Raw genomic sequence first — 57671 nt, 5'->3', positions numbered from 1 at the left:
CGAGGCGCGGCGGGATCGAGGCGTGCACCTCCATCAAGGAGGTGGCCCCCAGCGCGAAGATCATCATGCTGACGATCAGCGACGAGGAGGCCGACCTCTACGACGCGATCAAGGCGGGTGCGACGGGGTACCTCCTCAAGGAGATCTCCACCGACGAGGTGGCGACCGCGATCCGGGCGGTGGCGGACGGCCAGTCCCAGATCAGCCCGTCAATGGCGTCGAAGCTGCTCACCGAGTTCAAGTCGATGATCCAGCGCACCGACGAGCGCCGGCTGGTGCCCGCGCCAAGGCTCACCGACCGCGAGCTGGAGGTGCTCAAGCTCGTCGCCACGGGGATGAACAACCGGGACATCGCCAAGGAGTTGTTCATCTCCGAGAACACCGTGAAGAACCACGTCCGCAACATCCTGGAGAAGCTGCAACTGCACTCCAGGATGGAGGCGGTGGTGTACGCGATGCGCGAGAAGATCCTGGAGATCCGCTAGCCAGCGGCCCACCCTCGTCCCGCCCCCGCCCCCGCCCCCGCCCCCTTCCCCGTGCAGCCGTCAGGCCGCCGCTATCGCCGCCGTCAGCGCACGGGTGAGCCCGGGGGTGTCGGCGCGCTCGATCCGTACGGCGTCGCAGCCCACCCACCGCGCCGCCTCCAGCAGGGCCTGCGCCATCGGGGCTATCGCCTTCGGCGTCTCCAGGGAGACCTGCTTGGCCACCAGCGTGCGGCCCTCGCGGGCGGGGTCGGCGCGGCCGAGCAGCCTGCCGCCCGCCAGCAGCGGCATCGCGAAGTATCCGTACACCCGCTTCGGCTTGGGGGTGTAGGCCTCCAGACGGTGGCTGAAGCCGAAGATCCGCTCCGTGCGCGCGCGGTCCCAGATGAGCGAGTCGAACGGCGACAGGAGCGTCGTGCGGTGGCGTCCGCGCGGCTCGGTGGCCAGCGCCTCCGGGTCCGCCCAGGCAGGCTTGTCCCAGCCCTGGACGGTGACGGGGACCAGGCCGGAGTCGGCGATCACCGCGTCCACCTGCTCGCCCTTTAGGCGGTGGTAGTCCGCGATGTCCGCGCGCGTGCCGACGCCGAGGGAGCGGCCCGCCAGCGCGACGAGCCGGCGCAGGCACTCGGCGTCGTCCAGCTCGTCGTGGAGGTGGACGTCCGGTATGGCGCGCTCCGCCAGGTCGTACACCCGCTTCCAGCCGCGCCGTTCGGTGCACACCACCTCGCCGTACATCAGCGCGCGTTCGACGGCGACCTTGGACTCCGACCAGTCCCACCACTCGCCCTTGTTCTTGGCGCCGCCCAAGTCCGTCGCGGTCAGCGGGCCTTCGGCCCTCAGCTGCTTGATCACCTGCTCGTACGCCCCGTCGGGCAGGTCGTGGTGCCAGTGCGGGCGGGAGCGGTAGGCGCGGCGGCGGAAGGCGAAGTGCGGCCACTCCTCGACGGGGAGGATGCAGGCGGCGTGCGACCAGTACTCGAAGGCGTGGCCGTCCGTCCAGTACGCCGCGTCCACCGCCTTGCGGCCCACCGCGCCCAGGCGCGCGTATGGAATCAGCTCGTGCGACCGGGCGAGGACCGAGATCGTGTCGAGCTGGACCGCGCCCAGGTGGCGCAGCACGCCCCGTACCCCGCCCTTGCGGTCGGGGCTGCCCATGAATCCCTGGGCGCGCAGGGCGATGCGACGGGCCTCGTCGGCGGAGAGTTGGGCGGCGGGACGCGGCAGGCTGGTCATGCTCCGCACGATAGACGGCGGCACTGACAATCCACCGGGGAGAGTCCCTGGCTCGGTCCCCGCTGCCGCCGCTGCCCCCTTCCGGCCGGCGGCCGCTGCGGTTGCCTCCTCCCGGCCGGCGCTGACTGCCGCGGCCTCTTGCGGCCGGGGCCCGTCCGCGCTCGCCTCATGTCCGGCAGAGGCGTCGCCTCACCCTGGCAGAGGCGTCGCCTCACCCTGGCAGAGGCGTCACCTCACCCGGGCAGAGGCATCGCCTCACCCCCGGGACGGCAAGTACGCGCGCGTGGTGGGCAGACCCAGGTCGCCGGGGAGGAGGCTGCCCACCCAGCAGTCGCGGCGGGTGCCGCCCTGGACGAGGGCCGCGCGCAGGGTGCCCTCCATGGTGAAGCCCGCCTTCTCGGCCACCGCGCGCGAGGCCGCGTTGCCGACCTCGGCCCGCCACTCCAGGCGCTCGACCCCCGCCGACTCGAAGGCCCAGCGGGCCGCCGCCAGCGCCGCCTCGGTCATATAACCGCGGCCCCGGTACTCCTTGGCCGCCCAGAACCCCAGCTCGGCGACGCTCTCGCCGCGCCGCATCACGCCGACCATCGCCACCAGAGCGCCTTCCGAAACGACTCCGGCCCCCTCGGCCTCACTGTTGCCGGCAGCCTCACCTGCCCCACCCGTCGCGGAGGTGTCCCGCAGCCGTACCGCGAACGTGTAGTCGGAGTCGTCCCGCCAGCCGTTGGGCGCGAAGGTGCCGGTGAAGGCGTCGGCGTGCTCGCGCAGGTAGGGCGAGGGGACGGTGGTCCAGCGCTGGATGTCGGGGTCCTGACAGGCCGCGTACGACGCGTCCGCGTCCTGCGGACCGACGGGGCGCAGCAGCAGGCGCTCGGTGCTGAGGATGACTGGGTCCATCGGCTGATTCTCCGCGCGGGGCCGGAACGGACGCCAGGGCTTTTCGTCTTTCCCGGCACCTTCCGGGCGCCCTGTCCGTTGTCGTCATGGCAGACCTCCCGGCGCGGGCGGGTCCTCGCATACGATGGCCGTTGCCCAGAAGTAATCAACCGTACTCGACCGCGCCAGGCCCGACCGGCAAGGAGACCAACCCCCGTGTCCGTCCTCTCAAAGCTCATGCGTGCAGGCGAAGGCAAGATCCTGCGCAAGCTGCACCGCATCGCGGACCAGGTCAACTCCATCGAAGAGGACTTCGTGAACCTCTCCGACGCCGAGCTCCGTGCCCTCACCGACGAGTACAAGGAGCGGTACGCGAACGGGGAGAGCCTGGACGACCTGCTCCCGGAAGCCTTCGCCACCGTCCGCGAGGCCGCCAAGCGCGTTCTCGGCCAGCGGCACTACGACGTCCAGATGATGGGTGGCGCCGCGCTGCACCTCGGCTACGTGGCCGAGATGAAGACCGGTGAGGGCAAGACCCTCGTCGGCACGCTCCCGGCGTACCTCAACGCGCTCTCCGGCAAGGGCGTCCACCTGATCACGGTCAACGACTACCTGGCCGAGCGCGACTCCGAGATGATGGGCCGCGTGCACCGCTTCCTCGGCCTCGAGGTCGGCTGCATCCTGGCCAACATGTCGCCCGCCGAGCGCCGCGCGATGTACGCCTGCGACATCACGTACGGCACGAACAACGAGTTCGGCTTCGACTACCTGCGCGACAACATGGCGTGGTCCCAGGACGAGCTCGTCCAGCGCGGCCACAACTTCGCGATCGTCGACGAGGTCGACTCGATCCTGGTCGACGAGGCGCGTACGCCGCTGATCATCTCGGGCCCGGCCGACCAGGCCACCAAGTGGTACGGCGACTTCGCCAAGCTGGTCACGCGCCTCACCAAGGGTGAGGCGGGCAACCCGCTCAAGGGCATCGAGGAGACCGGCGACTACGAGGTCGACGAGAAGAAGCGCACCGTCGCCATCCACGAGCCCGGCGTCGCCAAGGTCGAGGACTGGCTGGGCATCGACAACCTCTACGAGTCGGTGAACACCCCGCTCGTCGGCTACCTGAACAACGCCATCAAGGCGAAGGAACTGTTCAAGAAGGACAAGGACTACGTCGTCATCGACGGCGAAGTCATGATCGTCGACGAGCACACCGGCCGTATCCTCGCCGGCCGCCGCTACAACGAGGGCATGCACCAGGCGATCGAGGCGAAGGAAGGGGTGGACATCAAGGACGAGAACCAGACGCTCGCCACGATCACCCTGCAGAACTTCTTCCGCCTCTACGACAAGCTCTCCGGCATGACCGGTACGGCGATGACCGAGGCCGCCGAGTTCCACCAGATCTACAAGCTGGGCGTCGTGCCGATCCCGACGAACAAGCCCATGGTCCGCAAGGACCAGTCGGACCTGATCTACCGCACCGAGGTCGCCAAGTTCGACGCGGTCGTCGACGACATCGCCGAGAAGCACGAGAAGGGCCAGCCGATCCTGGTCGGCACCACCTCGGTCGAGAAGTCCGAGTACCTCTCGCAGCAGCTCTCCAAGCGCGGCATCCAGCACGAAGTGCTGAACGCGAAGCAGCACGACCGGGAGGCGACGATCGTCGCCCAGGCCGGCCGCAAGGGCGCCGTCACGGTCGCCACGAACATGGCCGGACGAGGCACCGACATCAAGCTCGGCGGCAACCCGGACGACCTCGCCGAGGCGGAGCTGCGCCAGCGCGGCCTGGACCCGGTGGAACACGTCGAGGAGTGGGCGCACGCGCTGCCCGCCGCCCTGGAGAAGGCCGAGCAGGCCGTCAAGGCGGAGTTCGAAGAGGTCAAGGACCTCGGCGGGCTGTACGTGCTGGGCACCGAGCGACACGAGTCGCGCCGCATCGACAACCAGCTGCGCGGCCGCTCCGGCCGTCAGGGCGACCCGGGCGAGTCCCGCTTCTACCTGTCGCTCGGCGACGACCTGATGCGCCTGTTCAAGGCCCAGATGGTCGAGCGCGTCATGTCGATGGCGAACGTGCCGGACGACGTGCCGATCGAGAACAAGATGGTGACGCGCGCGATCGCGTCCGCCCAGTCGCAGGTCGAGCAGCAGAACTTCGAGACGCGTAAGAACGTCCTGAAGTACGACGAGGTGCTCAACCGCCAGCGCGAGGTCATCTACGGAGAGCGCCGCCGCGTCCTGGAGGGCGAGGACCTGCACGAGCAGGTGCAGCACTTCATGGACGACACCATCGACGCCTACATCCAGGCGGAGACGGTCGAGGGATTCGCCGAGGAGTGGGACCTGGACCGGCTGTGGGGCGCCTTCAAGCAGCTCTACCCGGTGAAGGTCACCGTGGAGGAGCTGGAGGAGGCGGCGGGTGACCGCGCGGGCATCACCGCCGAGTTCATCGCCGAGTCCATCAAGGACGACATCCACGAGCAGTACGCGGCGCGCGAGGAGCAGCTCGGCTCCGAGATCATGCGTGAGCTGGAGCGGCGCGTGGTCCTCTCGGTGCTCGACCGCAAGTGGCGCGAGCACCTCTACGAGATGGACTACCTCCAGGAGGGCATCGGCCTCCGTGCCATGGCGCAGAAGGACCCGCTGGTCGAGTACCAGCGCGAGGGCTTCGACATGTTCAACGCCATGATGGACGGCATCAAGGAGGAGTCCGTCGGCTACCTGTTCAACCTGGAGGTCCAGGTCGAGCAGCAGGTCGAGGAGGTCCCGGTCGAGGACGCGGCGCCCTCCGACAAGCCGTCGCTGGAGAAGGAGCCCGCCGGGGCGCGTCCGGAGATCCGGGCCAAGGGCCTGGACGCCCCGCAGCGCCCGGACCGGCTCCACTTCTCGGCCCCGACGGTGGACGGCGAGGGCGGCGTGGTCGAGGGCGACTTCGACAACGGCGACGAGCCGGCCCGCTCCGAGGCGGACGGCATGACCCGCGCGGAGCGCCGCAAGGCCCAGAAGAGCACGGGTGGCCGCCGCCGCAAGAAGTAGCCGCCAGAAGGAGCCGCGACAAGCAGCCGCCAGGGGCAGCAGCGCGCGGCCGCGAGGCACGCAGTCACCGGGTGGGGCCGGGCACCGTCGTACGGGTGCCCGGCCCCACTTCTACGGCCGCACAGCGCCAGCGCAGGTCGGCGCCCTGCTCCAGCCGGAAGGCCATGGCGCGTACGTGGTCGCCGGCGCCGATGCGGGCGAACGCCTCGATGACGCCCGGCTGTGGCACGTACTCGTCGCAGTGGCGCACCACGGGCCGGCACGAGGCCCGCAGCGGGCTGGCCGGGGCCAGGAGCACCAGCTGCTCGTAAGCCTCGCCGACGGTGTGCCCCAGCATCCAGTGGACGGGGCGGTGGCCGCTGAGGACGGCGAGCAGGCGTTCCGCGAACCAGTAGCGGGGCAGCCGCTGGCGCCGCGCCAACGCGCTGCCGGCGCCGGGCCTGGCGGGCCCCACGCGGTCGCTGCGGCCCGCGGGCCGGGTCCTGTCGGTCCGCGCGTCCGCCCGCGTCCCGTCGGCCCTGTAGGTCCTGTTCATCTCTGTCGCCTCCTTTGATACCGGCCAGTAGCTTTCTGTTGGGGATCTTGTACGGGGGCGGCGGCGCCGGTCGCAAGGGAGGCGGGGCGGGCGCGGCGGGGGCCGGGAGATTCACCTATCAGGGTGATGTGAGGCCCGGCGGGGCCGTCGGCGGCGGGAATCCGGCGGTCCGCAACCCAGGCCGCCGACGCCGCGCGGGCAACCCGAAGGGGGACTCCCACACGTATCCTGAGTCCGTCTTCCGACCAGAAAAGAGCGGCCTGTCATGCGCGTGTACCTCCCTCTGACCCTCCCTGGTCTTGCGACGGCGCACACGGCGGGAGAGCTCGGCCCCGGCCCGCTGACCGCCTATGCCGTCACGCCCGGGCTGCGTGAGTGGTACGTCTCGGACGACATCGAGGAGCTGGAGTACGCGGCCCTGAGCCGTGCGGCCGCCGCGTCGCTGCGGCTGCTCGCCGGGGACCCGGAGGCGGCCAGGCGCCGGGTCGTGGTCGCCGTGGACGTGCCCGACGGGGCCGCCTCGGCCGACCCGGACCGCGGCCTGGACGCGAGCGCGCTGGGCGAGGTGCGGATCCCCGGCCCGGTGCCACTGGCGAAGGCGGCCGCGGTGCACGTGGACTCCGACGACGCGGTCACCGACGTCGCCGCGGCGGCCGACGCGCTGGGCGCGGCGGACCAGGGCGACGACGACGCGCAGTTCACGGTCGACGGGGCCGAGGACCACGAACTGCTGTGGTTCGGGGTGCAGGAGATTCCCAACCTGATCGGCTGACAGCCTGGCTGACCTGCTCTCTTGGTCATTTCATGGGCCGGGACGGGGTCCGTTGTCAGTGGGGGTGGGTACCGTTCTGGCATGGGGAAGCGCACGACGCATCTGGTCTGGGACTGGAACGGCACACTGCTCGACGACATCGCCACGGTCATCGAGGCGACCAACGCCGCCTTCGCGGAGCTCGGCCTGGAGCCGATCACGCTGGAGCGGTACCGCGAGCTGTACTGCGTGCCGATACCCCGCTTCTACGAGCGGCTGATGGGGCGGCTGCCGACCGACGCGGAGTGGCTCGTGATGGACGAGGCGTTCCACAAGCACTACTGGCTCCGGGCGGATGCCTGCGCGCTCACGGTGGGCGCGGCCGAGCTGCTGGCCGCGCGGCGGGCGGCCGGGCACAGCCAGTCGCTGCTGTCGATGGCGCCGCACGAGCACCTGGTGCCGATCGTGCGGCGGCACGGCATCACCCACCACTTCCTGCGCGTCGACGGGCGCACAGGCCCCTCGCACGGCAGCAAGGCCGAGCACATGGTGCGCCATCTGACGCTGCTGCGGGAGGCGGGCGAGGGGATATCCCCCGACCGGATCGTGGTGATCGGGGACGCGGTGGACGACGCCGTGGCCGCGGCGCACGTCGGCGCGCGGGCGGTCCTGTTCACCGGCGGGTCGCACAGCCGGGCCAGCCTCGCGCTGGCGGGGGTGCCGGTGGTGGACACGCTGGTGGAGGCGGTGGAGACGGCGGAGCTGCTGGCGGGCTGACGGCCTCGTACGCGCGCGGTGTGCCTGGCCTTGCGGCGCTGCACCGTCTGCGGGACGCCCGCAGACGGTGCCTGGGCCTGGCGGCACCGAAGGGTGCGGGACGCCCCGGGCGCCCCGCACGCGGCTCCCTGAGGCACCCAGGGATGCTCGGAAGCCCCGTACCGCGCCCGCAGGGCCCGGTTACGTCACCGGCGCCTTCGCCCGCAGCACCGTGAGGAACTCCCGCATCCAGGCGGAGTGATCCGGCCAGGCGCGGGCGGAGACCAGGGTGCCGTCGACGACGGTTTCCGCGTCGCGGAAGCTGGCGCCTGCGGCCTGCATGTCGAGTTCGAGGGCGGGGTACGCGGTGACCCGGCGGCCACTGAGGCTGCCGATCGCGGCGGTCAGGAGGGGACCGTGACAGATCTGGGCGACCGGCTTGTCCGTGTCGAAGAAGGCCTTGAGGAGCTTGCGCAGCTCGGGGTCGTTGCGCAGGTATTCGGGCGCCCGGCCGCCCGGGATCACCAGGGCGGCGTACTGGCCGGGATCGACTTCCGAGAAGGCGAGGTCGGCCGGCCAGGTGTAGCCCGGCTTCTCGGTGTACGTGTCGAAGCCCGGCTCGAAGTCGTGGATGACGAACTGGAGCTTCTTGCGGGCGGGGGCGGCGATGTGGACGTCGTAGCCCTCCTCGCGCAGCCGCTGGTAGGGGTAGAGGACCTCCAGCGACTCCGCCGCGTCGCCGGTCACGATCAGGATCTTGGCTGCCATCGGTGCTCCCGGAGTCGACCGTGCGTGCCTGGCTCGTACAGAGCGTGCGGGGCCCTTCGCCCCGCCGTTGCTCGGGGTGTGCGCGGCGTGCCGCATGGTGCCGCTCGGCGTGCCGCGTGTACGGGGCAAACGTGCCCCGGCCCGGCCAGTTTGCCAAGAGGGCACTCGGACGGCGCGCGTCGCTGTCCAGAGTGTCAAACTTCGGGCCCTGGTTTTGTACACATACGGCTCATGACGGTTCGGGGGGGCGGGGCGATAGCCTTGACCCGTGATCAGCGCGATATCCCGCAGGGGCACTGACGCCCCTGCCCTGCGCCCGGAGTGCCACAGTGCCCGGGCCATCGCTGATTCCCGTATCCCGGGCTCTTCGCCAAAAATGGCCAATAACGACCCGGGCATCTCTCATCGCGGCATAACGTCGACTCCGACCGGACACCCCGCGTCGTGGCGTTGCGCTGCTTCTACCTACGTCACGCAACGGCGCGCGACAGGAGCCAGAGGACATGCAGACCAAGCTGGACGAAGCCAAGGCCGAGCTGCTCGCACGGGCGGCCCGGGTAGCTGAGAACAGCCCGGTGGGGGGCCCCGGCGGTCTGGGGAGCGCCCCCCAGGACCGGGCAGCCACTACCGGGGCCGCGGGGGAGGAAGGTCCTGCCCAGGACGCCGTCCTCGGGTATCTCCAGCGCTACTACCTGCACACCGCTCCCGAGGACCTGACGGACCGCGACCCGGTCGACGTCTTCGGCGCCGCCCTGTCGCACCACAGGCTGGCCGAAAACCGCCCGCAGGGCACCGCGAGCGTGCGGGTGCACACCCCGACGGTCGAGGAGAACGGCTGGACCTGCAGCCACTCGGTCGTCGAGGTCGTCACCGACGACATGCCCTTCCTCGTGGACTCCGTCACCAACGAGCTCTCCCGCCAGAGCCGCGGCATCCACGTCGTGATCCACCCGCAGGTCGTGGTCCGCCGCGACGTGACCGGCAAGCTCCTCGAGGTCCTGGACACCGGCGCCCAGACCGGCGGCCTGCCGCACGACGCGCTCACCGAGTCCTGGATCCACGTCGAGATCGACCGCGAGACCGACCGCGCCGACCTGAAGCAGATCACCGCCGACCTGCAGCGGGTGCTGTCCGACGTACGGGAAGCCGTCGAGGACTGGGAGAAGATGCGCGACGCCGCGCTGCGCATCGCCGACGAGCTCCCCAAGGAGCCCAAGGCGGGCGACCTGCGCGACGAGGAGGTGGACGAGGCCCGGGAGCTGCTGCGCTGGCTCTCCGACGACCACTTCACCTTCCTGGGCTTCCGCGAGTACGAGCTGCGCGAGGACGACTCGCTGGCGGCGGTGGCCGGCACCGGCCTCGGCATCCTGCGCTCCGACCCGCAGCACGCGGGCGACGACGCCCACCCGGTCAGCCCGTCCTTCGAGCGGCTGCCGGCCGACGCGCGCGCCAAGGCCCGCGAGCACAAGCTCCTGGTGCTCACCAAGGCCAACAGTCGGGCCACCGTGCACCGGCCCTCCTACCTCGACTACGTCGGGGTGAAGAAGTTCGACGACAGCGGCAACGTGGTCGGCGAGCGCCGCTTCCTCGGCCTGTTCTCCTCGGCCGCGTACACCGAGTCGGTCCGCCGTGTCCCGGTCGTGCGCCGCAAGGTCGCCGAGGTGCTGCGCGGCGCCGGGTTCTCGCCCAACAGCCACGACGGCCGCGACCTGCTCCAGATCCTGGAGACCTACCCGCGCGACGAGCTGTTCCAGACCCCGGCCGACCAGCTGCGCTCCATCGTCACCTCCGTGCTCTACCTCCAGGAGCGGCGCCGCCTCCGCCTCTACCTGCGCCAGGACGAGTACGGGCGCTACTACTCGGCGCTGATCTACCTGCCCCGCGACCGCTACACCACGGGCGTGCGGCTGCGGCTCATCGACATCCTCAAGGAGGAGCTCGGCGGCATCAGCGTCGACTTCACCGCCTGGAACACCGAGTCGATCCTTTCCCGGCTCCACTTCGTGGTGCGGGTGCCCGCCGGCACCGAGCTGCCCGACCTCACCGACGCCGACACCGAGCGCATCGAGACCCGCCTCGTGGAGGCCGCCCGCTCCTGGGCCGACGGCTTCTCCGACGCGCTGAACGCCGAGTGCGGCGAGGAGCGCGCCGCCGAGCTGCTGCGCCGCTACGGCCACGCCTTCCCCGAGGGCTACAAGGCCGACCACTCGCCGCGCGCCGCCGTGGCCGACCTGGTCCACCTGGAGCAGCTCACCCACGGCCGCAAGGACTTCGCGCTCTCGCTGTACGAGCCGGTCAACGCGGCCCCCGGCGAGCGCCGGTTCAAGATCTACCGCATCGGCGAGCAGGTCTCGCTCTCGGCCGTGCTGCCGGTCCTGCAGCGCCTGGGCGTGGAGGTCACCGACGAGCGCCCCTACGAGCTGCGCTGCGCCGACCGTACGCACGCGTGGATCTACGACTTCGGCCTGCGCCTGCCGAAGAAGCTCAACGGCAACGGCGACTACCTCGCGGACGACGCCCGCGAGCGCTTCCAGGAGGCCTTCGCCGCCACCTGGACCGGCGCCGCCGAGAACGACGGCTTCAACTCGCTGGTGCTGCGCGCCGGGCTCAACTGGCGCCAGGCGATGGTGCTGCGCGCCTACGCCAAGTACCTGCGCCAGGCCGGTTCGACCTTCAGCCAGGACTACATGGAGGACACCCTCCGCGACAACGTCCACACCACCCGGCTGCTGGTCTCGCTCTTCGAGGCGCGGATGTCGCCGAGCCGCCAGAGCGCGGGCACCGAGCTCATCGACGGTCTGCTCGAAGAGCTGGACGGGGCGCTCGACCAGGTCGCCTCGCTCGACGAGGACCGCATCCTGCGCTCCTTCCTCACCGTCATCAAGGCGACGCTGCGGACGAACTACTTCCAGAAGAACGCCGAGGGCAACCCCCACGCGTACGTCTCGATGAAGTTCGACCCGCAGGCGATCCCGGATCTGCCGGCGCCCCGCCCGGCGTTCGAGATCTGGGTGTACTCGCCGCGCGTCGAGGGCGTGCACCTGCGGTTCGGCAAGGTCGCGCGCGGTGGTCTGCGCTGGTCCGACCGCCGCGAGGACTTCCGTACGGAGATCCTGGGCCTGGTCAAGGCGCAGATGGTGAAGAACACCGTCATCGTGCCGGTCGGCGCCAAGGGCGGCTTCGTCGCCAAGCAGCTCCCGGACCCGTCCGTGGACCGCGACGCGTGGCTGGCCGAGGGCATCGCCTCGTACAAGACGTTCATCTCGGCGCTGCTCGACATCACCGACAACCTGGTGGCGGGCGAGGTCGTGCCGCCGGCCGACGTGGTGCGCCACGACGAGGACGACACCTACCTGGTGGTCGCCGCCGACAAGGGCACCGCGACCTTCTCGGACATCGCCAACGACGTGGCGATCAGCTACGACTTCTGGCTCGGTGACGCGTTCGCCTCCGGCGGCTCCGCCGGCTACGACCACAAGGGCATGGGCATCACCGCGCGCGGTGCCTGGGAGTCGGTCAAGCGGCACTTCCGCGAGCTGGGCCACGACAGCCAGACCGAGGACTTCACGGTCGTGGGCGTCGGCGACATGTCCGGTGACGTGTTCGGCAACGGCATGCTGCTCTCCGAGCACATCCGCCTGGTCGCCGCCTTCGACCACCGCCACATCTTCATCGACCCGTCCCCGGACGCGGCCGTCTCGTACGCCGAGCGGCGCCGCCTGTTCGACCTGCCCCGCAGCTCCTGGGCGGACTACAACAAGGAGCTGCTGTCCGCGGGCGGCGGCATCCACCCGCGGACCGCCAAGTCGATCCCGCTCAACGCGCAGGTGCGCGCGGCCCTCGGCATCGAGTCGGGTGTCACCAAGCTGACGCCCGCCGAGCTGATGCAGGCGATCCTCAAGGCGCCGGTGGACCTGCTGTGGAACGGCGGCATCGGTACGTACGTGAAGTCGTCGGCCGAGTCCAACGCGGACGTCGGCGACAAGGCGAACGACGCGATCCGCGTCAACGGCGAGGACCTGCGGGTCAAGGTCGTCGGCGAGGGCGGCAACCTGGGTCTGACCCAGCTCGGCCGGATCGAGTTCGACCGCAACGGCGGCAAGGTCAACACCGACGCGATCGACAACAGCGCGGGCGTGGACACCTCCGACCACGAGGTGAACATCAAGATCCTGCTCAACGGCCTGGTCACGGACGGCGATATGACCGTCAAGCAGCGCAACAAGATCCTCGCCCAGATGACCGACGAGGTCGGCAAGCTGGTGCTGCGCAACAACTACGCGCAGAACACGGCCCTGGCCAACGCGGTCGCGCAGTCCCCGTCGCTGCTCCACGCCCACCAGCGGTTCATGCGCCGCCTCGGGCGCGACGGCCACCTGGACCGGGCGCTGGAGTTCCTGCCGACCGACCGCCAGATCCGCGAGCTGCTCAACAACGGGCGCGGGCTCAGCCAGCCCGAGCTCGCCGTGCTGCTCGCGTACACCAAGATCACGGCGGCCGACGAGCTGGTCCACACGGATCTGCCGGACGACCCGTACCTGCAGAAGCTGCTCCACGCGTACTTCCCGAAGCAGCTGCGCGAGAAGTTCCCCGAGGCCATCGACGGGCACGCGCTGCGCCGCGAGATCGTCACCACGGTCCTGGTCAACGACACGGTCAACACCGGTGGTTCGACCTTCCTGCACAGGCTGCGGGAGGAGACCGGCGCGTCCATGGAGGAGATCGTCCGGGCGCAGACCGCGGCCCGCGAGATCTTCGGCCTGAGCGCGGTGTGGGACGCGGTCGAGGCGCTCGACAACAAGGTCGACGCCGACGTCCAGACCCGCATCCGCCTCCACTCGCGCCGCCTGGTCGAGCGCGGCACGCGCTGGCTGCTCAACAACCGGCCGCAGCCGCTCCAGATCGCCGAGACCATCGCGGACTTCGGCGAGGGCGTCGAGAAGGTCTGGGGCGAGCTGGCGAACATGCTCAAGGGCGCGGACCTGGAGTGGTACCAGTCGATCCTGGACGAGCTCACCGCGGCCGGGGTGCCGGACGAGCTCGCGCGCCGGGTCGCCGGGTTCTCCTCCGCCTTCCCGTCGCTCGACGTCGTGGCGATCTCGGGCCGCACCGGCAAGGACCCGCTGGCCGTGGCCGAGGTGTACTACGACCTCGCGGACCGGCTGCGGATCACCCAGCTGATGGACCGGATCATCGAGCTGCCGCGGGCCGACCGCTGGCAGTCCATGGCCCGCGCCTCCATCCGCGAGGACCTGTACGCGGCGCACGCGGGTCTCACCCAGGACGTGCTCTCGGTCGGCAGCGACACCTCCTCGCCCGAGCAGCGCTTCAAGGCCTGGGAGGAGAAGAACGCGGCGATCCTCGGCCGTGCGCGCAGCACCCTGGAGGAGATCCAGGGCTCGGACGCGTTCGACCTGGCGAACCTGTCGGTGGCGATGCGGACGATGCGGACGTTGCTGCGTACGCATAGCTGAGTCTGCGGGGCGGGGGGGCGCGGTTCCTCGCGCCCCCTGAACGACAAAAGAAGAAGGGGGGCGCCCACCTTGCGGTGGGCGCCCCCCTTCTTCTTTCCTTACCGCGTCGCCTTCCAGAGCGTGACCGTGCCCTCGAACGCCGGGATGTTCTTGTCCGTGGACGGCGTCACCTTGGTGATCTTCCACATGGCCAGATTGCCCTTGGTGGTCACCGAGCACATGGTGTCGCCCGCCTTGATCAGGTGGTCGTCGTTGAGCGCCTGGGCCGAGGCGGAGTTCGGCAGCGGGTTCTGCAGTGCGCCCTCGCGGCACTCCTCGGGCGTGGTGCCGTTCGCCTTGCCGAGCGCCTGCTTGAAGTCCAGCCGGTCGTCACGCGCCTCGAACTCGGTGTTGTCGTAGGCGAGCTTGCCGGTCGGGTCCACCTCGGGGACGTCGAAGTCGATCTGCGTGGTGGAGAGCGACTCCGGGGTGCGTACGGTGATCGGCTTGTCCTGGAAGACCACTGTGTACGTGACGTTGGCGGGCGGCGCCGAACTGTCGTCGCTCGCACCGTCCGAAGGCGTGGAGTCGGCCGCCGGGGACTGCTTCGGCGGGTTCTTGGCGGCGGGCGACTGCGAGGTGCCGCCCTTGGCCTGGTCGCCGTCGTCCTTCTTGCCGCTGGTGAACCAGACCGCCGCGGCCGCGCCCGCACCGACCGCCACGACCAGGGTGGCCGCCATGAGGACGGTACGCAGGCGGCGCTTCGGCTTCTTCTGCGACGCACCCGGGGCCGGGGCGGGCGCGGGCACCTGGGCGTGGCCCTGGGGCTGAGCCTGGCCCTGGCCCTGGGCGTGGGTGGGGACGGCGGGCTGCGGGGCCGTGCCGTAACCCGCGCCGTACCCCGTGTCGTAAGGGGCGCCGTACGCCGTGCCGTACCCGGGAACGGGGCCGGTCTGGGGGCCGGACTGCGGGCCCGACGGGGGGCCCTGCTGCGGGGCGGGCGGCGTCTGGGCGGCCGGGTAGCTCGTCGGCGGGGCCTGGGGGACCTGCGGGGCCGTGTGCGGTGCGGCCGGGGGCATCGACGGGGCCGCGGTGGGCGGCAGCGAGGGCTGCGCCGGGGTGGGCTTCGGCGGCGCCGCGGCCGCCTGCTCGCTGCGGGCGATCTCCGCCGCGACCGCCTCCGGCAGCCACCCGGTGAAGTCCCGCAGGCCGCGGCCCGACGCCTGCTCGCAGAGCGGGGCGAGGTCGGCCGGGGTGATGCGCCGCTCCGGGTCGGCGGTCAGCGTGCACTCAAGCAGCGGGCGCAGCTCCGCCGGGTAGCCGCTCAGGTCCGGCGGGCGGTGCGCGGAGTTGGCGATCTGCGCGGCCACGGTGATGGCGCCGCCGTCGCCGTACGGGTGGCGGCCGGTGGCCGCGACGGCCGCGATCAGGCCGAGCGAGAACACGTCGGTGGCGGGCGTGAGCTTTTCGCCCAGTGCGTGCTCGGGCGACATGTACTGCGGCGTGCCGATCATGCCGCCGCTCGCGGTGAGCTGGGTGGCGTCGGCGGCGCGCGCGATGCCGAAGTCGATCACGTACGGGCCGCCGGAGCCGAGCAGCACGTTGCTGGGCTTCAGATCGCGGTGGATCACTCCGGCCGCGTGGACGGCGGTCAGCGCCTGCGCCGCGCAGCCGATGAGCTGGAAGACGGCGGGCAGCGGCAGCGGGCCGAACGAGGTCAGCGCGTCGTGCAGCGAGAGGCCCGGCACGTACTGCGTGGCGAGCCAGGGCTGGGCGCCGCTGGTGTCGTGGTCCACCACCGGCACGATGTGGTACCCCTGCACCCGGCGGGCGGCCTGCACCTCCTGCTCGAAGCGGCGCCGGAAGTCGGGGTCCTGGCCGTACTCGCGGCGGATCACCTTGAGCGCGACCGGCTGTCCGCCGCGGGTGTGCGAGAGGTAGACCGTGCCCATGCCGCCCTCGCCGATGCGGGCGAGGAGCTGGTAGCCGGCGGTCTCGCGGGGGTCCTCCGGCCCGAGTGGACTGAGTGTGTCGCCGGATCTGCTGATGGTTCCTCCCCCGGTCGTGGCACCCGACGTGCCGTCAACTGCTGCGGGCGCAGAGCCTACGCGGGCAGCGGCCGCCGGTACTACTCAGCTCCGGAACGCCTGGTCCCGCGCACGCGGCGGATGAATTCGGCCGCGTCGGGGTCGTGGACCGTCAGCGGCGCCGTCGGGGGCATCGCCGGGACCGTCGGCGCGTCCGGCAGCGCCATCCGCAGCCGGTACGCCGCCTCCGTCCTGGCGATGGCGGCCAGATGCGGCGCGGGCAGCCAGTCCGCGAAGTCGAGAGGGCCGCGGCCGGACAGCCGCCGGCACAGCGCGGCCAACTCGGCGGCGGCGGGCCGCTCTTCGGGCCGGGCGGCCAGACAGAGCCGGAGCACCTCGCGCAGCGGTTCGGGGTACGGCGTGAGGTCCGGCGGCTCGCGGTCGGTGCCCGCGATGCGCGCGGCGACCGCCAGGGCGCTGCCCCGTCCGTACGGATGCTGCCCGGTGGCGGCGAGACCGGCTAGCAGTCCGAGGGCGAAGACGTCGGCGGCCGGGGTGAGTTCGCGTCCCAGGGCGTGCTCGGGCGACATGTACTTCGGGGTGCCCACCAGGCGTCCGGTGGTGGTGAGCCGGACCGCCCCGGCGGCCTTGGCTATGCCGAAGTCGAGCAGCCAGGGGCCGTCGGCGGCGAGCAGCAGGTTGCCGGGCTTCACATCGCGGTGGATCACCCCGGCGTGGTGCACGGAGTCCAGCGCGCGGGCCGCGCAGGCGAGCAGGTGCAGCACGGCGCCGGGCGGCAGCGGTCCGTGCGCCTCCAGGGCGTCGTCCAGCGGGACGCCCGGGACGTAGCGGGTGGCGAGCCAGGGGCTCGGGGCCTGCGCCGAGTGGTCCAGGACGGGGGCGACATGGGCCCCGTACACCCGCTGGGCGGCCTCGACCTCGCGCGCGAAGCGGCGGCGGAAGTCCTCGTTCTCCGCGTACTCCCTGCGGATCAGTTTGAGGGCCACCGGCTGGCTGCCCCGGGTGCGGGAGAGGTAGACCGTGCCCATGCCGCCCTCGCCTATGCGGGCTTCCAGGACATAGCCGGAGACCTGGCGCGGGTCGTCCGCGCGCAGCGGCGCGAAACGTGTGTCGGACACCCCGACCCCCCTTCCCCCAAGGCCTCTTGCGGTACTGCCGAGGCCCTCGTGCCGATGGAGAACGAGACTATCGCGGCCCACTGACAACGGGTCCCGCGGCGGCGGCCGTCCACAGCCGACGGCAGGACAGCAGGGCCGCGCCGAGCAGCAGTCCGTTGCGCAGGACCATGAGTGAGGTGCCGAGCGCGCTCCCGGCCATGACCTGGTCGTACAGGGTCGGGAAGGCGAGGGCGCTCAGGGCCGCGGCGGGCAGCATCAGCAGGGCGACGGGCCGCTGGCTGGTCTGCCGGGAGGTCAGGCACACGGCGGCGAGACCGAGCAGCCAGACCAGGTACTGGGGGCTGATGACCCGGCTGGTCACCGTGAAGAGCAGGACCGCGCAGAGCGCCGCGTCCGCCGGGGTGGCCGCGGTCCACCGGCGTGCCCTGACCCGCCACAGCAGCAGCCAGCAGAGCGCGGCCGCGGTCAGGGCGAGCGCCAGCCGCGCCACGCTGGAGACGTACGGGCCGGTGAACTCCATGGCCCCGTACCGGTAGGCGACCCGGCCGGGCCAGTGCGTGAGGAGGTGGGCGAGCTGGAGGGCGGTGCCACCGAGGGACTCGATCTGGACGCCCCGGTTCCCCTGCTGCCGCAGGAAGTCCAGGGTGTGGCTGAAGCCGAGGGCGAGGGCGGCGAGCAGGGCGGCGGCGGCGCCGAGTGCCGCCGTCCACGACGCGCGCGTGGTGCGACCGCGTGGGGTGCCGAGCAGGATCAGGGCGGGCCAGATCTTGACCAGCGCGCCGAGCCCGGCGAGCGCCCCGCCGAGGCGCGGTCTGCACCGCAGGCAGAGCAGGGCGGTCACGGCCGGGGCCGTGACCAGAACGTCGTAGCGGCCGTACGGGAGGTGGAGCAGCAGCGGCAGGCCGCCCACCCACACCCAGGCCCCCGCCACGCCGCCGCCCGCCCGGGCCCCGGCCCGTACCAGGGCGAACGCGATCAGCGCGTCGGCGGCCAGGGTCAGGGCGACGAAGGCCTGGAAGAAGGTCAGGAACGGCAGCAGAGCGGGGGAGAGGATCACCGCGCCCGCACCCGGCGGGTACTGCCAGGTGGGGTCGCCGTACGGGAAGTGACCGGAGATCAGCTGCCCGTACCACTGGCGGTACAGGACGTACACCTCGCCCGTCACCCCGCCGACGCCGATCGAGTCGTCGACGAGGAGGAAGAGCATCAACGCGCGCGTGGCGAGCCAGGTGGCGGCGACGGCGTACCGGATGCGGCGGTCGGCGGCGCCCGGGTCGGGGGCGGCGCCCGGGGCGGGGATGCTCAGCTGCTGGATCGTCATCGACCAGCAGTTTAGACTGGTTTGGGGTATTTATTCGTACTGGTTTTAGAGGGTTGACCCTATTTCTTCTTGGTGTACTCCTCGTACGCGGCGACGACTTCCTCGGCCGGGCCGTCCATCCGCAGGACGCCCGACTCCAGCCAGATGGCCCGGTCGCAGGTCTGCTTGATGGTGCCGTTGCTGTGGCTGACCAGGAAGACCGTGCCCGCCTCGGCGCGCAGCTCCTCGATCCGCTCCTGGCTGCGCCGCTGGAAGCGGGCGTCGCCGGTGGAGAGCGCCTCGTCGATGAGGAGCACGTCGTGGGACTTGGCGGCGGCGATGGAGAACCGCAGCCGGGCGCCCATGCCCGAGGAGTAGGTACGCATCGGGAGCGAGATGAAGTCACCCTTCTCGTTGATCCCGGAGAACTCGACGATGTCGTCGTAGCGGTCCCGGACCTCCTCGCGGGACATGCCCATGGCGAGCCCGCCGAGGGTGACGTTGCGCTCGCCGGTGAGGTCGTTCATCAGCGCCGCGTTGACGCCGAGCAGGGACGGCTGGCCCTGGGTGAAGAGCCTGCCCCTCGCGGTCGGGAGCAGCCCCGCGACGGCCTTCAGGAGGGTGGACTTGCCCGAGCCGTTGGAGCCGATCAGGCCGATCGCCTCACCCTTGCGGGCGACGAAGCTGACGCCCTTGACGGCGTGCACCTCGCGGATGCCCGGGGCGGCCTTGCGGGAGGCGATCCGGCTGAGTGCGGAGGTCGCGCTGCCCCTGCCCTTGGTGGAGCCGCCGTTGACCTTGTAGACGACGTGGACGTCGTCGGCGATGACGGTGGGAGCGCCGGTCTTCGTAGAGGTGGTGATCACGGTGGGAGTGCTGTCAGCCACGGCCGTACTTCTCCTCTGCCTTCCAGAAGTAGATGAATCCGGCGACGAGGGCGAGGAGCGCCCAGCCGCCCGCGACCGCCCACACGTGCGGAGGGAGCTGCTTCGCCTTGAAGCTGTGGATCAGCGCGAAGCGCATCAGGTCGATGTAGACGGCCGCCGGGTTGTACTCGAGCACCTTCACCAGGCCGTGCGGCAGCGAGGTGCGGGTCATCAGCTGCGGCAGGCTCCACATGACGCCCGAGACGTACATCCAGGTGCGCAGGACGAAGGGCATCAGCTGCGAGACATCCGGGGTCTTGCTGGCGACCCGGGCCATCGCGAGCGACAGACCGGTGTTGAACATGGCCTGCAGGATCAGCACGGGGACGGCGATCAGCCAGGACACCGCCGGATAGACGCCCACGGCGACCAGGATCATGCCGAGCGCGGCGATGGAGAACAGCAGCTGCTGGAGCTGCTGGAGCGCGAGCGCGATGGGCAACGACGCGCGCGGGAAGTGCAGGGCGCGCACCAGGCCCATGTTGCCGGTGATCGCGCGCGTGCCCGACATGATCGAGTTGGCGGTGAAGGTCCAGACGAAGACGCCGGTGACCAGGAACGGGATGTAGTCCGGGACGCCCTGCTTGGTGCCCATCAGGATGCCGAAGATGAAGTAGTAGACCGTCGCGTTGAGCAGCGGGGTCATCAGCTGCCAGATCTGGCCGAGCTTCGCCTCGCTGTACTGCGCGGTGAGCTTGGCGGTGGCGAACGCCGAGATGAAGTGGCGGCGCTCCCAGAGCTGGTGGACGTACTCCTTGAGCGACGGGCGCGCGCCACTGACCGTGAGGCCGTACTTGGCGGCCAGTTCGGCGGCGCCCAGGCCCTGGTCGGGGTCGACGGGCCGGGTGTCCTGCGCGGGGGCCGGCGGGGCCGGCGGGGCTGCTGTCTGGCTCACAACGATCGCTTTCGACGTGGCTTCGCGGGGACGCGGGGACGCGGTGTCGGCGGTGTCTCAAGGCCGGGGTGTGGACGGGCGGTGAACCCGGGGTTACGACGGGACGGGTCCGTATCGTCGTAACGGTGAGAGTAGGACGTGATGACGTCGCAACGCAACCGTCTCGTCGTATCGCTATGCTCAAGACATGACCAACTCGGACACCCCGGCCCCCGCCGAACCCCAGCGCCGCGCCCCGGCCGGTGCCGCCGTGCTGCGCTCGGACGTGACGGAGGCCATCCGGAAAGCGGTGTTCGAGGAGTTGGCGGCGGTCGGGTTCGCCCGGATGTCGATCGAGGGCATCGCGCGCCGGGCCGGAGTGGGCAAGACGGCCGTCTACCGACGCTGGAAGTCCAAGCTGAGCCTGGTCCTCGACCTGGTGTCCGCCTTCGCCGCACAGGGCCTGCCGGTGCCCCACACGGGCTCGCTGCACGGGGACATCCGGGCGCTGCTCGCGGTGGCCTCGCTCGCCCTGCGCCACCCGGTCGCCTCCCAGGTGATCCCGGACCTGCTCGTCGAGTCCGTGCGCCACCCGGAGATCGCGGACGCCATCAAGGAGGCGCTGCTCGACGGCCAGAAGGGCGTCGCGGCGGTCGTGGTGCGCGAGGCCGTGGAGCGTGGCGAGCTCTCCGAGGGCGCCGACCCGGACCGGGCCCTCGACCTGATCGTCGGGCCGCTGTACTGGCGGCTCGTGGTGGTCCGGGGCGACCTGCCGAAGGGGTACCTGGACGATCTGGCCACGGCGGCGGTGGCGGCGCTCAAGGCGACGGGGTGAAGGCAGCGGGGTTGAAGGCGCCGGGGTGAAGGCGAGGGCCTGAAGGCCCCGGGGCTGGGAGTTCCCCAGCGCCGACGACGCGCCCCCTACGTACGTAGTACGTCCCTCACTCCCTCCCGTACTCGACCCGCGCCAGCACCTCCCCGCTGTGCGGGCTGAACGCGACCACCACGGCCTCCTCGGGGAGGTGCTCCTCGGGTGTGAGCAGCAGCCAGTGGACGCCGTAGCGGCGGGCGATGGCCGCGCGCGCGTGGCGGGGCGTCGACGGGGAGAGATACCGCGTCACGGCCGCCTTGCGGCGCAGCCGTTCGGGCTCCGCGAGCGCCGGGTCGGGCCAGACCGGGGCCACCAGGAAGGGCCCGTACCCCGGCAGCGAACGGACTACGTAGTAGTCGTCCGCGAGGACCGTCTCACCGGGCGGGATGTGCTGGGCGGCCCAGCCGTACGTGTCCCAGTGCGGCGGGCGCTCGATGCCCCGCACCCCCAGGCTCGGCGCCACCGCCCCGGCCTGGGCCGAGACGAACCCCAGGCACGCCCCGGCCGCCGCGAGCGGGGCCAGTGCGCGGCGGGCCGCGGACCAGGGGCGCGGCAGGGTCAGTTCGACGGCGAGCGCGACCTGCGCGGGGACCGGGGCGACCGCGAGCAGCCGGCCGTACGTGTAGTGGCCGCTCACCCAGCCGTAGAGGACCACCAGCCCGAACAGCAGCGTCATCAGCACCAGCGGATCGCGCCGGTCGCGGCGCAGGCGCAGCAGCAGGGCGGGCACGCCGAGCAGGGCCGCCAGCCAGTAACGACCGGTCAGATCTTCATACAGGGCCCTGTGCATGGAATCGATGCCGGTGTCACCGACGAGTGTGAAGATGTCGCAGTACGGCCAGGTCACCGCCACCGCCAGCGCGCCCGCCCCCGCCAGCGCCCAGCGGCCGGCCGCCGCGCGGGTCCACGCCCCCTTCCGCGCGAGGGCCATCCCGGCCGTGCCGATCACCGCCGCGATCGCGGTGATCGGGTGGACGAGGACGACCACGCCGGTGAGTACGCCGAGCGCGGCGTACTCCAGCGGGGCGGCGCGCCACCGCGCGGTACGGGAAGAACGTTCCGTCAGACGGCCCGTCAGGGCCCAGATGTGAAAGGTGAGGCCAATGGCGAACGTGCTCGGGTAGGACAGGTTGCCGGTCATCGACAGCAGGCCGAGGAACCCGCTCCACCACGTCACGGCGGTGCCCCACAGCACCGACGAGAAGGCCAGGGCGAACACCGGCGCCCACGCGCGCGTGGAGAACAGCCGGGTGAAGCGGCCGAGTCCGGTGATCAGGACCAGCAGGTTGACCGGCCCGAACAGCCGCACCACCAGGCGGCCGGGCAGGTCGGTGAGGTGTGCGAACAGGCCCTGGACGACGGAGTACGGCGAGTAGTACGGGCTGCCCGCGCCCGGCAGGTCGGCCATCGGGTGCGCGGGGGCGAGCAGATCGGCCTTCAGGCGTTCCACCACAGCGGCGTGCGTGCCGAGGTCGCAGCAGAGCGGCACGCGCCAGGCCGCCGCCGATATCACCAGCCAGAACATCCCGCCGAGCACGAAGTACGGCGTGACGCGCCAGGCGGGGCCCGGGGGCGGCGCGTCGGCGGGACGGGCGGCCGCGCGCCGGGGCGCCGGAAGCCGGGCGGGGCCGGTGGGAGGACCGGTCGGGGGGCCGGTGGGAGGGAACGTGCGCACAGGTCATCGGTTCCGTGGGGGTCCGCGTCTGTCCCGGCATCCCGCGTCGATCACCCGATCAGCAGCCCGCCGTCAGCCGGTCGACGACCCGGGCCGCCGCCCGGCCGTCGTCCAGATCGCAGTACGCGGTGCGGAACGCGGCGTAGGCGTCCGCGTGGGCCGAGGCGACCCTCTCCGGGTCCCGCAGCGCCTCGGCCACCGCGCCGGTGTCCGTGAGCAGCGGCCCGGGCGCCAGCGCCTCGAAGTCGGCGTAGAAGCCGCGCGCGGTGTCGCGGTAGTGGACGAGGTCGTACGTGTGGAAGAGCATCGGGCGGCCAGTGTGGGCGAAGCCGCAGATCAGCCCCGAGTAGTCGGTGACCAGGACATCGGCGGCGAGCAGCAGCCCGGACGTCGTGGGGTGCGCCGAGACGTCACGGCCGCCGGGTGAGGCTCCCGCCACGCGCGCGTGGCGCCGCACGAGGACGACGTGGTCATCCCCGAGCTTGCGCTCCAGCTCGACGACGTCGAGCCCCGCCGGGTCGGGCCTGTGGAGGGCGGGATGGCCGGGGCCTAGGGGGAGGTGGGTGCGGTAGGTGGGGGCGTGGAGCACCACGCGCGCGTGGGGGCCCGCGCCGAGGGCGGCGCGCACCCGGGCGCGGGCGCGGGCCCGGTCGGGCGCGAGGAGGGCGTCGTTGGCGGGGTTGCCCGCCTCCAGGACCTCGCCGTCGTACGCGAGGGCCCGGCGCAGCACCGGCGTGGCCCACCGGCTGGGCGACACCAGCAGCGACCACTGGCGCGCCAGGCGCGGCAGCGCCTCGATGCGGCGGTGGTCGGCGTGGAGGGTGCCCGTCAGATCGGTGCCGATCCGGCCGAGCGGGGTGCCGTGCCAGGTCTGCACGACGGTCTGCCCCGGCCGCCGTTCGAACCACTCGGGCAGGTGGTCGTCGGTGACGATGTGCCGGGCGGTCGCCAGTGCCTCGTACCAGCCGCGGCTGTACGGCTCGACGGGTGCGGCGCCGGGCGGGGCCGTGCGCCGCCGGTCGCCGGTGACCCACAGCGGGCTCAATCCGCTGTCCCGGCGGGCCAGTTCGGCCAGCACCGCGCGCGGGGAGTCGCCGCCCGCGAACAGGACGGTGTCGCTCAGTGGGGCGTGCCGGCGCCGGTCCGGGTAGTACGCCGTCCGCAGCCCGCGCTGCCGGTACGCGCCGCGCTCGGCCTCGGCGAGGGGTGACCCGGCGACGAGTTCCAGCCGGTCCCCGTGGCGGCGGGCCGCGGTGAACTGGCGTCCGGCGACGGTGTGACGGCGGGGGAGCGCGGCACCGGCCGACGTCAGCAGGCGTACCGGAACATCACCCAGAAGCGTGGACCAGCGCCCTTCGGTCAGCGCCCCCGTCGCTTCGGCGGTCACGGAGACCCGGAAGCGCACGCCGTCCCGGGCGACCGGCACGGCGACCTCCTCGCGCAGGACGGTGTGGCGCAGCACCAGCCGGGCGCCGCCGATGTCGTCCGCGCCCCACGTCCCCGCCACGCTCAGGGTGCCGTCGGCGGCCCAGACGACCGTGTCGGCCAGCGGCCGTCGGGTGAGCTCGACGGCCAGGTTCCCGGCCGCGTCGGCACGCAGGCACAGCCGCCCGTGCTCGCGCCCCGGCGCCAGGTCCAGCGCGGCCGGGACCGCGCCGAGGCTGCCGTCGGGGTACCGGAACCGGGCCTCCCAGCGGTCCGCGTCCGGGGGTTCCACGCCCCGGGGCGCGGTGTGGGGCGCGGGCGCGACGCCGGTGAGCGCGGCGAGGGGGGACCCGTACGGCGAATCCGGCGCGGTCCTGCTGCGCGGGTCCGGGGGGCCCGGGGGAATCCCGCTGCTCCTGCCCGGGGAGCGCGGCGCGGTCCCGCTGAGCCTGCCCGAGGAATGGGGCGCGGTCCCGCTGTGCCTGCCCGGCGGGCTGGGGCCGGTCGCGCCGCGCCCGCACCGGGAAGCTGAACTCCGTGCCGGAGGGCGGGTGGTGCAGGGAGAGGTGGGTGGGGTGCGGGCCGGGACCGTGGAGAGTGCCGAGCAGCTCGACGGCGGGTGAGGCCGTGCCCGTGCCCGCGTGCGTGTCCGTGCCCGTGGGCGTGCCCGTGCCCATGCCCGCGTGCGTGTCCGGGCCCGTGGGCGTGCCCGCGTGCGTTTCCGCGTCCGCGTCCGTGCCCGCGTCCGTGTCCGTGCCCGCGTCCGCGTCACGGCTCGCCGTGGTGATCCGACTCGCCTCCACCCGCGCCCCGTACCGCTGGACCGACACCACCAGCCGCCCTTCCCGGTACGCGACCACCAGCCGTCTCCCGTCGGCCACTTCATATACCCGGGGGTGGTCCTCGGAGCGGTCGACGGGGCGGAGGGCGGCTCGGCGGATCGTGGTGCTGCCGCGCCCGGTTCCGGCGAGGACCACGCCCACCGTCCACTCGCCGTCGCCGAGGCGGGGTGGGTCGAGGGTCGTCTCGAAGCCCGAGCGGTCGTAGTCGTGGAGCTCCTGGGCGGCATTGTCAGTGGCGAGTGGCAGGCTGATGGTGCGGGTCGGGAAGCGGCGCAGTCGGCGGGTGCCGTGCTCCTGGGCCAGCGCGAGCACCAGCCTGCCCGGACCGGCGTTGCGTACGTACGCGAAGCCGGTCAGGCGCAGGGTTCCGTCCGGCTGCCGTTCCACCGCCGACAGCCGGGCCACCACCGGCAGTTCGCCGCGTCGCACCCGGGCGGCGCGGCCCGTCACCGCTCCTACGCCCGGGTACGAGACGCGGCCGCCCCGCACCGCGTAGGTACCCGCCCCGTTGGCCTGCTCGAAGGCCAGCAGCTCGACCAGCTCCGCCAGCCGGTCCTCCCGCACCAGCTGCCACTTGACCCGCAGGTCGGGCGGCAGTGCCCGGGTGACGTCCGTGCCCGCGCGCTCCAGGAACGCCCGGGCGCCGGTCATGAACGCCGCCCGGTAGGCGGGCCCGCCCATCGGCAGGCCCTCCAGGAAGTAGACGAAGTCGTCCCGCAGACAGGAGGTGTCGTAGTGCCGCCGCTGATCCGGCCAGGCCCGCTGATCCGGCCAGGCCCCGGACAGGAACCCGCTGACGTCCTCGCAGGCGGCGATCCGGTCCCGTACGCCCCGTACGTCCGTGCGCAGGCGGGTGATCGAGCCCTCGCGGACCCGCCAGTAGTAGACGTGCTCGTGCAGGACGTCCACGGACCGGGCGAGATAGTGCGCCGGGATCACCACCGGGGTGTCCTCGTACAGCCGGCCCACCGGAAAGGTGAATCCGTGGCGGTCCCAGAACGAACGGCGGAAGACCTTGTTCCAGGCGACGCGGTCGGTGCGCAGGCGGGGGTCGCGGGTGATGTGGGTGCCGATCCGGTCGGCGGTGAGCCAGCGGTACTGCCAGGCCTGGCGTCGCCCGCCCGGGTCCAGTCGCCATACGTTGCCGGAGGCGAGGTCCGAGCCGGAGGCGTCGAGGGAGGCGGTCAGCCGGGCGTAGGCGTGGGGCGCGAGCACGTCGTCGCTGTCGGCGAAGGCGAGGTATTCGGTGCCGGGGGTGGTGTGTGAGACGCCGGTGTTGCGGGCGGCGCTGAGCCCGGCGTTGGGCTGCCGTACGTAACGGAAGCGGGTGTCCCTGTGGGTGAACTCGCGGGCGATGTCGGCGCTGCCGTCCGTCGAACCGTCGTCGACGAGGACGACGTCGAGGGCGGTCATGGTCTGGGTGGCCAGGGAGCTGAGGCACTCCTCCAGGTAGGGGGCGACGTTGTGGATGGGGACGACCACGCTGAGCCTCGCGGGGGCCTGGGGGTGTGGGGGTGGTACCTGCGGTACCGGCGCCGCTTGAGGGGGAACGGGGTGTGGTGGGTTCACGCCCGGTCAACACGGGGGTCCTGCACTGGTTACCGATTCTGCCCCGATCGGGTGACGGGGTGCGGGTGCCGGTGCCGGTGCCGGGGCGTGCCGGGGTGCGAAGGTGCCCGGGGACGGGGCCCCGCGGCCGGGACGGGGCTGGGCGGGGTGCGAAGGTGCCCGGGGACGGGGTGCCGCTGTGCCCACCCTCCCCCAAGCTCTCGACTTCGCTCGAGCAGGGGGGACCCTCATCGCCCTAGCGGCACGATTGCCCACAGCGGCGGGGGAGGGGGCAGCACGGTTGGCCACAGCGGCGGTGGGGGAAGGCGGCGCGTGGCTCACAGCGGCGGTAGCGGCGCGATTGCCGCAGCGGCGGTGGGGGGGAAAGCGGCACGCCACGTCGCAGTGGTCGTGGGTGGAAGGTGGAGGCGTGGTTCCGGAGTTGGGCGTACGCGTCAAGAAGGTGGTTCGGGGCCGGGTTCTCCGGGGCCTCTACCGCCTCGACCTCCGCAGCCCCCTCGACCCCGACCTCGTCGTCCACGGGGCGTACTGGAACCGGGGCGTCGCCTGTAATCCCGCCGCCATCCACGCCAAGGCGTTGGAGCTCGTGCCACGGCTGCGGCATGTGTGGGTGGTGGGCAGCCGTCATGTCGGGCGGGTGCCGCGTGGGGTGGAGTACGTGGTCGCGGGGTCGCGGGCGTACTGGCGGGTCATGGCGACCGCCAAGTACCTCGTCAACAATTCGAGCTTTCCCGGGGGGTTCAGCAAGCGGGACGGCCAGGTCTACCTCCAGACCCACCACGGGACCCCGCTCAAGTCGATGGGGCTCGACCAGCGCCGATATCCGGCCTCCGCCCGTGGCATGGACTTCGGGAAGGTCCTCGCGCACGTCCGCCAGTGGGACTTCAGCCTCGCCGCCAACCCCCACGCGGCCGAGGTCTGGGGACGGGTCTACCCGGCCGGGTACGAGCATCTCCACCTCGGTCAGCCGCGCAACGACCGGTACTTCACTGCCACTTCCGACGACATCGCCGCCGTCCGTGCCTCGCTCGGCATCGCGCCCGGGAGTCGCGTGCTCCTCTACGCGCCGACCCACCGGGACGAAGGGGTGAGCCGCTTCTCGCCCCCGCTCGACCTGGAGCGGTTCGTGCGGGAGACCGGCGACGAGTACGTCCTGCTGGTGCGCGCGCACTACTTCCACGGGGCCTCGGCGGGGATCACCGACACCCACCCCCGGATCGTGGATGTCACCGCGCACCCCCGCGTCGAAGACCTCTGCCTCGCCTCGGACGCGCTGATCACCGACTATTCGTCGCTGCTCTTCGACTACGCCTGCCTCGACCGCCCGATCGTCGTGCACGCCCCGGACTGGGAGGCCTACCGGGCCACCCGTGGCACGTACTTCGACCTCCTCTCGGGGCGCCCCGGCGACACCCCGGGTGCCGTCTCCACCAGCGACGACGAGCTGATCGGGCTGTTCCGGGACGGCGGCTGGGACACGGACGCGGGCGGCCGGCTGCGCGAGGCGTTCCGGGCGCGCTTCTGCCCGTACGACGACGGGCACGCGGCGGAACGGGTCGTGCGCCGCCTCTTCCTCGACGAGCGGCCGCCCAGAACAACGGATCCCGGCCCGGACCCGTCACCCGGATGGACCGGCTGAGGTGACCGCCCCCGCGTTCGGGGGTTGAGCACGCGTGGGGCGGGATCCGCCCCCGTCCCCCGGCAGGAAGGTGCTCCCCGTATGACGCCCCTGACGCCCCCGGCGCCTCTGACGTCCCTGGCGCCCCGCCTCAGCGTCGTCGTCCCCGTTCACAACGTCGAGGAGCATCTGGGCGCGTGTCTGGAGTCGCTGGCCCGGCAGAGCCTGAAGGCGCTCGACGTGGTGCTTGTGGACGACGGCTCGACGGACGCCAGCGCCGACGTCGCCCGTGAATTCGCCGCGCGCGACGGCCGGTTCAGGGTGGTCGGCCGGGAGAACGGCGGCCTCGGCGCGGCCCGCAACACGGGCGTCGCGCACACCACCCCCGGCACCGAATACCTCGCCTTCGTCGACAGCGACGACGTACTTCCCTCGCGTGCCTTCGAGTTGCTGACCGGCGCGCTCGACAAGTCCGGCTCCGACTTCGCCTCCGGCAACGTCCTGCGGCTGACCGGCGGCGGGCGGCTCAGGCAGCACCCGCTGTTCACCCGGCCGATGCGCTCCACCCGTCCCGCCACCCACGTCACCGAGGACTGGTCGCTGCTCCTGGACCGGATCGCCTGCAACAAGGTGTTCCGCCGCACCTTCTGGGACGAGCACGCCTTCGCCTTCCCCGAGGGCGTCCTCTACGAGGACATCCCGGTCGTCCTGCCCGCGCACTTCGCCGCCCGCTCGGTCGACGTCCTCCAGGACGCCGTCTACTACTGGCGTTTCAGGGACAGTTCGATCACCAACAGGCGCGCGGTGGTGCGCGGGGTGGTGGACCGTACGGCGGCGGTGCTCGGCGTCAGCCGGGGGCTCACGGGGGCGCCCGAGCACAAAAAGCGTTACGACGAGTCGGTGCTGTGCGAGGACCTCTGGTACTTCATGCAGGTGCTGCCGGAGGGCGACGCGGCCTACCGGGAGGCGTTCTTGGAGCACGCGGGGGAGTTCGCCGGTCAGGTGGACCCCGAGGTGCTCGCCGGGCTGCCGCTGCACCACCGGGTGAAGTGGCACCTGGTCCGCGAGCGGCGCCTGGAGGAGCTGCTCGGCCTGCTGGAGTTCGAGCGCCGCAGCCCCCGTACGCACCGGGTGCGCGGGCTGCGCCGCCGCACCGCCGAGTACCCGCCGCTCACCGCGCCCTTCCCGCGCGACGTCCTCGCCCTCGCCCCGGGTGACCTGCCGCTGGAGGCCCGGCTCACCGGTGCCGAGTGGCGCGACGGCACGCTGCGGCTCACCGGGTACGGCTACATCCGCAACCTGCCGGCCCAGGCGCGGCGGCACGCGCTGAAGGCGGCCTGGCTGCGCACGCCCGACCGGCGCGCCCTGCCGCTGCGGCTCAAGCGGGTCAACGACCCGTCCATCACCGCCCGTTCGGGGCAGCGGCTGCACGGTTACGACTGGGCCGGCTTCGAGATCGCCGTCGACCCGGCCCGGCTGCTCACCGAGTCCGCCACCACCACCTGGAAGCTGGTCCTCGGCGTGCTCGGCCACAGCGGCGGCGTCCTCGGCCCCGGCGTGGCGCGCCGGGGCGGGGTCGCGGACGGGGGCGCGCAGCTGGAGGTGCACTACCTCGACGAGCGCACCCGGATCGTCCCGGTCTTCGCGGGCGGCCGCCTCCAGCTGAACGCCGAGCGCGTCCAGACCTGGCTGACCGGCCACGACAGCCACGACGGCGTCCTCACGCTCACCGGCGACACCCGCACCGGCGCGAGCGCGCTGCGGCTCGGCCACTGGCACTCGGACGCGGCGATCCAGGTCCCCCTCGCGCGCGACGGCGAGCGCTTCACCGCCGAGGTGCCGCTCGACGAGCTCGCCGCCGTGCGCGGCCGGGGCCCGGTCAGGGCGCCGCACGGCGAACTCCGGCCAGCTGACGCGTACAGCGTCCAGCTGGTCGGACCGGACGGCAGACGGCTCCCGGTCGCCGCGCCCCCCGGTCTGCCGCTCGGCCGCCACGCCGCCCCCGGGGGCCGCGAGCTGGCCTTCACCGTGAGCGCCTGGGGCAATGCGGTCCTCACCGACCAGCTGCCGCACGCGTACACCGAGAGCGTGACCTGGACCGACAACTCACTCGTGCTGCAGGGCCTTTACGGCGGAGGCCCGGCCGTCCCGCTCCAGCTGCGCCGCACCGGGGCCGAGGAGGAAGAGGTCGAGCTGCCGGTCCGGTGCGCGGACGGCCGCTTCCGGGCCGAGTCGGCGTACGAGGCGCTGACGCTGATCGGGGAGGGGGAGTGGCAGCTCTCCATGGGCGAGGCGCCGGTGCGGGTGCCGGCCGCCGCGCATCCGCTGCTCCCGGCCGCCCGCGCGTTCGCCGGGCGGGAGTTCGCCGTACGGCGTCAGGGCCATGACCAGGTGGTCCTCGTGGTGGCCGAGGGGGGCGCGCAGTGCGAAGGCTGAGCATCGTGGGCGCCTGGGTGGCCGAGCCGCGGGTCTTCCTGGACAGCCGGGGCAGCTTCCACGAGTGGTTCAAGGACGGCGACTTCGTCTCCGCCACCGGCCACGGCCTGGGCCTCGCGCAGGCCAACTGCTCGGTGTCCGCGCGCGGCACGCTGCGCGGCGTGCACTTCGCGGACGTGCCGCCGGGGCAGGCGAAGTACGTCACGTGCGTACGCGGGTCGGTCCTGGACGTGGTGGTGGACCTGCGGACCGGCTCGCCCACCTTCAAGCGCTGGGAGCCGGTCCTCCTCGACGACCGCGACCACCGGGCCGTCCACATCGCGGAGGGCCTCGGGCACGCGTTCATGGCGCTCACCGAGGGCGCGACGGTCGTCTACCTCTGCTCCGAGGGGTACGCGCCCGCCCGCGAGCACGGCATCCACCCGCTCGACCCGGACCTGGCGATCGAGTGGCCGACGCACCTCACGCCGCTGCTCTCGCCGAAGGACGCGGCGGCGCCGGGGGTCGCGGAGGCCGGGGAGCGGGGCCTGCTGCCGTCGTACGAGGCGTGCACGGCCTGGTACGCGCGGCAACGGGCGCTGGTTTCGGCTCAGCCGTGACGCGCCGAGGGGGGCCGGCTATTCGACTGCGGGCCGTCGTGGGCTGGTCGCTCCCCAAGTTCTCGGCTTCGCTCGAACAGGGGGGACCCCCCTCGCGGCGGAGCCGCACAGGTCACGGCCCCGCGCCCCTTAAATGCGCCCCTTCGGGGCGCCTCCTTGCTCGGCCGCGATCAACTCCGGCAGCGCCTCCGCCAGCGCCGCCCGCCACTCCCTCATCGGCTCCAAGCCCGCCTCGCGCCACCGGCCGTGCCCCAGCACGCTGTACGCCGGGCGCGGCGCGGGCCGGACGTAGGCGGCGCTCGTCGTGGCCCGCACCCGCGCCGGGTCCGCGCCCAGCAGCCGGAACGTCTCCCGGGCCAGCTCGCACCAGGTGCCGTGGCCCGCGCTGGTGCCGTGCCAGTACCCGGCGGGCGCGGCACCGGCAAGCGCCGCCTCGCCGAGCCGGACGAGGCGGTCGGCCAGGTCGGCGGTCCAGGTGGGCTGGCCGCGCTGGTCGTCCACGACGTCCAGGTGCTCGCGCGCCGACTCCATGCGGATCATGGTCCGTACGAAGTTGGCGCCGCCCGCCCCGTACAGCCAGGCGGTCCGCACCACATGGCCGGTCCGGGGCAGCAGCGCGCGCACCGCCCGCTCGCCCGCCAGCTTGGTGCGGCCGTACGCGGTGCGCGGGCCGGTCGGGGCGTCCTCCGGGTACGGGGCGGTGGCGTCGCCCGCGAAGACGTAGTCCGTGGACACGTGCAGCAGCACCGACCCGGCGCGGGCGCAGGCGCGCGCCAGATGGGACGCGCCCTCGCCGTTGATCCGCAGCGCCTCGGCCTCACACGTCTCCGCGTCGTCGACGGCCGTCCAGGCGGCGCAGTTGACGACGACGTCCGGGCGGGCGCCGGCCACCGTCGCCGCCACCGCCTCCGCCTCCGTCAGGTCGAGTCCCGAGCGGCCGAGCCCGAGCGCGTCGCGGCCCCCGAGCCGGGCCATCACATCCCGGCCGAGCATCCCGCCCGCGCCCGTGACCAGCCAACTCGGGCTCACAGGGCGGCCTTCGGGCGCAGCGGCTCCCACCAGTCCCGGTGCTCGCGGTACCAGTCGACGGTCTCCGCGAGGCCCTCGGCGAAGTCCTTGCGGGGCGCGTAGCCGAGCTCGGTACGGATCTTGGCGCAGTCGACCGAGTAGCGCCGGTCGTGGCCCTTGCGGTCCTCGACGTACACCACCTTGTCCCAGTCGGCGCCGCACGCCGCGAGCAGCAGTCCGGTCAGCTCCTTGTTGGTGAGTTCGGTGCCGCCGCCGATGTTGTAGACCTCGCCCGCGCGCCCGCCGGTGCGGACCAGCTCGATCGCCCGCACGTGGTCGTCGATGTGCAGCCAGTCGCGGACGTTGAGCCCGTCCCCGTACAGCGGCACCGTGCCGCCGTCCAGCAGCCGGGTGATGAAGAGCGGGATCAGCTTCTCGGGGAACTGGTGGTGCCCGTAGTTGTTGGAGCAGCGCGTCACCCGCACGTCCAGGCCGTGGGTGCGGTGGTGGGAGAGCGCCAGCAGGTCGGCGGAGGCCTTGGTGGCGGCGTACGGGGAGTTGGGGCTGAGCGGGTGCTCCTCCGGCCAGGAGCCCGAGTCGATCGACCCGTACACCTCGTCCGTCGAGATGTGGACGAACGGGCCGAGCCGGTGGCGCAGCGCCGCGTCGAGCAGGGTCTGGGTGCCGAGCACATTGGTCGTCACGAACTCGGCGGCGCCCAGGATCGAGCGGTCGACGTGCGACTCGGCGGCGAAGTGGACCACCTGGTCGTGCTCGCCCATCAGCTTGTCGACGAGCCGGGCGTCGCAGATGTCGCCCTGGACGAAGGCGAATCCGGGGTGGGCGCGCACCTCGTCGAGGCTGGCCGGGCAGCCCGCGTAGGTGAGCTTGTCGAGGACGGTCACCGCGACGTCGCCGGGCCCCGTGGGGCCGAGCAGCGTACGGACGTAGTGCGAGCCGATGAACCCGGCGCCGCCGGTGACAAGGATCCGGTGGGTCATGCGGAGATCTGCACCTTGCTGTGGTCACCGAGGACGAGCCGGTGGGCGGCCGGGGTGGGCGGGGCGGGGGTGATCTCGACGTCACGGCCGATCAGGGACGCCTCGATGCGGCCGACGCCGTGCAGCGACGAGCCGCTCAGCACGATCGAGTACTCGATCTCGCTGTCGGTCACCCGGCAGTTCTCCGCGATCGAGGTGGACGGGCCGATGTAGGAGTTCTCCACGACCGTGCGCGGCCCGATGATCGCCGGGCCCACGATCCGCGAGCCGCGCACGGTGGCGCCCCGGCCGATCCGCACCCGCCCGATGATCTCCGTGGCGTCGTCGACCGAGCCCTCGTGCCCGGGGGTGAGCAGCTCCAGGACCGAGCGGTTGACCTCCAGCATGTCCTCGACGTTGCCGGTGTCCTTCCAGTAGCCGGAGATCACTGTCGAACTGACCTTCAGCCGCCGGTCGATCAGCCACTGCAGGGCGTGCGTGATCTCCAGCTCGCCGCGCGCCGAGGGGGCGATGGCACGGACGGCCTCGTGCACCGCCGGGGTGAAGAGGTAGACGCCGACCAGGGCCAGATCGCTCTTGGGGTGCGACGGCTTCTCCTCCAGGCGCGCCACGCACCCGTCCGTGTCCAGCTCCGCCACGCCGAAGGAGCGCGGGTCGGGCACCTTGGTCAGCAGGATCTGCGCGTCCGGGCGGGCGGCCCGGAACTCGTCGACCAGATCGGTGATCCCGCCGACGACGAAGTTGTCGCCCAGATACATCACGAAGTCCTCCTCGCCGAGGAACTCGCGGGCGATCAGCACCGCGTGGGCCAGCCCCAGCGGCGCGTGCTGCGGGATGTAGGTGACGGTGATGCCGAACCGCGAGCCGTCGCCCACGGCCGCCCGGATCTCCTCGGCCGTGTCCCCGACGATGATCCCGACGTCCGTGATCCCGGCGGCCGCGATCGACTCGAGGCCGTAGAAGAGCACCGGTTTGTTGGCCACCGGCACCAGCTGTTTGGCCGAGGTGTGGGTGATCGGCCGCAGCCGGGTGCCGGCGCCGCCGGAGAGGACGAGTGCTTTCACTGGGGACCACCGGAGTCTGGGAGGCGAGGGACAGGTAGTGAACGAGAGCTGACGCCGGGGATTACGGCTGGTGGTGAACCATACGGGTGATTTCCGGGCGAGTGCATTTGGCCAAGATCCGCAGGCGGAACAACGGCCCCGGGGTGAAAGTGCGTTGATCGCTCCGGTGGATTCGGGCCGGTGGTTGGTACGTTCGACCGCCATGAGCGAACAGTCATTTCGGATGAATCGGTACGTACGGCATGGAAGGCTCATCGTCGGGTCCGTCGCCGCCGTCGGTTTCCTCGCGAAAATGGTGTTCGCCGCCCGTACCCGGGGGCCCGCCGACGTCTTCTTCTTCTGGGCCTTCGCCCAGCACATCGAGAAGGTCGGGCCGGTACGGATCTACGCCCATCCGATGCCGAGATTGCCGGTCTACAACCATCCCCCGCTGGCGGGCTGGATGCTGCTCGGACTCGACCGGATCGCCCGCCTCGGCGTCGAGTTCGGCACACTGATCCGCACCCCCGCCTGCCTCGCGGACTTCGCGGCCGCGCTGCTCGTGTTCGAGATCGTCCGCAGGCGCCGCCCGGTACGGACGGCCATGGCCTGCGGGATCGGGGTGACGCTCTCGCCCGTCCTCATCCCGACGTCCGGCTACCACGGCAACACCGACTCGGTCGCCGTGACGCTGGCGCTCGCCGCCGCCTGGTTGCTCGCGGACCGGCGGGCACCGGTGGCCGCCGGAGTGGTCGCGGCGCTGTCCATCAGCGTCAAGTTCGTGCCGGTGGTGGCGCTGCCCGCGCTGGCGGTGGCGGCCTGGCGCGGCGGGCGGCGGGAGTTCGCGCGCTTCTCGGCGGCGCTGGGCGCGGTGCTGCTGGTGGTGTGGGGGCCGGTGCTGGCGACCGTGCCGGGCGCGCTGCGGGCCAACGTCCTTGAGTACAAGGGCGGCAACTTCCGGCTGTGGGGCATCGTCAAGTTCGCCGAGTGGCTGGGCTTCTCCAACGAGTCGATCGCCGCGCTGCGCGGGCCCGGCCACTTCGTCGTGGTCCTCATCTGCGTGGCGGCGGGCGTCTGGCCCGCGTGGCGCCGCCCGGACCGCGCGCCGCTGGCCGTCGCGATCACGCTGAGCGTGCTGCTGCTGCTCAGCACCGCGTCCGGCGTCCAGTACCTGGCCTGGCCGGTCGCGGCGCTCTTCGCGATCGGCTTCTGGGAGGGCCTTGCGTACAGCGCGCTCGCCGGAATCCTCGCCTCCTGGGTCTACACGATCCAGAAACCCACCCGCTGGAGCTACGACCAGCAGGTCCTGGGCGCATGGGCCTGGGCGGCGCTGCTGGTGGGGATCGCGTCGGGGTACGTGGCGGTGTTCCGGTCGCGCGAGCGGGAGCCTGGCGCGCCGGGCGAGGTGGCGGTGGCGGCTCCTGCGGGAGCCGCGCCGCTGGGAGTGCGGTGATTCGGCTGCGGGCCGTGCTGGATTGCTCGCGCCCGCGCGGCGGAGCCGCACATGTCACAGCCCCGCGCCCCTTGGATGCGGCTGCGCGGCAATCTCGGGGACGGCCCGAAGGGGCGCATTCAGGGGCGCGGGGAACTGCGCGAGAAGCGAGCACGGTCCGCAGACGACCGCCGGGCCCGAAAGGGGCGCGGGGAACTGCGCGACCAGCCCCCACCGGCCCGCAGACAAACACGCGCCCCCTACGGGGCACCGCCGCCACGCCCCCAACCCCGTCAACCCTGGAGACGCACGTGCAGCCGACCCCGACCCGCACCCCCGAAGCCGTCGACCGCTCAGGTCAAAGCCCCCGCATCGGCATCCTCGTAGTCGCCTACAACGCCGAGACCACCCTGGAGAAGACCCTCGACCGCATCCCGGCCGGCTTCCGCTCCCGTATCGAGGAGATCCTCATCCTCGACGACGCCAGCCACGACGGCACCTTCACCGCCGGATGCCGCTGGTCCCAGGCCGAGGGCATGCCCCGTACCGTCGTCATGCGGCACACCAAGAACCTCGGATACGGCGGGAACCAGAAGGCCGGATACGCGCTCGCGGCCGAGCGCGGGCTCGACATCGTCGTCCTGCTGCACGGCGACGGGCAGTACGCCCCCGAGCTCCTCCCCGAAATGGTCGCGCCCATCGAGAGGGGCGAGGCCGACGCCGTGTTCGGCTCGCGCATGATGGACCGGCGCGGAGCGCTGCGCGGCGGAATGCCGCTCTACAAATGGCTGGGGAACCGTATCCTCACCCGTCTGGAGAACGCCCTGCTCGGCTCCCGGCTCACCGAATTCCACTCCGGCTACCGCGCCTACAGCGTCGCCGCCCTGCGCCGCCTCCCCATCGAGCGCAACACCGACGCCTTCGACTTCGACACCCAGATCATCGTCCAGCTCATCGACGCGGGCATGCGGATCCGGGAGATCCCCGTCCCCACCTACTACGGCGACGAGATCTGTTACGTCAACGGCCTCAAGTACGCCAAGGACGTGGTGAAGGACGTCCTCGAATACCGGCTCGCGGTCAAGGGGTTCGGCACCTGCCCGTGGATCCCCAAGCCCGACGGATACGCCTTCAAGGAGGGCGACGGCTCCTCCCACGCCGTCATCCTCGACCGCATGCGCGCCCTGCCGCCGGGCCGCGTCCTGGACCTCGGCTGCTCCGGCGGGCTCTTCGCCGAGCGCCTGGAGGCGCTGGGCCACGAGGTGACCGGCGTCGACTGCGTCGAGGTGCCGGGCGTGCGCGAGAGGTGTACGCGGTTCTTCCGGGCGGACCTGGAGGAGGGGCTGCCCGAGGAGATCGGGCGGGGGTACGACTACGTGGTCGCCGGAGACGTCATCGAGCACCTCTCCCGGCCCGACCGCGTCCTCGCCGCGATCGCCCCCCTCCTGCGCCCGGGCGGCCAGGTGCTGCTGTCGGTGCCGAACTTCAGCCACTGGTACGCCCGGCTGCGGGTCGTCCTCGGTGTGTTCGGGTACGACCGGCGCGGCATCCTCGACGAGACGCATCTGCGCTTCTTCACCCGGGCCAGCCTGCGCCGCACGGTCCAGGGCGCCGGGTACGACATCCTCGGCACGACCTCGACCGGGGCGCCCTTCTGGGCGCTGCTCGGCGGGAACGGCCTGGTGGGGCGCGCGGTGGCGGGGGCGCTTGGCGGACTCTCGCGGCTGCTCGTGCGGCTGCGGCCCACCCTCTTCGGCTATCAGCACATCGTGCTGCTCACTCCGCACGCGGCCGAGACGATCATCGCTGGGGAGCACGTCGATGTACAGGACATCCTCAACCGTCAGTACACCCCCGCCGACCGCGTCGGTGTCTGAGATCCCCGCCGAAGTCCCGGTCAGGAGAAGGATGTTGGACCTGTCCAGCCTCGCCCTGCTGCTCTTCGCGGTGTTCTCCTCGGCGGGCGGCCAGATCATGCTCAAACACGGCATGCGCGCCGCCGCCACCGCCGTGGAGCAGAGCGGCGGCTCGATCGCGCTGCGGGCCGCCACCAGCCCGTGGATCGTGGTCGGCCTGGTCGTCTTCGCCGCCTCGGCCGTCGCCTGGATGTCGACGCTGGCCCGGGTGCCGCTGTCCGTCGCGTACCCCTTCAACGCGCTGGGGTACCTGCTGATCGTGCTGGCCGGCTCGACCGTGCTGCACGAGCGGACGTCGGTGTGGACGTGGGCGGGCTCGCTGCTCGTGGTCGTCGGGCTCGTCACGGTGATGGCCGGGCAGCAGCGCTGACCCGGCGGGCGCCCGGCTGCGGCACAACCGCGCGCCGGGCCGGCTCCACGGGCGGCAGTGCGTCGGCCGGCTCGCCCAGGAACACCGTGCGCACCACGCGTTCGGCGGCGCGCCCGTCGTCGTACGGGCAGAACCGCTCCCGGAAGGCGCCCCGCAGCGCGGCGTTCGCGCTGCTGTCCCAAGCGCCGTCCCGGAAGCAGGAGATGAGCTCGTCCGTGCTGGTGGTGACCGCGCCCGGGGTGTCGCCCGGGCGCCCCGAGAGGAGGTCGAAGCAGACGCCCCGGACCGTGCGGTACACCTCCCAGTCGGGGGCGTGCACGACGATCGGGCGGTCCAGGTTGGCGTAGTCGAACATCACCGACGAGTAGTCCGTGACCAGCGCGTCCGCCGCCAGGCACAGCTCCTCGACGCGGGGGTGCGCCGAGACGTCGAGCAGCCCGGGGTGCTCCGGCAGCCCGGCCGAGCCGTAGAAGTAGTGCGCGCGCACCAGCAGCAGGGTGCCGGGGCCGAGCGCGTCGGCGACGCGGACCAGGTCCAGGGCCGAGGAGAAGCCGCGCTCGTACTCGCGGTGGGTCGGTGCGTACAGGATCGCGCGGCGGCCCGGTGCGATGCCGAGGGAGCGACGGGCGGCGGCGACGGACTCGGGGGTCGCCGTCGCGTACACGTCGTTGCGCGGATAGCCGGACTCCAGGTGCCGCACCGCGCCGGGGTAGACGCGGGACCAGGTCTCGGTGGAGTGCGGGTTGGCGGAGAGGGACCAGTCCCAGCGGTCGACGCGGCGCAGGAACCGGCGGAAGCTGAAGCTCTTGGCGGCGGCCGGGTGGGCGAGCTGGTCCAGGCCCATGCGCTTGAGCGGGGTGCCGTGGTGGGTCTGGAGGTGAAGCTGGCCCGGGCGCTTGACCAGGTGGTCGGGGAAGTTGACGTTGTTGACGAAGTACGTGGCACGGGCCATCACCCGCCAGTACGCGAGGGTGTCCGGCAGCACGAAGGCGTGCCCGTCCGCCGCCTTCGCCTTGCCGACCACCCACACGCCCCTGATGTGCGGGGCGAGTTCGGCGGCCTTGCGGTGGACGGCCGCCGGGTTGCAGCTCACACCCCGGTTCCAGTACGAGGCGTACACCGCGAGCCGGGGGTCGAGCGGGAGGAGGCGCTGGAGGCGGTAGTAGTGCCGGAACACCGCGCTGAGCCCGGACTTGCGCAGGGTGCGGGCGCGGGAGCGCAGCCGGCGGCGGGCCGCGAGAGCTCGGTCGAGGGCGGTCAGCGTCCCGGCCCGGCCCTCCGTGAGCAGGCGCGCGCGCACGCCGGAGCGCCCGCCGCCCGGCCGGTGTCCGGCGGGCCGGTGGGCCCGGCTGAAGGCGGCCACCGCCCGGACGTACGCCCGCCGCCGCCCGCGCGCGCCCGGCCAGGCCTTCAGCAACTCCCGTACGGCCAGGGCGTACAGCGGCTCCCGCAGGACCTCGGCGCCGGGCCGGGCGGCGTCCGCGAGGAGCGTGTCGTACGCGGCGACGACCTCCCGGGGGTCGGTCCGGCGCGCTCCCGGGAGCGGGCGCTGCTGGCGGTGGTCCACGCAGGGGGTGGGGAGGGCCGCCACCGTCCCGGCCGCGATGAGCGAGCCGAGTGCCCACATCGCCTCGGCCCGCGCGCCAGGGTCGAAGCGCGGCGCCGCGTCGCGCCAGAACTCCCGCCGTACCGCCCGGTTCCAGCTCACCGGGGCCACCCCGAGCAGGCCCGGCCGCCCGGCGGCCGTGGTCACCGCGTCCCCGGCCGCACGCAGCATGTCGAGGGAGCGGGTCGGCTCGGGCGTGCCGAGGAAGGGGGTGCGCAGATGCCCGAAGAGCAGGACGTCCGGGTCTCCGGCCGCCTTCAGGCGCGCGTCGATCGCGTCGAGCGCCCCCGGCAGCTGGACCAGGCCCGGCTCCAGGAAGAGCAGATACTCCCCGCGGGCCTGCCCGGCTCCGGCGTCGCGCCGCTCGCCCGCGCTGACCTGGGCCGCCAGGTGGACGGCCCGTACGCGCGGGTCGGCGGCGGCCAGCTCGTCGAGCAGGCGCCCCGAGCCGTCCGCCGAGCCGTCGTCGACCCCGATGACCTCGACGTCGGCGAACGCCTGCCGCAGCACGGATTCCAGGCACTCCCGCAGCAGCCCGCGAGCGTCATGGACGGGGACGACGACGGTGAATCGGGGCAACGGGGACCTCTTTCGGGGCGGGGGCCGGGCCGGGGCAGGGAGCGAAGTTGCCCGGGGGCGGGGTGCGGCGGGTCGGGCGTCAGACCAAGCCCGCCAGTTCCCGCTGGATCGTGGTCGTGGGTAGCGCCGCCGAAGGGGCTGGGCGGCGGTCCTCGGGTGGGACGACCGGGGGGAGGGCGCTCTGGCCCAGGAAGACCCGCCGTACCACCCGCTCCGCCGCGTGCCCGTCGTCGTACGGGCAGAACCGGGCCCGGAACGCGGCCCGCAGCTGGGCCGAGCGGGAGCCGCGCCAGTGGCCGGTGGTGAAGATGTCGATCAGCTCGTCCTCGGTGCGGGCGACCGCGCCCGGCGGGAAGGACCGCAGGTCGAAGTAGGTGCCGCGGGCCGCCTCGTAGGCCTCCCAGTCGTCGGCGTGGATGACGATCGGGCGGTCCAGGTTGGCGTAGTCGAACATCAGGGACGAGTAGTCGGTGACGAGCGCGTCGGCGGCCAGGCACAGCTGCTCGACCGACGGGTGCCCGCTGACGTCGATGACCCGCGGGTGCGTGTCCTCGCCCGCCAGCGGCGCCCCGTACGTGAAGTGGGCGCGGGTGAACAGGACGAACCCGGGGCCGAGCGTGCGGGCCAGGCGCTCCAGGTCGAGCGGGCGGTGCTGGCCGCGCCGGTAGTCGCGGTGGGTCGGCGCGTACAGGACGGCGGTGGCGTCGGCGGGGATGCCCAGGCCGTCGCGGAGCCGGGCCACGTCGGCGGCGCTCGCCGCGTGGAAGACGTCGTTGCGGGGATAGCCGTATTCGAGGGTGGTGTACCCCGAGGGGTAGGTGCGCTCCCAGGTGAGGGTGGAGTGGAGGTTGGCGGAGAGGCTGTAGTCCCACTTGTCGCTGCGGGCGACCAGATGCGCGAAGTCGGTGTCGCGGGCGGCGGCCGGGCGGTCCATCAGGTCCAGGCCCATGGTCTTGAGCGGGGTGCCGTGGTGGGTCTGGAGCAGCACCTGGCCGTCCCGCTTGACCAGCCTGCCGTCGAACTCCACATTGCTGACCAGGTACTTCGCGCGGGCGAGCGCCGTCCAGTACGCGAAGGTGTCGGGCCGTACCTTGCGGGTCGCGGGCGGCACGGTGTGCAGGTGCGCGGGCGCGGCGACCCACGCGGTCCGCACCCGGGGCACCAGCTCCCGCACCTGCGCCTCGATCGCGGCCGGGTTGCAGACGTACCCCCGGCCCCCGTACGCGCTGAAGACCGCCTCGTCCCGCACCGGCAGCCGTCGCTGGACCCGGTAGTGCACGCGGAGCACTCCGGAGCGCAGAGCGCGGCCGAGCGCGCGCAGCGGCCTGCCCGCGCGGGCGCGCAGCGCGCTGAGCGCTCCCAGGCCCAGATACGTGCGGTGGGCGCCGAGCCGGACAAGGCCGTGCCGCACCCGGACGCGCAAGGTGCGCGGGCCACCGCCGGGGGAGCGGTGGCGGCGGTACTGGGCGCGGGCGCGCCGGAAGAACTCGGCGCGGCTGCCGTGCGGCAGCCGCACCCGGGTGGTGAACACGGTGAGGAAGTGGTCGGCCATCTTCCGGAAGATCAGCGGCCGCAGCGGCGCCAGCTCGGGGCGTGCGTCGATGAACGCGAAGACCCGGTCGTACTGGTCGAAGAGGTCGAAGTGGCGGCGGCTGGTGGTGGAGAGGATGCTGCCCTGGCGGCGCTGGCGGTAGTGGACGCAGACCCGGTCGAGCGTGGTGAGCGAATCGGCGGCCATCAGCGCCGGATACGTCCAGGGCGCGTCCTCGTAGAAGCCGGGCGTGAAGCTGAAGCCCTGCTCCTCGATGAACTCGCGCCGGTACGCCTTGTTCCACACCACGCTGAGCAGCTTGAGCAGCCCCGGCCGGTCCGCGAGCCGGAAGGTGGCGGGCCCGGCCTCGGCGAGCTGGGCGGACGACTTGTTGCGGACCTGCTCGCCCGACCAGAACGTCCGTGCGTAGTCGTAGACCAGGACGTCCGGGTCGCCGGTCTCCTTGAGCCGGTCCGCGACGGCCTGGAGGGCGCCCGGGGTGAAGGTGTCGTCGCCGTCGAGGAAGACCACGTAGTCGCCGGTGGCGTGGGCGAGTCCGGCGTTGCGAGCGGGGCCGAGGCCGGTGTTGGCCTCCAGGTGCACGGCGGTGACGCGGCGGTCGCGGGCGGCGTGTTCGTCGATGATCGCGCCGCACGCGTCCGGTGAGCAGTCGTCGACCGCGATCAGTTCCAGATCGTCGTACGACTGACTGAGCACCGAGCCCAGACAGTCGTGGAGATAGGCCTGGACCTTGTACACGGGGACGATCACGCTGAACCGGGGCATGGCCCGTAGAACGGCGCGGGGCGCGAGCGGGTTACGCCGGTGGTGGCAGACGGGGTAAAGCCACGGCGCCCGTTTGACGTGGGCCGCTTGCCCGTTTGGCGTGGGCCGCTTGCCGCTTTGGCGTGGGCCGCTTGCCGGTTTGACGTGGGCTACTTGACGGCGCCCGCCATCACCCCCGACACGAACTGGCGCTGGAAGGCGAAGAAGACGGCCAGCGGGATGACCATCGACACGAAGGCGCCGGGCGCCAGGACGTCGATGTTGTTGCCGAACTGCCGTACCTGCTGCTGGAGGGCGACCGTGATCGGCGGGTGCTTGGAGTCCGCGAAGATCAGCGCGACCAGCATGTCGTTCCAGACCCAGAGGAACTGGAAGATGCCGAGCGAGGCGATCGCCGGACCGCCCAGCGGCAGCACGACCCGGGTGAACAGGCGGACCTCGCCCGCCCCGTCGAGCCGCGCGGCCTCCAGGAGCTCCCGGGGGATCTCCGCGAAGAAGTTCCGCAGCAGGAAGATCGCGAACGGCAGGCCGAAGGCGACGTGGAAGGTGATGACGCCGACCGTCGTCTCGAAGATCCCGATCTTGCCGAAGAGCTTGGCGACCGGTACGAGGGCGACCTGGACGGGGACGACGAGCAGGCTCACCACGACCATGAACCACCAGTCACGGCCGGGGAAGTCCATCCAGGCGAAGGCGTATCCGGCGAACGAGCCGATGACGACGACCAGGACGGTCGCGGGCACGGTGATCACGACGGTGGAGAGGAGCGAGTCGGTGATCGTGCTGTTGTCCAGCAGGGTGGAGTAGTTGTGGAAGGTGAGCTGGGACGGCTCGCTGAAGAGCTTCCACCAGCCGGTGGAGGCGATGTCGGAGGGGCTGCGCAGCGAGGACAGCAGCAGCCCGACGGTCGGCATCAGCCAGAAGAGCCCGACGAGGACGAGGAACACGCGCAGCGCGCCGCCGCCGGCTCGGGCGGCGATCCGGGCGGGCAGGGACTGCTTGGCCTTGACGACCCCCACGACTGTCATCGCCGCGCCTCCCGCCGCATCCGCCGGATGTTGCTGTGCTGTCCCGGGGGGCGACCCCCGGACCCCCGGCAGTGGGCGGTGGTGGCGCTGGTGGTCGTCATCGCCGCGCCTCCCGCCGCATCCGCCGGATATTGCTGTGCTGTCCCGGGGGGCAACCCCCGGACCCCCGGCAGTGGGCGGTGGTGGCGCTGGTCGTCGTCATCGCCGCGCCTCCCGCCGCATCCGCCGGATATTGAAGAGCATCACCGGTACGACCAGGACCAGCAGCAGCACCGCGATCGCGCTGCCCACGCCGAGGTCCGCGTCCGTGCCGAACGAGGAGCGGTAGAGCTGGAGCGCCAGCACATTGGCGTCGTCCTGGCTGGAGCCTGGCGCGATGATGAAGATCAGGTCGAAGATCTTCAGCACGTTGATCATCAGCGTGACGAGGACGACCGCGAGGACGGGCGCGAGCAGCGGCACGGTCACCCGCCGGAAGACCTGCCACTCGTTGGCGCCGTCCACCCGCGCCGCCTCCAGGAGTTCGCGCGGCAGCCCCGCGAGCCCGGCCGCGATGAGGACCATCGCGAACCCGGCCCACATCCAGATGTACGAGCCGATGATGGCGGGGGTGACGAGGGACGGGCCGAGCCAGTTGACGCCGTTGTAGGGCTCGCGGAAGTTGCCGCTGGGCAGCCGCAGTTGGGCGCCGTCGGCCTTGGCGGGCAAGGTGAAGGTGCCGTCCGCGCGAGCGGTGGCACTGGCGACGACCTGCCCCTCCCGGACAGCTTCGATCTTGATGCCCTTGAGGCCGAGCTCCTTGGAGTCGATGGTGTTGGGGGTGCCGCCGCCCCCTTTGCTGAAGTCCAGCCAGGCGGTCCCGGTGATCTTGCCGGGCTCGGCGGCCGGGGCCTTCGCCGCCTTCGCGGACGAGGGCAGCTTGTCGGCGGCGACCCCGACGAGCGGGAGCAGCGCGGGCTGCCCGGCGTGGACGGCGTCCTTGGTCACGAAGGAGCCACCGCCGCCCGGCTTGAGCGGGGCGGCGGGCAGCGGGTGGGCCCGGGGGAAGCCCGCCGACTCGGCGAACGTGTCGTGCACCCCCACCCAGACGGCGTTGGCGACTCCCCGGTCCGGGTCCTGCTCGTACACCAGCCGGAAGATGATCCCCGCGGCGAGCATCGAGATCACCATCGGCATGAAGACGATCAGCTTGAACGCCGTGCCCCAGCGCACCCGTTCGGTCAGTACGGCGAAGATCAGCCCGAGCGCGGTGGCGATGGTCGGGGCGCAGACCACCCAGATCGCGTTGTTCTTGACGGCGGTCAGGATGGTGTCGTCGGTGAAGAGGGTCTTGTAGTTGTCGATCCCGGCGAAGCCGTCGCCCGACTGGTCGAAGAACGAGCGGTAGACGGAGTACCCGATCGGATAGACCACCAGCGCGCCGAGCAGGACGAGCGCGGGCAGCAGGAACCCGGCGGCGAGGTACGCGCGTGTCCCGGTCACGCTCTTACGGACGCGGGGCGCGGGAGGCGAAGGGGGTGGGGGCGAGGCGGGCGAGGGCGCCGGGGCGGCGGTCATGGCGGGCGGCCGTCAGCCCTTGTACGCCGCGGCCGCGTCGGCCTCCAGCTTGGCCTGGGCGCCGGCGACGTCCTTGGGGTTCTTCAGGAAGTCCTGAAGGTCCTTCCACTCGCCGTTGCCCGGCGTCCCGCCGAAGGACTGCGGCGCCTGGTCGGACATGTCGAACCGCACGTCGTCCCCGGCCGCGATCAGCGCCTTGGCGATGTCACGCTGTACGTCGTTGGGGTACGCGGCGAGGTCGACGGCCTTGTTGGGCGAGATGTAACCGCCCGCGGCGGCCCAGACCTTGGCGGCGTCCGGGGAGGCCAGCCAGGTCAGCAGGGCCTGGGCGCCCTTGGTGTCCTTGAGGGCGACGGCGGCGTCCCCGCCGGTGACGACGGGAGCCTTGGCCCCCACGGCGGGGAACGGGAAGACCTTCGCATCGGTCCCGATCTTCGCCGAGGTCTGCGCGATGTTGACGCCGACGAAGTCCCCCTCGAAGACCATCCCGGCCTTGGGCTGGTCGCCGCCGGTGAAGGTCTGGGTGACGGAGGCGGGGAACTCGGTCTGCAGGGCGCCGGTCGCGCCACCGGCGATCAGGTCGGGCTTGCCGAAGAGCTGGCCGAGGGTGGTCAGGGCGTCCTTGACGGACGGGTCGGTCCACTTGATCGTGTGCTTGGCCAGCTGGTCGTACTTCTCGGGCCCCGCCTGGGACAGGTAGATGTTCTCGAACCAGTCGGTGAGGGTCCAGCCGTCGGCGCCGCCGACGGAGACAGGGGTGACGCCGGAGGCGGAGATGGTGTCGGCGGCGCCGAGGAAGTCCTTCCAGGTCTTGGGGACCTGCGCGCCGGCGGAATCGAAGACCTTGGTGTTGTACCAGACGAGGGACTTGTTGGCGGCCTTGAAGTACACGGCGTACTGGGTGCCGTCGACCGCGCCCAGGTCCTGCCAGACCTTGGCGTAGTTCTTGGTGAGCTGCGCCTTGGCCTCCGGCCCGACGGGCTTGACCCACTTCTTCTGCACGGCCTGCTGGATGGCTCCGACCTGCGGCAGCATGGCCACGTCCGGGGGACTGCCACCGGCGATCTTCGTCCCGAGGAAGTTGACGATGGGGTCCTGGGCGGGAACGAAGGTGACGGTCGCGCCGGTGCGGCTCTCGAACTCCTTCAGCACCTTGACGAAGTTGGCCTGCTCCGGCCCGGTCCAGACGGCGGCCACCTCGATCTTCTGCCCGTCGAGCCGGGGCAGGCTGACGGTGTCGCCGCCGGACTTCCCGGACCCGCTCGGGGTCGGCTTCCCGTCGTCCTTCTTGTCGTCCCCGCAAGCGGTGGCGGTGAGCGCGAGGGCCCCGATGATGGCTATCCCGACCAGTTTCCGACCTGTACGCATGAGCATGCCGCCTCCCGCCGCCGAGGTCGTCCCGTCCGGACAGTCCTACGCCGGGTGCGGGGGGCCCGCAATAGCGCGATCGCCACCAACTGGGCGATCGTGATGCGGTCGTGACGTGCCGTCGGCGGCTCGCGGGGGGAGGGGTTTGCGCCCCCTGTGGCGGGGCAGAAGGCTTCGTTCACCGGGTGCGGGTCCGCTTGGGCTGGTCGCGCCTCAGGGGCTGGCTGGCCGGAGCTCGGCGAAGCCCCGGTAACCCACCTGCCCCCACCTCCGGAGGGCAGAGGCGGGGACGGGCCTAAAGGCCCGGTGGGGGCGCCGCGTGGACCACCCGCCCCGCGCGCTCCAACGCACTGGCCAGCAACGCAAGATCCGTAGGGCCGTTCCCCAGCTCACGAACGGGCCGCCGAGCCGGCGGATCCCCCATCCGCTCCCACTCCAGCGGCACCACCGTCGGCCGCAGCGTCGCCGTACGGGGTATCCGCCCCGTCACCCGCCCGCCCTGGAACGGCGTCACCGACCCGTCCGACAAGAACAGCCGTCCCCGCCCCGGCGACGGCTCCTCCGGCGACGGCACGGCCGGCGGCGCGTCGAGCCGCACCACGTTCCGTACCCCCCGGGCCAGCTCCGTGTCCGCCGTACGCTCCGGCCGGGCCGACGTCGCGACCAGGTGCACCCCGAGCCGCTCCCCGTCCCTCGCCACCGCCTCCAGGGCCCGCATCACCGACCCCGCCGCGGGCCGCCCGGGACTGCCGAGCGCGGGCGCGACCAGCGCGTCGAGGTCGTCCACCAGGACGACGAGACGGGTCAGCGGCGGCGGCCCGGCCTCCGTACGCGTACGCCCCAGCGGCCGCAGGCGCAGTGTGCTGGTGGACGACGCGTCCACGTCACCGCTCTGCTCGCCGGGCGCCGGCGGCCGTGGCTGCACCAGCCGACCCGCGACCTCCTCGGCCACCTGCCGCGCGGTCCACTCCGCGAAGCCCAGATCGCCCAGCAGCTCGGCCCGCCGCTTCAGCTCCGCCCCCAGCGCCTGCGCGAACTCCCGCATGCGAACCGGGTCGGAGGCCACCAAGTACGTGGAGACATGGGGGAGTTCGGTACAGGCGCGCAGTCCCTCGCCGCGCTCCCCGCCCGCCCCGTCGACCAGGACGAGCGCCAGCCGGTCCGGCCGCGCCCCGGCCGCGAGCGACGCGGCGACCGCCCGCAGCAGCTCCGTACGCCCGCTGCCCGCCGGTCCCTCGATCAGCAGATGCGGCCCGTCGGAGGCGAGGCCGACGCCGACCGGACCGCGCGGCCCGGTGCCGAGCACCACCGCGCCGTCCGGCGCCGACTCCCAGCGCGCCATCAGAGACGCCGGGGTCGCCCGGGCCAGGCCCAGCTCGTCGAGCAGCCGGGACGAGGGGGGCAGGGCCACCGGCGGCCGCCCGGGCGCGGCCGTCCCGTCGCCCGCCCGCAGCGGCGCGAGCGCCCGCGCGAAGCGCTCCGCCCACGCCACCGACACCGCGTCCACCACCGCCAGCGTGCCGTGCCCGGCCGGGCGGCCGCCCGCCGTGCGCAGCAGCCGCAGCGCCGTGGCCACGTCCCCGCTGAGCAGCGCCGCCGCCCCGCACTCGCGGAAGGGGAGCGAGACCGCGCACGCCGACTCGTACGTCGCCTCCACCGGTGAGGTCGGCGAGGCGGCCGGTGTCTCGGCGAGGCAGAGCAGATGGATGCCCGCCGCGCCCCCGGCGGACGCGAGCCGGGCCGTCGTCTCGCGCAGCACGGACGAGCCGGGGTCGCCGTCGACGATCACCACCGTGTACGGACCCGAGTAGCGGCGGGTCGCGTCGGCCACGGCCGCCGCGTCGGCGGACGCCCAGCCCGGCCCCAGCGGGCTGTCGTCCAGACGCCGGACCAGCTCGGTCGTACGGGCCGTGGCCTGCTCGCGGTCGTACGCGAGGAGCAGCCGGCAGTCCTGGCCGTGCCCGGGGCGCACATGCGGGAGCCAGCCGAGCCAGCCCCACTCCGCGGTACGGGTCTGGAGGCTGCGGCCGCGCTCCGTACTGATGAGGACGATCTCCAGGTCGGCCGGCGCGTGCAGCGCCGCGAGCTGGGCCACGGCCGCCCTCGCCAGGCCGTTCAGCCGGGGGCGGGGCCCGGCGAGGCCGAGCGAGCCCGCCTCCCGCAGCCCCACGGTGACCGGCACGGCCGCGAGCTCGCCCCGGTCCGCCGTCCCGACCCGGATCGCCAGCTCCTCAGGGTGCCCGGGGCGGCGCTCCCACAGCCGCGGCCCCGGGCCGAGCGCGGTCAGCAGCAGCGCGGCCGGGTCGGGCCAGCGCTCCGGCGCGGGCGGGGCGCCCAGCACCACGGCGACGGTCTCGGCGGCCACCGGTTCGTCCATGGCCTCCCCGCGCCCTCCGGCCAGCCGCCGCGCCCAGGCCCCTATGCCCCCGCGCCGCCGGGACGGCGCCCCGTCGTCCACGCGCGCGTGCTCGACGTCCTCCGGCAGCCGGGTCCCCCGCGGAGGCGTCCCGACCCGCCGACTCGCCCCACCGGGGCCGTACGCCTGACTGCCCGGTCCGGAGTCGTCGGACGGACCGCCAGGCCCAGGGCCGTAAGACTGACCGCCCGGCCCGGGTCCGTAAGGCTGGCCGCCAGGCCCGGCGCCGTAGGACGGACCGCCAGGCCCGGAGCCGTAAGCCTGGCCGCCCGGCCCAGCGTCGTAGGACTGACCGCCCGGCCCGGCACCGTGAGACGGATCGCCCGATCCGGCACCGTGAGACGGACCGCCCGGCCCGGGGCCGTACGGCTGGTCGCCAGGCGCATGCACCCGGCCGGTTCCGCCCTGCTGCCCGGCGTGGCCGCCGTACGTGCCGTACCCACCCTCCGTACGGCCTTGCCCCGCCTGCCCGTACCCCTCGCCCTGCCCGTGGCTCTCGCCCTGTCCGAAACCTTCGTGTCCGCCCTGCCCGTGCGGTCGCGCGCCGCCCTGCGCCGGGTCGGCCGGGCCGTGGCCCCCGGGCGCGGGCGCGCTTCCCGTGCCGTGGGTCGTCGGGCCGTGTCCGGGCGGGCCCGGCTCGCCCGACGCGCGCGGGGACGGCACCCGGGCGGTCTCCGGGCCGTGGCCGACCGGCGCTCCGGTCGGAGCGCCCTCCCCGTACGCCACCGGCCCCGACGGGGGCCGTGGGGGCGAGGCGGCCGGGGTCACCCGGATGTGGCCCTCGCCGTCCGGCGCCGTGGGCAGCGGCTGCGGGGACGGGGCCCCGGTGCTCAGCCGCAGGGCGGACTCCCCGAGGCGCAGCAGCGCGCCCAGCGGCAGACGCACCGAGTGCGGGCCGACCGGGGCGCCGTCCACGCGCGTGCCGTTCGTCGAGCCCAGGTCGGCCACCGAGACCCGGCCGCCCTCGCCGACCGTCACCGCGCAGTGCAGCCGGGACACATCCGGGTCGTCCAGCGGAACGTCCGCGTCCGCCGAGCGGCCGACGCGGATCTGGCCGCCGTGCAGCAGATGGACCCCGCCCGCGTCCGGCCCCGCCACGACGCACAGCCGGGCCGGGACCGCCTCCTCGTGCTCCTCGTACGCGTACGACGACGAGTCGGCCGGGGAGGACAGGGACAGCACCGCCCCGTCCACCAGCGGCGGCTCGCCGAGCACGCGGCGCTGGGGATCGAGCCGCTCGCGGCCCGCGTAGAGCACCACCGCACTGGACACCTCGGAGCCGGACGCGGCCGTGGCGAGGCCCGAGGCGACGGCCGCGAGGGCGGTCCCGGCGGGCGCGGTCACGAGCACGTCGCAGGCGCGCGCCGCAGCGTGGCCGCTGCGCGGCGCGAGGACGGTCAGCCGGATCTGCATCGCCTCGGCGGTCCCTTCTGCGCGGGGGTGCCGGGCACGGAGGGAAAGGCCCTTGTGATTCCCCCCACCAGGCACACATGTCGTGCTGAGGGCATCCTCGCACCTGCCACTGACAACACGCCCGCCCCCCACCTCCAAGTGATCTTGAATGGTCGGCTCTCGACGCAAATGTGGCCGCAAAGTGGCCGGTTGCGCACCTCGGCGCACCTCGACAGAATCGCTCACCCCGCTTCGGTACGGCCGTTCGGCAACCTTCCGTACGACGCGGGCGTCTTCCCTTCGAACACCCCGAGCGTGCGGGCCCGAGCCGCCACGGTCGTCACCACAGCCGTGGTGACAGTGGGCGGCATTACAGTGGGCGGCTCGGGGACACCCGAAACAGACCCGGATTCCAGCCAGACCAGCAGGGAGCGCATGACGTGCGGCCGGTAGGCAGCAAGTACTTGCTCGAGGAGCCGCTCGGACGCGGTGCCACGGGCACCGTCTGGCGCGCCCGCCAGCGTGAGGCGGCGGGCGCCGAGGCGGCCGTGGCCGGCCAGCCCGGCGAGACCGTCGCGATCAAGGTCCTCAAGGAGGAGCTGGCCAACGACGCGGACGTCGTGATGCGGTTCCTGCGCGAGCGCTCGGTGCTGCTGCGCCTGACGCACCCCAACATCGTGCGCACCCGCGACCTCGTCGTGGAGGGCGATCTGCTCGCCCTGGTCATGGACCTGGTCGACGGCCCGGACCTGCACCGCTATCTGCGCGAGAACGGCCCGTTCACCCCGGTCGCCGCCTCCCTGCTCACCGCGCAGATCGCGGACGCGCTCGCCGCCAGCCACGCCGACGGCGTGGTCCACCGCGACCTGAAGCCGGCGAACGTCCTTCTGGACGAGCGCGAGGGTGCCATGCACCCGATGCTCACCGACTTCGGCATCGCGCGCCTCGCGGACTCCCCGGGTCTGACCCGTACGCACGAGTTCGTGGGCACGCCCGCGTACGTGGCGCCGGAGTCCGCCGAGGGCCGCCCACAGACCTCCGCCGTGGACGTCTACGGCGCCGGAATCCTGATGTACGAGCTGGTCACCGGGCGTCCCCCGTTCGCGGGCGGGACCGCTCTCGAGGTGCTGCACCGGCATCTGAGCGAGGAGCCGCGCCGCCCCACCACCGTGCCCGGCCCGCTCTGGACGGTCATCGAGCGCTGTCTGCGCAAGAACCCGGACGAACGGCCGAGCGCCGAGAACCTCGCGCGCGCCCTGCGCGTCGTGGCCGACGGCATCGGGGTGCACTCCAGCCCGGCCCAGGTCGAGGCGGCCGACGGCGTCGGCGCGCTGCTCGCGCCCGACCCCGCCCCCGCGCCCGTCCCCGAGACGCCCGGCGCGGCCGACCCGACGCAGGTGCTGCCGAGCAACGCGGCCTCGTACGGCCAGAACGATCCGAACGCGGCGACCTCGTATCTGCCGAACACGTCCGGAGCGGCGGACCCGACCGCCGTCCTGCCCAGCCGGGGCGCGGCCGACCCGACGGCCGTGATGCCGCCGGTGCCGCAGGGCCAGAACCAGTTCGGCCAGCAGGGCGGCGGCCCCGACCCGCAGCAGCCCGAGCAGCCGCACCCCTGGCAGTCCCAGCTCCAGGCGGCCCGCGACCGCAACGAGCAGACGCAGGTGCAGTACCTGGACCCGGACCAGGACCCGCTGCGCCGCCGCCCGCATCGCAACCAGCAGCCGCCGCAGCACCAGCAGCCCCCGCAGCAGTACGGCCAGCAGCCCCAGCAGTACGGCCAGCCCCAACAGCCCCAACAGCCCCAGCAGCCCCAGCAGTACCGCCAGCCCCAGCAGCCCCAGTACCGCCAGCCTCAGCAGCCGCAGCCGTACGCGCAGCCCCCGCAGCACCAGCAGCACCAACAGCGCCAGCAGTACGCCCCGCCGCAGGCGCCGCAGCAGCCCCAGCAGCCGCAGGCCCCCGCGCCCCGCGAGCCGCGCCGCCGCAGCGCCAACCCGATGCGCATCCCGGGGCTCGGCTGCCTCAAGGGCTGCCTGTTCACCTTGGTGCTGCTCTTCGTGGCGGGCTGGCTCATCTGGGAGCTGACCCCGCTCCAGGACTGGGTGGCCGAGGGCAAGAGCTACTGGCAGGCGCTCGGGGACGCGGCCGACAAGGTGTCGGGCTGGATCGGCAAACTCAGCGGCAACTGAGGCGTGCGCGACGCCGACTTCGTGGATTTGTCGACTTCCAAGGGGTGATTTCGCCCTCGGAAGTGAAGGTTGGCCTCCCGGCCGCGTAGCCTCGGCGTGCACAGCCAGCCGCTGAGGGAGCAGTCTTGGCACGGAATATCGGCAGCCGGTACACCGCCCACCAGATCCTGGGGCGGGGCAGCGCCGGCACGGTGTGGCTAGGCGAGGGGCCGGACGGGCCCGTCGCCATCAAGCTGCTGCGCGAGGACCTCGCCGCCGACCAGGAGCTGGTCGGCCGATTCGTCCAGGAGCGCACCGCGCTGCTCGGCCTCGACCACCCCAATGTCGTGGGCGTGCGCGACCTGGTCGTCGACGGCAACGACCTCGCCCTGGTCATGGACCTGGTGCGGGGTACGGACGTACGCACCCGGCTGGACCGCGAGCGCCGCCTCGCCCCCGAGGCGGCGGTGGCGATCGTCGCGGACGTGGCCGACGGCCTGGCCGCCGCGCACGCGGCCGGAATCGTGCACCGGGACGTCAAGCCCGAGAACATCCTCCTGGACATGCAGGGCCCGCTCGGCCCCGGCGGCTCGCACCCCGCGCTCCTCACCGACTTCGGCGTGGCGAAGCTGATCGACACCCCCCGCCGCACCAAGGCCACCCGCATCATCGGCACGCCCGACTATCTGGCCCCCGAGATCGTCGAGGGCCTGCCGCCCCGGGCGGCGGTGGACATCTACGCCCTGGCCACGGTCCTGTACGAACTCCTGGCGGGCTTCACCCCCTTCGGCGGCGGCCACCCCGGAGCGGTGCTGCGCCGCCACGTCACCGAGACCGTGGTGCCGCTGCCCGGCATCCCCGACGAGCTCTGGCAGCTGGTCGTCCAGTGCCTCGCCAAGGCCCCGGCCTCCCGGCTGCGCGCCTCGGAGCTCTCCGCCCGGCTGCGCGAGCTGCTGCCGCTGGTGGCGGGGATGCCGCCGCTGGACGTGGACGAGCCGGACGCCGAAGAGCCCGACGAGCCGGTGTACGAGGAGCCCGCGTCCCCCTCCGGCAGGCCCCGCAGGGGCGCGGTCCCGCTGGTCCCGGGGGCCCCGCTGGACTCCAACCGCGACACCCACACCAGCATGCGCGTCCCCGCCCCCGACGAACTGGCGGGCGGCCCCCTGGGCACGGCCCGCGCCCCCCGCCCGACGGGCACCCCCCGCCCCGGCTCGGCCCGCCACCGCGCCGACCAGCTCCGCAGACGCCGCCTGATCCTGGGCGCCTCGGCGGTGGCACTGACGGCGGCGGTGGCCGTGGGCGGCTGGCTGGTCGCATCGGGTGGCGACGACGGCAAGGACAAGCCGCCACAGGACTCCAAGCACTCGGCGCCGGTTGTGCCGTAGCGCGACGACCGTTGGAACCGTCGCGCCCCGCTACGGGGGCGCGACGGCTGTCAGGGAACCACGGGCGGGTGCAGTGGGATCGTGTCGGATCCGCCGCCCGGCGGGACTGGTTGGACGACTGTGTTCAGGAATACTTCATAGGGCCACTGCTCAAGTGATTCCGGCTCGGCCCCCGTTCCGGTGACAACCCCGCGAAGGAACCAGCCAGGACCATCGCATCCAAGAAAACGCACCCTCATGAAGGTGCTGGAGCCGTCCTGCATCGTCACGGCTTGGTTCGCCTCGATCTCTATTCCTGCCAGGCCGAGCGTCTCTGACGCCCTGGAGTGACTCGCACGTATTTTGCGGAGCAGGTCGTGGCGGACTGCTCTCCAGGTGGAGTCCTCGGTCCTCCGAAACACCTGCAATTGGAGGGCCGTGCCGTCGAGAACAAGCGTGACGTCTGCGCACCCGCTCGTCGAGTCGCTGGACATGGGCTCGATCTGGATTCCCTCCCGAGAGGGGATCCAGAGTGCTCCCAGGTCAAGATACTCGTCGGCGGGGACGAAAGGCTCGCCCGCATACCAGGGTCCGATGTCGAGACCGCGTCGTGCCGCATCAATTCCGCCGTCGTTTCGTGCGACCTCGTAACAGCCCTCCTCGGCGAGTGCCAGGAATTCATCGACGTCTGGGTCGGTGAGGCCCCGCTCTTCAACGAGAGCAGACAACATTTCTACTATGCCGCGCAAGAGGATGGTTTTTCGTGGGCCGCCAGCCGTGGACGGCGAGGGGTCGGCTCCCGCGAGAAAGCCAATGATCTCCTGGACCTCCAGCGGACCGACTCCCCGGCTGATATGCCGGGACATCGCCGAGGCGATCTGCACGGCATCCTGCCCGTCCTCTTCAGCTCAATCCTGAGGGCCATGACGAGGACTGAGCCAGGAGTGATTTGATTCCGCCCCCTGCGCTGCGCAATAGCCTCACTCTCCGGGCTGATGAACCCGTCCCGGGAAAACTGGGTGAGGATACGCACGGCTTGGTCTTTCATTTCCATAACCCCCGAACTTTTGTCATATTCGGAATCCCGCCATTCCCGTGGCAATCGTAGTGCTGGCGAGGCCGTCAGGAGTGTGATGGCTCACCCGTGGGCGAGATCATCGGCCTTCTTGGGTGCAGCGGAGGATGTGCTCTGTCGTGATTTGCGAAGCTTTCCGCGAGTGGCCGATGTGGCCCTTGCCCCGTTGTCGTCATCGACGGCAGTGCCGTCCGAGCAGCGGCCCTTGTGGCAGGTCGCGGGGTTCGAGCCTCGCGGGTCGAGGGGCCCTTCGTTGATGATTCGGCCCGAGCCATCGCCGTAGGGCGTGCACGTCAACAGCTGGATCTCCGAGCAGGCGGCTTTCACCGTGCGGGACGCCGGGCGGCTGAGTCCGGACGATCGCCACCGCGCAAGGTGCCCCGGAATCCCCTCAGCGGGCTCCGGGGCACGCGCGTCGAGGCGGGGCCGCCCCGCGGGCGGCCCGCCCGGGCCCGCTTGTCGCCGCAGCCGTTACGCTGGACCCGTGGCAGTCGTCGATGTATCCGAAGAGCTGAAGTCCCTCTCCTCGACCATGGGGTCGATCGAGGCCGTCCTGGACCTCGACAAGCTGAGGGCAGATATCGCCGTGCTTGAGGAGCAGGCCGCCGCGCCGTCCCTGTGGGACGATCCGGAGGCCGCCCAGAAGATCACGAGCAAGCTGTCGCACCTCCAGGCCGAGGTCCGCAAGACCGAGACCCTGCGCGGCCGGATCGACGACCTCAGCGTGCTCTTCGAGCTCGCCGAGGAGATGGACGACGCGGACACCCTCGCGGAGGCGGAGGCCGAGCTGGTCTCCGTGCGCAAGGCGCTGGACGAGATGGAGGTCAGGACCCTGCTGTCCGGCGAGTACGCCGAACGCGAGGCTCTGGTCAACATCCGCGCCGAGGCCGGCGGCGTCGACGCCTCCGACTTCGCCGAGCGCCTCCAGCGCATGTACCTGCGCTGGGCCGAGCGCCACGGCTACCCGACCGAGGTGTACGAGACCTCGTACGCGGAGGAAGCCGGCATCAAGTCGACCACCTTCGTCGTCAAGGCGCCGTACGCGTACGGCACGCTCTCCGTCGAGCAGGGCACGCACCGGCTGGTGCGCATCTCGCCGTTCGACAACCAGGGCCGCCGCCAGACCTCCTTCGCGGGCGTCGAGGTGTTGCCGGTCGTCGAGACCAGCGACCACGTCGAGATCGACGAGTCCGAGCTGCGCGTGGACGTGTACCGCGCCTCCGGCCCCGGCGGCCAGGGCGTCAACACCACCGACTCGGCCGTGCGCATCACGCACATCCCGACCGGCATCGTGGTCTCCTGCCAGAACGAACGCTCGCAGATCCAGAACAAGGCCAGCGCCATGAACGTCCTCCAGGCGAAGCTCCTCGAGCGCCGCCGCCAGGAGGAGCAGGCCAGGATGGACGCCCTCAAGGACGGCGGCAGCTCCTGGGGCAACCAGATGCGTTCGTACGTGCTGCACCCGTACCAGATGGTCAAGGACCTGCGCACCGAGTTCGAGGTCGGCAACCCGCAGGCCGTTCTGGACGGCGAGATCGACGGCTTCCTGGAAGCCGGAATTCGCTGGCGCAAGCAGCAGGAGAAGTAACCGACCGGCCTTTTCGGGGCTTTGTTTCGGGGCTTTGTCGACAAGGGAACTGCCGTTCGGTGAGCGGCAGTTCCCTTTTTACGTCACAGTCGCAACCCCGTACGACGGGCAAGTCCCACTAATCCGGGCATTCCGTACGCAACGGCCTTGACGTCATTCTCAGGAGTGCGGAAGGGTGACGCGCGGCATGCGTATTTCCGGGGCGCGTGTGACGGGGGCGACGGAAACGGATCCCCCAGTCCCGCGGCCCCCGGGCGCTGCTCCATGACGATTGAGCTACTGGGGGTAGCAGGCAGATGACCAAAATGACGCGGGTCCGCGTTGCACGGATAGCCGCGGGCGCGGTGATCGCGGCAGGCGCGTCCCTGACCGCCGCGGGAGCGGCCCAGGCCGTGGGTGTCGACGTCAACATCGGCGGCATCAGCGCCAAGGCCGAGGCCAACAAGAGCGGTGTGGACGTCGGCCTCGGCGTCGAGGGCGAGTCGGACGGCGGCACCGGCACGGTCGGTGGCATCGGTGGCGCGGACACCGGCGGTGCGGGCGGTTCGTCCTCCACCGGCGGTTCGTCGACCACTGGTGGTTCCACCGGCGGTTCGTCCTCCACGGGCGGCACCAGCACCACCGGTGAGACGTCCTCGACGGGCGGCAGCTCGTCCAGCGGCGGCACCAGCACCACGGGTGAGACGTCGTCGACCGGTGGCAGCTCGTCCACCGGCGGTTCGACGTCGTCGACCGGCGGCATCGGCGGCGCCGACATCGGCGGTACGGGCGGTTCGTCCTCCACCGGCGGCTCGTCCTCCACGGGCGGTTCCTCGTCCACGGGCGGCAGCTCGTCCACCGGTGGCTCCTCGTCGACGGGCGGTTCCTCGTCCACCGGCGGTTCGTCCTCCACGGGCGGTTCCTCGTCCACCGGTGGCTCGTCGTCCACGGGCGGCTCCAGCACCACGGGCGGTTCCACCTCGTCCGGCGGCACCACCGGCACGGGCGGCACCACGTCCACCGGCGGCACCACGAGCACCGGCGGCACCACCGCCACCGGCGGCAGCTCCACCGGCGGGTCCTCCACGGGCGGCTCCTCCGCCACCGGGGGCTCCACCAGCGCCGGCAGCACCGGCGGCTCCGGCACCTGCACCGTCTCGCTCGACGGTGCCAGCTGCCCGGACAACACCACCCCGGACAGCGGTGGCTCCAAGCCGGTCGAGCAGGGCAAGGCCAAGGACGAGCTCGCCGAGACCGGTGCGGGCGAGACCAC

Annotated in this window: 38 protein-coding genes (2 of these 38 only partly in view); 16 read left to right on the top strand and 22 right to left on the bottom strand. The window is 72.5% G+C overall.

Annotated features, from left to right (window positions below):
- Positions 1–485: the 3' portion of a response regulator transcription factor gene (locus AB0G17_RS15810; protein ID WP_361381683.1), read on the top strand. 268 nt of this gene lie to the left of the window's left edge; 485 of the gene's 753 nt are visible here — the last part of the coding sequence; its start codon lies beyond the left edge, outside the window; its stop codon occupies positions 483–485.
- Between the two features lie 60 nt (positions 486–545).
- Here AB0G17_RS15810 and AB0G17_RS15805 read toward each other — a convergent pair whose 3' ends face one another.
- Positions 546–1715: a crosslink repair DNA glycosylase YcaQ family protein gene (locus AB0G17_RS15805; protein ID WP_361381680.1), complete on the bottom strand. Its 1170-nt coding sequence runs from the start codon at positions 1713–1715 to the stop codon at positions 546–548.
- Positions 1716–1970: 255 nt separating this feature from the next.
- The gene (locus AB0G17_RS15800) at positions 1971–2612 is read right to left on the bottom strand and encodes a GNAT family protein (RefSeq protein ID WP_361381677.1); all 642 of its coding nucleotides are present in this window, start codon (positions 2610–2612) and stop codon (positions 1971–1973) included.
- 195 nt (positions 2613–2807) lie between these two features.
- On the opposite strand from AB0G17_RS15800, the gene secA reads away from it, so the two are divergent.
- Positions 2808–5624, top strand: a complete 2817-nt coding sequence (gene secA, locus AB0G17_RS15795) for a preprotein translocase subunit SecA (protein ID WP_361381674.1) — start codon at positions 2808–2810, stop codon at positions 5622–5624.
- Between the two features lie 64 nt (positions 5625–5688).
- Here the strand turns inward: secA and AB0G17_RS15790 are convergent, their stop codons facing one another.
- Positions 5689–6159, bottom strand: a complete 471-nt coding sequence (locus AB0G17_RS15790) for an Rv3235 family protein (RefSeq protein WP_361381671.1) — start codon at positions 6157–6159, stop codon at positions 5689–5691.
- A 265-nt stretch (positions 6160–6424) separates the two neighbouring features.
- Here AB0G17_RS15790 and AB0G17_RS15785 point away from each other — a divergent pair, with 265 nt between their 5' ends.
- Entirely contained in the window at positions 6425–6931 is a 507-nt protein-coding gene (locus AB0G17_RS15785; protein WP_361381668.1) for a hypothetical protein, read from the top strand.
- 81 nt (positions 6932–7012) lie between these two features.
- The gene (locus AB0G17_RS15780; RefSeq protein ID WP_361381665.1) at positions 7013–7687 is read left to right on the top strand and encodes a haloacid dehalogenase-like hydrolase; all 675 of its coding nucleotides are present in this window, start codon (positions 7013–7015) and stop codon (positions 7685–7687) included.
- A 180-nt stretch (positions 7688–7867) separates the two neighbouring features.
- On the opposite strand, the gene AB0G17_RS15775 is transcribed toward AB0G17_RS15780, so the two are convergent.
- Positions 7868–8434, bottom strand: coding sequence for a DJ-1/PfpI family protein (locus AB0G17_RS15775; RefSeq protein WP_361381662.1), 567 nt, complete (start codon positions 8432–8434; stop codon positions 7868–7870).
- A gap of 503 nt (positions 8435–8937) precedes the next feature.
- Here AB0G17_RS15775 and AB0G17_RS15770 point away from each other — a divergent pair.
- Positions 8938–13908 (top strand): NAD-glutamate dehydrogenase, encoded by a 4971-nt coding sequence (locus tag AB0G17_RS15770; RefSeq protein ID WP_361381659.1) that lies wholly within the window; start codon positions 8938–8940, stop codon positions 13906–13908.
- Positions 13909–14006: 98 nt separating this feature from the next.
- On the opposite strand, the gene AB0G17_RS15765 is transcribed toward AB0G17_RS15770, so the two are convergent.
- From AB0G17_RS15765 to AB0G17_RS15745, 5 genes are all read right to left on the bottom strand, one after another.
- A complete protein-coding gene (locus AB0G17_RS15765) occupies positions 14007–15935 on the bottom strand; it encodes a serine/threonine-protein kinase (RefSeq protein ID WP_361381760.1) in 1929 nt (642 codons plus the stop codon).
- An 80-nt stretch (positions 15936–16015) separates the two neighbouring features.
- The gene (locus AB0G17_RS15760) at positions 16016–17053 is read right to left on the bottom strand and encodes a serine/threonine-protein kinase (RefSeq protein WP_361381656.1); all 1038 of its coding nucleotides are present in this window, start codon (positions 17051–17053) and stop codon (positions 16016–16018) included.
- A 67-nt stretch (positions 17054–17120) separates the two neighbouring features.
- Positions 17121–18260 carry a glycosyltransferase 87 family protein gene (locus AB0G17_RS15755; protein ID WP_361381757.1) on the bottom strand — a complete coding sequence of 380 codons (1140 nt, stop codon included), beginning with the start codon at positions 18258–18260 and terminating at the stop codon, positions 17121–17123.
- Positions 18261–18433: 173 nt separating this feature from the next.
- Positions 18434–19240: an ABC transporter ATP-binding protein gene (locus tag AB0G17_RS15750; RefSeq protein WP_361381653.1), complete on the bottom strand. Its 807-nt coding sequence runs from the start codon at positions 19238–19240 to the stop codon at positions 18434–18436.
- Positions 19233–20174, bottom strand: coding sequence for an ABC transporter permease (locus AB0G17_RS15745; RefSeq protein ID WP_361381650.1), 942 nt, complete (start codon positions 20172–20174; stop codon positions 19233–19235). Before AB0G17_RS15745 ends, AB0G17_RS15750 begins: the two co-directional genes overlap by 8 nt.
- A 187-nt stretch (positions 20175–20361) precedes the next feature.
- On the opposite strand from AB0G17_RS15745, the gene AB0G17_RS15740 reads away from it, so the two are divergent.
- Positions 20362–20988, top strand: a complete 627-nt coding sequence (locus AB0G17_RS15740; RefSeq protein WP_361381647.1) for a TetR/AcrR family transcriptional regulator — start codon at positions 20362–20364, stop codon at positions 20986–20988.
- A gap of 106 nt (positions 20989–21094) precedes the next feature.
- Here AB0G17_RS15740 and AB0G17_RS15735 read toward each other — a convergent pair whose 3' ends face one another.
- The 3 genes from AB0G17_RS15735 to AB0G17_RS15725 form a co-directional block, all read right to left on the bottom strand.
- Complete coding sequence (locus AB0G17_RS15735; protein ID WP_361381754.1) at positions 21095–22549, bottom strand: hypothetical protein; 1455 nt, start codon at positions 22547–22549, stop codon at positions 21095–21097.
- Between the two features lie 208 nt (positions 22550–22757).
- On the bottom strand, positions 22758–23777 hold the full coding sequence (locus AB0G17_RS15730; RefSeq protein WP_361381751.1) for a CDP-glycerol glycerophosphotransferase family protein: 1020 nt from the start codon (positions 23775–23777) through the stop codon (positions 22758–22760).
- 250 nt (positions 23778–24027) lie between these two features.
- Positions 24028–26448, bottom strand: coding sequence for a glycosyltransferase (locus AB0G17_RS15725; protein WP_361381644.1), 2421 nt, complete (start codon positions 26446–26448; stop codon positions 24028–24030).
- A 496-nt stretch (positions 26449–26944) separates the two neighbouring features.
- Here AB0G17_RS15725 and AB0G17_RS15720 point away from each other — a divergent pair, with 496 nt between their 5' ends.
- From AB0G17_RS15720 to rfbC, 3 genes are all read left to right on the top strand, one after another.
- On the top strand, positions 26945–28174 hold the full coding sequence (locus AB0G17_RS15720; RefSeq protein WP_361381640.1) for a CDP-glycerol glycerophosphotransferase family protein: 1230 nt from the start codon (positions 26945–26947) through the stop codon (positions 28172–28174).
- Between the two features lie 81 nt (positions 28175–28255).
- The gene (locus tag AB0G17_RS15715) at positions 28256–30589 is read left to right on the top strand and encodes a glycosyltransferase (protein WP_361381637.1); all 2334 of its coding nucleotides are present in this window, start codon (positions 28256–28258) and stop codon (positions 30587–30589) included.
- Positions 30577–31188 carry a dTDP-4-dehydrorhamnose 3,5-epimerase gene (gene rfbC, locus AB0G17_RS15710; RefSeq protein ID WP_361381634.1) on the top strand — a complete coding sequence of 204 codons (612 nt, stop codon included), beginning with the start codon at positions 30577–30579 and terminating at the stop codon, positions 31186–31188. The genes AB0G17_RS15715 and rfbC overlap by 13 nt, the downstream gene beginning before the upstream one ends.
- A gap of 129 nt (positions 31189–31317) precedes the next feature.
- Here rfbC and rfbD read toward each other — a convergent pair whose 3' ends face one another.
- Genes rfbD through AB0G17_RS15695 form a run of 3 tightly spaced genes read right to left on the bottom strand, consistent with a single transcriptional unit; the run spans position 31318 to position 34261 of the window.
- On the bottom strand, positions 31318–32217 hold the full coding sequence (gene rfbD / locus AB0G17_RS15705; protein ID WP_361381631.1) for a dTDP-4-dehydrorhamnose reductase: 900 nt from the start codon (positions 32215–32217) through the stop codon (positions 31318–31320).
- A complete protein-coding gene (rfbB, locus tag AB0G17_RS15700) occupies positions 32214–33197 on the bottom strand; it encodes a dTDP-glucose 4,6-dehydratase (RefSeq protein ID WP_361381628.1) in 984 nt (327 codons plus the stop codon). Before rfbB ends, rfbD begins: the two co-directional genes overlap by 4 nt.
- Positions 33194–34261, bottom strand: a complete 1068-nt coding sequence (locus AB0G17_RS15695) for a glucose-1-phosphate thymidylyltransferase (RefSeq protein ID WP_361381625.1) — start codon at positions 34259–34261, stop codon at positions 33194–33196. The genes rfbB and AB0G17_RS15695 overlap by 4 nt, the downstream gene beginning before the upstream one ends.
- A 223-nt stretch (positions 34262–34484) precedes the next feature.
- Between AB0G17_RS15695 and AB0G17_RS15690 the strand changes: the two genes are divergently transcribed.
- The 3 genes from AB0G17_RS15690 to AB0G17_RS15680 all read left to right on the top strand — a co-directional run bounded on the left by AB0G17_RS15690 (position 34485) and on the right by AB0G17_RS15680 (position 37958).
- Entirely contained in the window at positions 34485–35693 is a 1209-nt protein-coding gene (locus tag AB0G17_RS15690) for a glycosyltransferase 87 family protein (RefSeq protein ID WP_361381622.1), read from the top strand.
- Positions 35694–35983: 290 nt separating this feature from the next.
- The gene (locus AB0G17_RS15685; protein WP_361381619.1) at positions 35984–37549 is read left to right on the top strand and encodes a bifunctional glycosyltransferase/class I SAM-dependent methyltransferase; all 1566 of its coding nucleotides are present in this window, start codon (positions 35984–35986) and stop codon (positions 37547–37549) included.
- Positions 37550–37580: 31 nt separating this feature from the next.
- Positions 37581–37958, top strand: coding sequence for a hypothetical protein (locus tag AB0G17_RS15680; RefSeq protein WP_361381616.1), 378 nt, complete (start codon positions 37581–37583; stop codon positions 37956–37958).
- Here the strand turns inward: AB0G17_RS15680 and AB0G17_RS15675 are convergent.
- The 6 genes from AB0G17_RS15675 to AB0G17_RS15650 all read right to left on the bottom strand — a co-directional run bounded on the left by AB0G17_RS15675 (position 37930) and on the right by AB0G17_RS15650 (position 50242).
- A complete protein-coding gene (locus AB0G17_RS15675) occupies positions 37930–40143 on the bottom strand; it encodes a bifunctional glycosyltransferase family 2 protein/CDP-glycerol:glycerophosphate glycerophosphotransferase (RefSeq protein ID WP_361381613.1) in 2214 nt (737 codons plus the stop codon). The genes AB0G17_RS15680 and AB0G17_RS15675 overlap by 29 nt on opposite strands.
- A 79-nt stretch (positions 40144–40222) precedes the next feature.
- The gene (locus tag AB0G17_RS15670; protein WP_361381610.1) at positions 40223–42460 is read right to left on the bottom strand and encodes a bifunctional glycosyltransferase family 2 protein/CDP-glycerol:glycerophosphate glycerophosphotransferase; all 2238 of its coding nucleotides are present in this window, start codon (positions 42458–42460) and stop codon (positions 40223–40225) included.
- A gap of 149 nt (positions 42461–42609) precedes the next feature.
- Entirely contained in the window at positions 42610–43488 is an 879-nt protein-coding gene (locus AB0G17_RS15665) for a carbohydrate ABC transporter permease (protein WP_361381607.1), read from the bottom strand.
- 198 nt (positions 43489–43686) lie between these two features.
- Entirely contained in the window at positions 43687–45045 is a 1359-nt protein-coding gene (locus tag AB0G17_RS15660) for a sugar ABC transporter permease (protein WP_361381604.1), read from the bottom strand.
- A gap of 12 nt (positions 45046–45057) precedes the next feature.
- Positions 45058–46413 (bottom strand): ABC transporter substrate-binding protein, encoded by a 1356-nt coding sequence (locus AB0G17_RS15655; protein ID WP_361381748.1) that lies wholly within the window; start codon positions 46411–46413, stop codon positions 45058–45060.
- Between the two features lie 295 nt (positions 46414–46708).
- A complete protein-coding gene (locus AB0G17_RS15650) occupies positions 46709–50242 on the bottom strand; it encodes an FtsK/SpoIIIE domain-containing protein (protein WP_361381601.1) in 3534 nt (1177 codons plus the stop codon).
- 419 nt (positions 50243–50661) lie between these two features.
- On the opposite strand from AB0G17_RS15650, the gene AB0G17_RS15645 reads away from it, so the two are divergent.
- Together AB0G17_RS15645 and AB0G17_RS15640 are read left to right on the top strand one after the other, a co-directional pair.
- Entirely contained in the window at positions 50662–52413 is a 1752-nt protein-coding gene (locus tag AB0G17_RS15645; RefSeq protein WP_361381598.1) for a serine/threonine-protein kinase, read from the top strand.
- A gap of 125 nt (positions 52414–52538) precedes the next feature.
- The gene (locus AB0G17_RS15640; RefSeq protein WP_361381595.1) at positions 52539–53777 is read left to right on the top strand and encodes a serine/threonine-protein kinase; all 1239 of its coding nucleotides are present in this window, start codon (positions 52539–52541) and stop codon (positions 53775–53777) included.
- A gap of 50 nt (positions 53778–53827) precedes the next feature.
- Here the strand turns inward: AB0G17_RS15640 and AB0G17_RS15635 are convergent, their stop codons facing one another.
- Entirely contained in the window at positions 53828–54640 is an 813-nt protein-coding gene (locus AB0G17_RS15635) for a DUF3710 domain-containing protein (protein ID WP_361381592.1), read from the bottom strand.
- A 675-nt stretch (positions 54641–55315) separates the two neighbouring features.
- Here AB0G17_RS15635 and prfB point away from each other — a divergent pair.
- Entirely contained in the window at positions 55316–56419 is a 1104-nt protein-coding gene (prfB, locus tag AB0G17_RS15630; protein WP_361381589.1) for a peptide chain release factor 2, read from the top strand.
- Positions 56420–56715: 296 nt separating this feature from the next.
- Positions 56716–57671, top strand: partial view of a hypothetical protein gene (locus tag AB0G17_RS15625; RefSeq protein WP_361381587.1) — the 5' portion only. 91 nt of this gene lie beyond the right edge of the window; the window shows 956 of its 1047 coding nt (coding positions 1–956); the start codon lies at positions 56716–56718; its stop codon lies beyond the right edge, outside the window.

Source organism: Streptomyces sp. NPDC023838 (genome assembly GCF_040639555.1).
GTDB lineage: Bacteria > Actinomycetota > Actinomycetes > Streptomycetales > Streptomycetaceae > Streptomyces.
This window is presented reverse-complemented; position numbering and strand designations above follow the sequence as displayed.

Bases quoted from the DNA above. Each gene is read 5' to 3' on its own strand.
- AB0G17_RS15735 (WP_361381754.1), bottom strand. From the start codon at position 22,549: ATGTTCTGGCTGGTGATATCGGCGGCGGCCTGGCGCGTGCCGCTCTGC.
- rfbB (WP_361381628.1), bottom strand. From the start codon at position 33,197: ATGACCCACCGGATCCTTGTCACCGGCGGCGCCGGGTTCATCGGCTCG.
- AB0G17_RS15800 (WP_361381677.1), bottom strand. From the start codon at position 2,612: ATGGACCCAGTCATCCTCAGCACCGAGCGCCTGCTGCTGCGCCCCGTC.
- AB0G17_RS15670 (WP_361381610.1), bottom strand. From the start codon at position 42,460: ATGCCCCGGTTCAGCGTGATCGTCCCCGTGTACAAGGTCCAGGCCTAT.
- AB0G17_RS15680 (WP_361381616.1), top strand. From the start codon at position 37,581: ATGTTGGACCTGTCCAGCCTCGCCCTGCTGCTCTTCGCGGTGTTCTCC.
- AB0G17_RS15805 (WP_361381680.1), bottom strand. From the start codon at position 1,715: ATGACCAGCCTGCCGCGTCCCGCCGCCCAACTCTCCGCCGACGAGGCC.
- AB0G17_RS15775 (WP_361381662.1), bottom strand. From the start codon at position 8,434: ATGGCAGCCAAGATCCTGATCGTGACCGGCGACGCGGCGGAGTCGCTG.
- AB0G17_RS15650 (WP_361381601.1), bottom strand. From the start codon at position 50,242: ATGCAGATCCGGCTGACCGTCCTCGCGCCGCGCAGCGGCCACGCTGCG.
- AB0G17_RS15780 (WP_361381665.1), top strand. From the start codon at position 7,013: ATGGGGAAGCGCACGACGCATCTGGTCTGGGACTGGAACGGCACACTG.
- AB0G17_RS15770 (WP_361381659.1), top strand. From the start codon at position 8,938: ATGCAGACCAAGCTGGACGAAGCCAAGGCCGAGCTGCTCGCACGGGCG.
- AB0G17_RS15715 (WP_361381637.1), top strand. From the start codon at position 28,256: ATGACGCCCCTGACGCCCCCGGCGCCTCTGACGTCCCTGGCGCCCCGC.
- AB0G17_RS15665 (WP_361381607.1), bottom strand. From the start codon at position 43,488: ATGACAGTCGTGGGGGTCGTCAAGGCCAAGCAGTCCCTGCCCGCCCGG.
- AB0G17_RS15690 (WP_361381622.1), top strand. From the start codon at position 34,485: ATGAATCGGTACGTACGGCATGGAAGGCTCATCGTCGGGTCCGTCGCC.
- AB0G17_RS15785 (WP_361381668.1), top strand. From the start codon at position 6,425: ATGCGCGTGTACCTCCCTCTGACCCTCCCTGGTCTTGCGACGGCGCAC.
- AB0G17_RS15790 (WP_361381671.1), bottom strand. From the start codon at position 6,159: ATGAACAGGACCTACAGGGCCGACGGGACGCGGGCGGACGCGCGGACC.
- AB0G17_RS15755 (WP_361381757.1), bottom strand. From the start codon at position 18,260: ATGCTCTTCCTCCTCGTCGACGACTCGATCGGCGTCGGCGGGGTGACG.
- AB0G17_RS15660 (WP_361381604.1), bottom strand. From the start codon at position 45,045: ATGACCGCCGCCCCGGCGCCCTCGCCCGCCTCGCCCCCACCCCCTTCG.
- AB0G17_RS15740 (WP_361381647.1), top strand. From the start codon at position 20,362: ATGACCAACTCGGACACCCCGGCCCCCGCCGAACCCCAGCGCCGCGCC.
- AB0G17_RS15655 (WP_361381748.1), bottom strand. From the start codon at position 46,413: ATGCGTACAGGTCGGAAACTGGTCGGGATAGCCATCATCGGGGCCCTC.